Here is a 56,826-nt window from a genome sequence, read left to right on the forward strand (position 1 = left end):
CGACGAGCTCGTCGGCGCTCTCGGCCCCCAATATGCGCACCGCGGCCGGATTGACGTAGACGATGACGCCACGTTCGTACACGCACGCCCCATTCGGGCTGTGCTCGACCAACGTACGGTAATGCTCCGCCAGCTGTTCCGCGGCGGCCGTTCTCTGCCTGGCCGCGTTGTCCGTCACGCGAAACCTCCGATCATCCCTGACCCCGATCGTCGGTTGATCGGGCTGTTGAAATATGTCGGGAGCTCTGCAGAAGCGCCTGATGCCACCCGCCGACGTGATCGCCGATCGGTCTGCGTCACCGCACCGGATTCGGTCCGACCGCCATGCTGAAATCGTGGCCCCCGGAATGGACGGCGGGGAGCGGATGAAGAGCTACGACCATGTCGGGTCACGGGCCCATTGCCGATCTTATGTCCATTACCGGTGTCGGCGCCGTCACCGGATCGGCCGAGACGAGAATTATTCCGATCCGGCCCTCGATGAGAAGTCCGTGACTGTGCTCGCGCCGCCCACGTGGTCGGTGACACTGCCCATTGACAGTGGAAATTGCCCTAGGCTGGAGGCGCAGCCTCCCGGATGCTGCGAAGCCCCCGACACCGTCCGGGTTCGTCGGCCGGTGTTCGCGATGGCGGACGGTTCGATGTGCCCTGTGACCGGGACCGTATCCTTCCTGGTCCGATGCCCGCCGCGGTCGTCGTCCGATTCACTCGGCGGAACTTGTCGGTGGCCCGGCCTAGCATCACCGGGGCGCCCCCGTGACCCGATTCGACCCCGACCGTGTGCCGATGACCGGCCCGGTTTCCGTTGTCGACTGTCGTGTCGATGGCCGGGTCGACCGTACGAGGGTCCGGGCAGGGCACCAATGGCGATATATCGATGACGAACGAGAAGGGACCGACCTGGTGGCGGAACGCCTCACTGTGCGCGGAGCTCGGGAACACAACCTCAAGGGGGTCGATCTCGACCTGCCCCGCGACAGTCTCATCGTGTTCACCGGGCTGTCCGGCTCCGGTAAGTCCAGCCTCGCCTTCGACACCATTTTTGCGGAGGGGCAGCGCCGTTATGTGGAATCGCTGTCGGCCTACGCCCGGCAGTTCCTCGGTCAGATGGACAAACCGGATGTCGATTTCATCGAGGGGCTCTCACCGGCGGTCTCGATCGACCAGAAGTCGACCAACCGCAACCCCCGGTCCACGGTCGGCACCATCACCGAGGTCTACGACTATCTGCGGCTGCTCTACGCCCGCGCCGGCACGCCGCACTGCCCGGTCTGTGGGGAGCACATCGCCAAGCAGACCCCGCAGCAGATCGTCGACCAGGCGCTGGCCCTGCCGGAAGGCACCCGGTTCCAGGTGCTGGCGCCGATGGTGCGCACCCGCAAGGGCGAGTTCGTGGACCTGTTCGAGCAGCTCAACGCGCAGGGATACGCCCGTGTTCGGGTGGACGGGGTGGTATATCCGCTCACCGATCCGCCCAAGCTGAAGAAGCAGGAGAAACACGATGTGGAGGTGGTGATCGACCGCCTCGCCGTGAAAGCGAGCGCCAAACAGCGGCTCACCGACTCCATCGAAACCGCCCTGCGCCTGGCCGACGGCATCGTGGTGCTCGATTTCGTCGACCGCGACGAACACGCCCATGACCGGGAGCGCCGCTTCTCCGAGAAACTGGCCTGCCCGAACGGCCACCCGCTCGATATCGAGGATCTGGAACCGCGTTCGTTCTCGTTCAACTCGCCCTACGGCGCCTGCCCCGATTGCACCGGCCTCGGCATCCGCAAGGAGGTCGACGTCGACCTGGTGGTGCCCGATCCGGAGCTGAGCCTGGCCGAGGGCGCCATCGCGCCGTGGTCGCGCGGTCAGAGCGCCGAATACTTCACCAGGCTGCTGTCCGGCCTGGCCGACGCCATGGGGTTCGATATGAGCACCCCGTGGCGCGACCTGCCACCCCGGCTGCGCAAGGCCGTGCTGGAGGGCAGCTCCGACCAGGTGCACATCTCCTACACCAACCGTTACGGCCGCAAACGCTCCTACTACGCCGACTTCGAGGGCGTGATGCCGTTCCTGCAGCGACGGCTGGACAGCACCGAGTCCGAGCAGATGAAGGAGCACTACGAGGGCTATATGCGGGATGTGCCGTGCCCGGTGTGCAACGGGGCCCGGCTGCGGCCGGAGATCCTGGCCGTCACCCTCGCCGCGGCCGACGAGCGCAAATCCATCGCCGAGGTCAGCGATCTGTCCATCCGCGATTGCTCGGACTTCCTGAACGCGCTCACCCTCGGTGAGCGCGAGACCGCCATCGCCGGGCAGGTGCTCAAGGAGGTGCAGGCCCGGCTGGGCTTCCTGCTCGACGTCGGCCTGGAATACCTCACCCTGTCGCGGGCCGCGGCCACCCTGTCCGGCGGCGAGGCCCAGCGCATCCGGCTCGCCACCCAGATCGGGTCCGGGTTGGTCGGCGTGCTGTACGTTCTGGACGAACCGTCGATCGGCCTGCACCAGCGGGACAATCGACGGCTCATCGACACCCTCACCCGGCTGAAGAACCTCGGCAACACCCTCATCGTGGTGGAACACGACGAGGACACCATCCGCGCCTCCGACTGGGTGGTCGATATCGGCCCGCTGGCCGGTGAACACGGCGGCCGGGTGGTGCACAGCGGTCCCTATGCGGAACTGCTCACCGACCCGAACTCACTGACCGGTGCGTATCTCGCGGGCCGGGAGCGGATCGAGGTGCCGCCGCAGCGGCGGTCGGTCGACAAGAAGCGCCGGATCACCGTGGTCGGCGCCGGCCAGAACAATCTGCGCGATATCGACGTCGCGTTCCCGCTCGGCGTGCTGACCTCGGTCACCGGCGTCTCCGGCTCCGGTAAGTCCACGCTGGTCAACGACATCCTGGCCACCGTGCTGGCCAATAAACTCAACGGTGCCCGCCAGGTCCCCGGCCGGCACACCCGGGTCAACGGTCTCGACCAGCTGGACAAACTGGTGCGGGTCGATCAGTCGCCCATCGGCCGCACCCCCCGCTCCAACCCGGCCACCTACACCGGTGTGTTCGACAAGATCCGCACCCTGTTCGCGGCCACCACCGAGGCCAAGGTGCGCGGCTACCAGCCGGGCCGGTTCTCGTTCAATGTCAAGGGCGGCCGCTGCGAGGCATGCTCCGGTGACGGCACCCTGAAGATCGAGATGAACTTCCTGCCCGATGTGTACGTCCCGTGCGAGGTGTGCCACGGTGCCCGCTACAACCGGGAAACCCTGGAAGTGCACTACAAGGGTAAAACCATCGCCGAGGTACTGGACATGTCCATAGAGGAGGCCGCCGACTTCTTCGAACCGGTCACCTCGATCCACCGCTACCTGAAGACCCTCGTCGGGGTCGGACTCGGCTACGTCCGGCTCGGCCAGAGCGCCACCACCCTGTCCGGCGGTGAAGCCCAGCGCGTGAAACTGGCCGCCGAGCTGCAGAAGCGCTCCACCGGACGGACCGTCTACATCCTGGACGAGCCCACCACCGGCCTGCACTTCGAGGACATCCGGAAACTGCTGAAGGTGATCAACGGCCTGGTCGACAAGGGTAATACGGTCATCGTCATCGAACACAACCTGGATGTCATCAAGACCTCCGACTGGGTGATCGATATGGGTCCCGAAGGGGGTTCCGGCGGCGGCACGGTGGTGGCGCAGGGCACGCCGGAGGAGGTCGCCGCGGTTCCCGAGAGCTATACCGGCCAGTTCCTGAGAGAGGTCCTGGAGGCGCCCGCCGCCACCGATCCGGCCCCACGTCCCGATGCGTCCGCGCCGAAGAAGGCCGTCCGGAAAGCCGCGGCCAAGGCTTCGGCGAAGCCGACAAGCAATGGTGCGGGGGAGGACGCGAAGGCGACCGCCGAGCAGAAGGCCAAACGACTCTCCCGGAAGGCGGCGGCACTGCGCTGATACGCCGTCGGCTCGGCCGCCCACCGTGATGACGGCGAACGGCCGAGCCGACCACCGTCGCGGCGGGATACCCGGTCGAGCGGTGCTTCGGCGCCGGTGAACCGGCCCGCAGCGCTCAGTAGACCGGCCCGGTGTACTTTTCGCCCGGCCCCTTGCCCGGTTCGTCCGGATGGGCGGATGCCTCGCGGAAGGCGCGCTGCAACGACTGCAGGCCCTCTCGTAGGGGGCCGGCGTGCGGTCCCAGGTATTCCACCGACGCCGTGATCAGGCCGGCGAGCGCGGTGATCACTCGGCGCGCTTCGTCGAGGTCCCGGACGGTGCTGGTCTCGGGGTCGTCGTCGGCCAGCCCCAGCTTCTCCGCGGCCGAACTCATCAGCATCACCGCCGCTCGGCTGATCACCTCCACCGCGGGGATATCGGCCAATTCGCGCACGTTGCCGTCGGGCTGTTCGGTCATGAGCAACAAGGCTAGGGCCTGCCCGCCGAGCCCTCGGCGGCGCGTCCATCATGTCCTCGGGCCGGAGGGCGGGCCCGGCCCGATCCGTCCGGTGGCTCAGCCGGTGGTCGCGGCGCGCAGCAGTCGCAGCTGCCCGATTTCCGCGGTGTTCTTCATCAGTTCGCCGTTCACCCAGGCGGCCTGGTGGGCGAGGGTCAGCCCGGCGTCGGCGGGCCAGGGATGGGCCGAGGGCGAGTCCAGTTCGGTATCTCCGCAGCGGTCCAGTACGGCGAGCCAGGCGGTGCGGAGTTCGGCGAGACGGGCCAGGGTGGCCGCCGCATCGCCCGGCCAGTACACCGCCGTGCGGTGGGGCGGGGTCCGGCCCTCGGCATGGTCGATGGCGGCTCCCCACCACCAGATGATGTGCCAGGTGAGCCAGCCGATGGTGGGGACGGGAACCGGATCGGGTTCGGTATCGGCCCAGTCCGGTCGCCAGCGGCCGTCGTCGCCGCGGTGTACCGTCCAACACAGGTCGGCCGGAGTCCAGTGCGTATCGTCGTCGGTCAGCGTCTCCAGATGCAGCCGCGCCAGCGACCAGGTGAAATCGAACTGCCAGTGCAGCAGGTCACGTCGAGAGCTCATCCGCGGCAGCCTGGCAGGTCGAAACGGTTGCGGCAAACGACTTTCCGCACGGCCGCTTCGGGATCGTGGGCGATTCGGCGATGGCCGCGGTGAATGCTAGACTGTCCGCTGACGACCGTCCCGGGGGCTTGCCCTGGGCAGACAAGTGGAGCCCGACTCCCACCGTTGCCGGTGAGTGATCACCTGGTCAAACGGTCCGGTCACCCGTCCTGGCGGCGGGCCTCCCGATCCTGGGGATCGGGGGCCCGGGCACAGCGTCCGGGTGGATCGGTCGACATCGGGCCTCGCTCGCGATGAAATATCGCGGCGGGGTTTTTGTGTTGAACAAGGGGTTCATTTCCTGCGGTCGTCACCGACACCGCTAGACCTAGGAGGCCCCATCAGCACTGAGACCCGCATCAACGATCGCATCCGCGTTCCCGAAGTCCGGCTCATCGGACCCGGCGGTGAGCAGGTTGGGATCGTGCGTGTTGAAGATGCACTACGCGTCGCCCTCGAAGCCGACCTCGATCTGGTCGAGGTGGCCCCGGATGCCAGACCGCCGGTCTGCAAGATCATGGACTACGGCAAGTTCAAGTACGAGACCGCGCAGAAGGCGCGCGAGTCCCGGAAGAACCAGGTCCAGACCGTGATCAAGGAGCAGAAGCTCCGTCCCAAGATCGACGACCACGACTACGAGACCAAGAAGCGCAATGTGGTGCGCTTCCTGGAAGCCGGTTCCAAGGTCAAGGTCACGATCATGTTCCGGGGGCGCGAACAGTCCCGGCCCGAACTCGGTTTCCGGCTGTTGCAGCGACTCGCCTCCGATGTCGCGGAATTGGGTTTCGTCGAGACCTCGGCCAAGCAGGACGGCCGGAATATGACGATGGTCCTCGCCCCCCACAAGGGCGCGAAGACCCGGGCCAAGGCCCAGCAGGACTCGGTCGCCCGACCGGAGTCCGGCGGGGACCGAGCCGGTTCGGGTGGCGTACAGCCCGGCTCGTCCGCTGTCGCGCAACCCGGTGGTGCGCCGCGGCCCGGCCCGAAGCAGTAACGCACAAGCGCGTCACCGCAGTACCGCGGGCCACCGCGGATAACACCGATCAGCACATCCGGTCCGCCGCTGCGCGGGCACGAAACAGATTGAGGTAATCCTCCATGCCCAAGATGAAGAGCCACAGCGGCGCTTCGAAGCGATTCAAGGTGTCCGGTAAGGGCAAGCTGCGCCGTCAGCAGGCCAACCGTCGGCACCTGTTCGAGCACAAGCCCACCCGCCGGACTCGTCGTCTGGAAGGCACGGAGGCGGTCGCTGCCGCCGACGTTCGTCGGGTGAAGAAGCTGCTGGGTATCTGACCCTCCGGGCTCGATACCTTCTCCAACGACCACTTCGGGCGCATCGGCGCCCCCAAGATCGAACAGGACTGACCAGTGGCACGCGTCAAAAGGGCCGTCAACGCTCAGAAGAAGCGCCGTTCCATCCTCGAGGCCTCCAAGGGCTACCGCGGGCAGCGCTCCCGGCTGTACCGTAAGGCCAAGGAGCAGCAGCTGCACTCGCTCGCCTATGCCTACCGGGACCGGCGGGCGCGCAAGGGTGATTTCCGCAAGCTGTGGATCGCCCGGATCAATGCCGCGGCCCGCGCCAACGACATCACCTACAACCGTTTCGTGCAGGGCCTGAAGGCCGCCGGCGTGGAGGTCGACCGCAAGAACCTCGCCGAACTCGCGGTCTCCGATCCGCAGGCGTTCGCCGGCCTCGTCGCCGTCGCCAAGGCCGCTCTGCCGGAGGACGTCAACGCCCCGGCCGCCTGATCCGGTAACGGTGTCGGACTCTCGAACGGCCTGGCGCGAGCAGTATTCGAAACGACCCGCGGAGGCGCTCTCCGAGCGCAATCCGCGGGTCGTTTCCGCTGTGAAGCTGCATCGCGGGGCGTCGCGCAAACGGGCCGGGCTGTTCCTCGCCGAGGGCGCGAACTCCGTCGCCGCGGCGTTGGAAACGGGCCGGGTCCGGGAACTGTTCTATTCCGCCGAAGGCGCGGCCCGGGAGCACGAGCTGATCGCGGACGCCGTGGCGGACGGTGTGCGCACGACCCTGATCTCCGAGCGGGCGGCGCAGGCGCTGGGGGAGACCGTCACCCCGCCGGGGCTCGTCGCGGTCTGTGAGCTCGTCGATGTGCCGCTGGAGCGGATTCTTCCCGCTCGGACGGATGAGCGGGACGTGCCGCGCATACTTGCCGTTCCCGTCGCCATCGCCGATCCCGGCAACGCGGGCGCGCTCATCCGGGTGGTCGACGCGGTCGGCGCGGACGCCGTGATACTGGCCGGTGACAGTGTCGACCCGCACAACGGCAAATGCGTGCGCTCCTGCGCGGGCAGCCTCTTCCATGTCCCGGTCGCTCGTGACCGCGATACCTCCGGCGTACTCGACGCCATCCGGGCCGCGGGTATCACCACTGTGGCCACCGCCGCCGACGGTGAGGTCGATCTCGGCGATGCCGACGATCTGTTCGCCGGCCCGGTCGCCTGGCTGTTCGGCAACGAGGCCCACGGGCTCGACCCGGAGGTGGCGGCCCGGGCCGACCATCGGGTCCGAATTCCCATCCGGGGGCGTGCCGAGAGTCTCAACCTGGCCACCGCGGCCGCCATATGCTTGTACGCGAACGCGCGAATCCGCTTTCGGGATCGATGACCGGGCGGGGGTGTGTCTCGGTTCAGTCGCCATAGTCGCCCAGGTTCTCCAGGAGTTCGCCGGCCCAGTCGGCGGGAACGGCCTCGGGTCCGACGACCTGGAGTGCGGCCATGACCGTGAGCAGCATCCCGCTCGCCATGAAACGTCGGGTATCGGTGACCGACGCATCGGTGAGTTCCCGGACCAGTCGATAGATTCTTCCGTAGCGTTCCCGCACGACCGGACCGATCTCGGGGACCCGCGCCGCGGCGAAACCGTGCAGCAGCAACTGGAGTAAATCGCTTTCGGTCAGGAAGACCTCGTAGGCATGCCCGAGAGCGTCCAGCGGTTCTTTGTCGCCGGCCGATCGCGCGGCCTCGGTGAAGACCTGCTCGATCCGGTCGCACACCCGTCCGAGCGCGGCCAGGAACAGGGCTTGTTTGGAGCCGAAGAGCCGGATCACATACGGCTGGGAGACCCCCGCCCGGCGGGCGATCTCATCGGTGCGGGTGGCGGCGTAGCCGGATTCGGCGAACGCGGATACCGCCGCTGCCAATACCTGCTCACCGCGTTCGCCCGCGGTCATCCGGGTCCTGGTCACCTCGGCCATCGTCCTCCTTCTGCTCGGTCTCTTGACATGTTATCAGTCAATGCATACGCTCGGCTGCATTAGTTATCAGTCAATTACAACAAGGACTGGACATGGCCGACACCCTCATCTCGATCCCCGTGCCCCCGCCTGACACCTCCATCCGGTCGTCCGAGGCCGATACCCCGCGGGCTCGGGGCGGTCACGCGCCGCGCCGGCCGCTCGCCGCCGTCCTCGCCGCCGTCGGCATACCGATGTTCATGGTCACCCTCGACAACCTGGTGGTCACCAATGCGCTCCCGGTGATCCGCACGGAGCTGGGCGCCTCGCTCAGCGACCTCCAATGGTTTGTGAACGCCTATACGCTCTCGTTCGCCTCGCTGCTGCTCACCGCGTCCGCGCTCGGCGACCGGATGGGCCGCAGGCGGATCTTCCTGGGCGGTATCGCACTGTTCACCCTCGCCTCCGCGGCCTGCGCGCTGGCCACCGACCCCGGGATGCTGGTCGCCGCCCGTGTGATCCAGGGCTTCGGCGCCGCCGCGGTGATGCCGCTCTCGCTGACCCTGCTGACAGACGCGGTCCCGCAGCGGTTGCGCAGCGCCGCCATCGGTATCTGGGGCGGTATCTCCGGTCTCGGAGTGGCGCTCGGTCCGCTGCTCGGCGGGGCCGTGGTCGACGGGCTGAGCTGGCAGTGGATCTTCTGGGTGAACGTTCCGATCGGACTGCTGGTGCTGCCGCTCGTGGTGTGGGCGTTGCGGGATTCCCGGGGCTCCGGCCGGCGGCTGGATCCGCTCGGCCTGGTGTTGGCGTCCGGTGGCGTGCTGGCCGTGGTGTGGGGGATCGTGCACGGCGCCGACGACGGCTGGACCTCCCGGGGCGTCCTCGCCGCTCTCATCGGCGGCGCCGTGCTGTCGGCCACCTTGATCGGCTGGGAACTGCGGACCGCCGCACCCATGCTGCCGATGCGGCTGTTCCGGGTGCGGGCCTTCGGGGTGGCCAATGTGGTGGCCTTCGCGTTCTCCGTCGGTGTGTTCGGGTCGATCTTCCTGCTGGCCCAGTTCTTCCAGGTGGTACAGGGTTACAGTCCGTTCGAATCCGGTGTCCGCACCATGCCGTGGACCATGGCGCCCATGGTGGTCGCGCCACTGGCGGGTCTGGTGATCGACCGGATCGGTGCGCGGGCGCTGCTGGCGACCGGCCAGACCCTGCTGGCGGTGGGCCTGGCCTGGATGGCCGCGATCACCACCGCCGATATCGATTACGGATCGTTCGTCGCCCCGATGCTGATCGGCGGGATCGGCATGGGCCTCACCTTCGCGCCACTGGCCACCGTGGTGATGGCGAGCGCCCCCGAAGCGGACCGGTCCATCGCCTCGGGCACCAACAACACCATCCGCGAGGTCGGTGTGGCCATGGGTATCGCGGTACTGACCTCGGTATTCGCCTCCTACGGGGCCTATACGGATCCGCAGAGCTATGTGGCGGGCCTGGTGCCCGCGGTAGGGGTCGGCTCGGCGATCGTCGCGATCGGCGCCCTGATCTCGCTGCTGGTACCGGGCCGACGCGCAGCCTAGCGGCGGAGACCGAGCGGCGGGGTGCTCCCGGTGGGCGCGCCGCCGCTCGGTCCGTGCCGGGAGTCCGTCGGGCACATTCCCGGGCGCGTGCCTCGGTGGGCCGGGACACGCGCATCGGCGATCTCGAAACCGAACCGGAAGGAGATGCGATGGCTACTGGTCGCGGCTGCCGACCAGGGCGTTGTCCGGTTCGGGTGCGGTACCGGGTTCCTCGGTGGTCGAGCGTCGAGCGGCGACGGCCACGAACACGACGAGCAGCAGACCGAACCAGACATATGTATTGCCGATCACCTGCTGGATCGGTGTCCAGTCGAGTTCCCGGTTGTCCTCACCGGGCAGATAACTGTGTGGGGCCGCGATGAACACCGCAATCGTGAGCGCTGCCGCGATATACCAGCGCAGCCCGTCCCGCCACGGTTGCCGGATCGCGTAGCCGATCATGGCCAGGATCGCGGGCGCCACCCACACCCAGTGATGCGACCAGGAAATCGGCGACACCAGCAGCGCGACCATCGCGTTGACCGCGAGCGCGATCACCGGCGGCGTCCCGGCCCGCCGCATGGCCACCACCGCGAGCGCGACCAGCGCGGCGCTGAGCACCAACCACAGCGCGGTGGCCGCGGTCCCGGTGATCTCCAGCCGCGCCAGCACGGCCTGGAACGACTGGTTGGTGTGGAAGGCCGAACCGCTCAGACCGCCGGCATTGCCGAACCCGCCGAACCAGTACCGCACGGACTCGTCCGGCAACACCACGAATCCCACCAGCGTTGCCGCCGCCCCGCTCACCGCGGCGGTCACGGCCGCCCGGTAGTCGCGGCGAACGAGGAAGAACAGCACGAACGCGGCCGGGGTCAGTTTGACCGCCGCGGCGATACCGATCAGCATGCCGCGCGGCCAGCGGGGGTTCCGGGTCAGACAGTCGGCCGCGACAAGACCCATCAGCACCAGGTTGACCTGGCCGAAGTCCAGGGTGGCGGATACCGGCTCGAGCAACAGCGCCAGCGGTGTGGCGGTCGCGCACATCAGCAGCGCGGTCCACGTCCGGCCGGTTTCCGGCCACAGCCGCCGGGCCACCAGATACAGGGTGAGGGCCAGTGCCCCCACCGACGTCACCAGATAGGCGACCACCGAGACCGACCACGACACCATCGCGAACGCCCCGAGCGCCAATGCCGCGAACGGCGGATAGATGAACGGCAGGCTGATCCCGATCCCGGTCTTCGGCAGTTCCCCGTACAGGTTCCCGCCCGAGCGCCATTCCTCGACGCCCAACCGATAGACCTCGAGGTCGATATAGCCGCCGCTGATCTTCTCGAACGGCCCGATCGGCACCCCCAGGCACACCGCGGTGACTGCCGTCGCCAACAGCGGTAGCAGCCAGACCGCGAAGTCGCGGACCCGATACCCGGCCGGTGTCGTCGTGGTGGTGGGGGCTCTCCTCATCACCGGGCGACTCTACCGGCTCGCCGCCGGCACGTCCCTGTCGTGCGTCCGGTGATATCCGCGTGAATCGCCGACGGCGCATCGAATACGATTCGACCAGCAGCAATATGGGCAGGCGGACAAGCCGGGTCCGCGAAACCGATCCCCAGGGAGTGACGAACGACCGTGGCCGACAACGAGGCAGTCGCACACAACCGCGCCGACGAGGCGCGCCACGCTGCCGGGCAGGCGCCCGCACTCACCGAGGAGGCCCTGGCCGCGGCAGCGGCCGCCGCCGAGAAAGCGTTCGCCGCCGCCGTCGATCTGGACGCGCTCGCGGTCGCGAAAACCGAGCACATGGGCGGCAAATCACCGGTGGCTCTGGCCCAGCGCGCGCTGGGTTCGCTGCCGAAATCGGAGAAGGCCGAGGCGGGGAAACGGGTGAATGTCGCCCGCAAACGGATCTCGGAGGCGTTCGAGGCGCGACACGCTGTACTGCTCGCCGAACGCGACGCCGCGGTGCTGGTCGCCGAGACCATCGACGTCACCCTGCCCGCCAACCGGGCCCCGGTCGGCGCGCGGCATCCGATCACGGTGATCTCCGAGCAGATCGCGGACGTCTTCGTCGGGATGGGCTGGGAGGTCGCCGAGGGCCCGGAGGTGGAGACCGAGCACTTCAACTTCGACGCACTCAACTTCCTGCCCGACCATCCCGCCCGCACCATGCAGGACACCTTCCATATCGCCCCGGAGGGTTCCCGGCAGGTGCTGCGCACCCACACCTCCCCGGTGCAGGTGCGGTCCATGCTGTCGCGGGAGCTGCCGATCTATGTGGTCTGCCCCGGGCGCACCTTCCGCACCGACGAACTCGACGCCACCCATACCCCGGTGTTCTCCCAGGTGGAAGGCCTGGCCGTCGACAAGGGCCTGACCATGGCGCATCTGCGCGGGACCCTCGATGCTTTTGCCCGGGCCCTGTTCGGTCCCGAGACCCGCACCCGGATCCGTCCGAACTACTTCCCCTTCACCGAGCCCTCCGCCGAGGTCGACGTGTGGTTCCCGGACAAGAAGGGCGGTGCCGGCTGGGTGGAATGGGGCGGCTGCGGCATGGTCAACCCCAAGGTGTTGATCGCCAGCGGTATCGACCCCGACGAGTACAGCGGTTTCGCGTTCGGTATGGGCCTGGAGCGCACCCTGCAGTTCCGCAACGGTATCCCCGATATGCGCGACATCGTCGAGGGTGACGTGCGGTTCACCCAGCCCTTCGGTATCCGGTCCTGACCGTTTCGACTAGAGAGCGATACGACAAGTGCGAGTAGCGCAGTCCTGGCTGACCGAACTCATCCGGCGCACCACCCCCGACTGGTCGGTGACTCCGGAGGAACTCGATGCCGGTTTCGTCCGGGTCGGGCTGGAGGTCGAGGAGGTCGACACGCTGCGGCCGGTGACCGGGGATATCGAGTATCCGCTGGTGGTCGGGCGGGTCGCCGAGATCACCGAGCTCACCGAGTTCAAGAAGCCGATCCGGTTCTGCAAGGTCGATATCGGCAAACCGGAACCGCAGGAGATCGTCTGCGGAGCCACGAACTTCACCGTGGACGACCTGGTGGTCGTGGTGTTGCCGGGCGGTGTGCTGCCCGGCGGGTTCGCCATCTCCTCGCGCAAAACCTACGGGCATATCTCGAACGGCATGATCTGCTCGGTCGCCGAACTCGGGATCGGCAAGGAGCACTCCGGCATCCTGGTGCTGGAACCCGGCACCGCCGAGCCCGGCACCGACGCCAACGAGTTGCTCGGCCTCGACGACACCGTCATCGAACTCAATATCACCCCCGATCGCGGCTACTGCTTTTCGCTGCGCGGTCTGGCCCGGGAGCTGGCCTGCGGTTTCGACCTCGACTACGCCGATCCCGCGGTTCGCGTTCTGCCGAACGACGCGGCCGAGGCCTGGCCACTGCGGGTGGCGGAGGAATCGCAGTGCACCCGGTTCGGGATACGCCGGGTGACCGGCATCGACCCCCACGCGGTGAGCCCGTGGTGGCTGCAGCGGCGGTTGCTGCTGGCCGGGGTGCGGCCGATCTCGCCGGCGGTGGACGTCACCAACTACGTGATGCTGGAGCTGGGCCAGCCGCTGCACGCCTTCGACGCGGCGAAACTGTCCGGCGGTCTGGTGGTGCGGCGGGCGCAGGCGGGGGAGAAGTTGCGCACCCTCGACGACACCGAACGCGTCCTCGACCCGGAGGACGTGGTGATCGCCGACGATTCCGGCGTGATCTCCCTGGCCGGGGTGATGGGCGGTGCGAGCACCGAGGTCGGCGCCGACACCACCGATGTGGTGCTGGAGGCGGCCACTTGGAACCCGCTGCTCATCTATCGCACCGCCCGGCGGCACAAACTTGTCTCCGAGGCGAGCAAACGCTACGAGCGCGTGGTCGACCCGGAACTCAACCTGGCCGCCCTGGACCGCGCCGCCGCCCTGCTGGCCGAGATCGCCGGCGGCACCGTGGAGCCGGCGCTCACCGATTTCCGGGTGGACCTGCCCGCGCCGGCGCCGATTCGGATGGATATCGACCACGCCGACAAGGTAGCCGGTGTCGTCTACCCGACCGGGACGTCGGCGCGTCGGCTCACCCAGATCGGCTGTCAGGTAGATGTGGGGGTGAACGAGGCCACGGGTCACGCGCAGCTGGTGGTCACCCCGCCCAGCTGGCGGCCCGACCTCGCCTGGCCCGCCGACCTGGTGGAGGAGGTGCTGCGGCTGGAGGGCCTCGAGCAGATTCCGCTGGTGCTGCCCGCCGCCCCCGCCGGCCGTGGCCTGTCCCCGGAGCAGCGGCGGCACCGCGCGGTGAGCCGGGCGCTGGCCTTCGCCGGCTGCGTGGAGGTGCCACCGCCGGTGTTCCTGCCCACCGACGTCTTCGACGTATGGGGCCTCGACGCCGGCGATCCGCGCCGCACCACCACCCGGGTGCTCAACCCCCTCGACGTGGACCGGGCCGAACTGGCCACCACTCTGCTACCCGGCATGTTGGAGGTGGCGGCCCGCAATATCTCGCGCGGCGCCCGCGATCTGTCGCTCTACGGGATCGCGCAGGTGGTGCTCCCCGGGCCCGAGACCGGGCCGGTCGACCCGCTGCCGGTGGACCGGCGTCCCACCGATGAGGAGGTGACCGCGCTGCTGGCGTCGCTGCCGGAGCAGCCGGTGCACGTCGCGGCGGTGTTCACCGGACGCCGGGAGCCGCGCGGACCGTGGGGACCGGGCCGGCAGGCCGAGGCCGCCGATGCCTTCGCGCTCGCCGATGTCGTCGGTGCGGCCGCGGGTGTGCGGATCGAACGCCGTGCCGGCAGGTATCTGCCGTGGCATCCGGGCCGCTGCGCCGAGCTGGTGGTCGACGGGTCCGTGGTCGGTCATGCCGGTGAACTGCATCCGGCCGTGCTGGAGCGATCCGGTCTGCCGCCGCGCACCTGCGCGCTGGAACTGAACCTGGACGCACTCCCGCTGCGGGATTCCCGACCGGCGCCGATGGTATCGCCGTTCCCGGCCGTCCTGCAGGATGTCTCGGTGAGCGTCGACCGCGGGATTCCCGCCGCGGCCGTGGAGTCGGCGCTGCGCTCCGGCGGCGGCGAGCTTCTCGAGGATATCGCCCTGTTCGACGTCTACGAGGGCGCTCAGGCCGGGGAGGGCCGCAAATCCCTCACCTACGCGCTGCGCTTCCGGGCCCCCGACCGCACCCTCACCGAAGACGAGGCGAGCGCCGCCCGCGACGCCGCGGTGGCCGCCGCGGCGGAGACGGTCGGCGCGGTGCTGCGCTCTTGACCACGCCTGCCGGGAGGTCCTGGCGGCCGGGCCATCCGGCCCGGCCGGTCCTGTACGCGCTCGCCTATCAGCCGACGCGCCGGATCGAGCAGACGCCGACGGTGCTCGGGCTGGACTACACCGAACTGTCCATCCCGACCACCGACGGCCAGACCCTGCACGCCTGGTGGGTGCGCGCGAAACAGCCGGTCGGCCACATCCTGTTCGCACACGGGAACGCGGGCAATATCGGCGACCGAGTTCCGGTCTACGCCCTGCTCAATGCCGCCGGGTTCGACGTCCTGGCCTTCGACTACCGCGGTTACGGCCGCAGTACCGGCCGCCCGTCCGAACCCGGGACCGCCCTGGACGCCCGCGCCGCCCGGCGGTCGCTGCTCGACCGGCCGGGCGTCGATCCGGACCGCATCGTCTACCTGGGGAAATCCCTCGGTGGCGCGGTCATGCTGGAACTGGCCCTGGCGCATCCGCCCGCCGGCCTCGTCCTTATGTCCACTTTCACCGGTCTGCGCGCCACGGCCCGTGGGCTGTATCCGTTCCTGCCCGCGCCCGCCATCCCCGACGCCTATCCGAGCCTGCGCCGTATCCCGTCGCTGACGGTGCCGCTGCTGATCATGCACGGCGACCGGGACGAACTGATCCCGCTCCGCCATGCCGAGCGTCTCTACGCGGCCGCTCCCGAGCCGAAACGACTCATGGTGTATCCCGGGGCCGGGCACAACGACATTATCGGTATGGCCATGACGGAGTGGGCCGCGGCGATCGCCGAGTGGGCGAAGGAGAACGAGATCATCTGACGCCCCACCGCTCACGGACGACGCTCTTCGGTCTCCCGGCGCTGCGTAGCCTGGGTGGTATGAGCGGTCAGCGCCCGGAGGCGGTAGCACAGCGTGATCACGGAGGGCGCCCGCTCATACCGCGAAAGGACACAGTATGAGCGAACCCAGCACAGATCCGGGCGAGTTGGCGGCCCGGCTGGCGGCATTGCCCGACGATCAACTGCTCACCGTACTGAGCGTGGTCACCTCCGGCCGCCCGGGGTTGGCGGAGGTGTACGAGGTGGTTACCCGACTTCTCGCCCAGACCGGCGCGATCGGTTCGGATACCGGTGTGATCCCTGACACCGCACCGCGTCCCGGCTATCGAGGTCCTTCTGGTGAAGGGATATCCCCGCAGGTGGGAGGGGATTTTTCGGCCGAAATGCAGGCGGCTGACCCCAGTGGCGGTGATATCGGCGGCTATACCTCCGGCGGTGTGCCGACCTTCGAGTCGGTTCGGGATAAGGTCGAGCAGCGCTTCGGCACCGCGCAGGGGATGAGCGAGCTCGACCGCCGGACTCCGGCGGGCCGCGGCGCCGATGAACAATGGGAGGCGCGCGAGAGGGCCGCGCGGGAGCGTCTGGATCAGATCCGGAAATCGGTGCGCGGCGATCGCGCCGAATGAGCGACCGGTCCGGTCCTGGCGGGCCCGGCAGGATAGGTGGACCCGATGACAGAACCAACACTCACGCCGACACCGGAGCAGGCCCGGGTCATCGCCGAACGCCTCCTCGACACCCAGGTGAAATACCTGCTGTCCGAGGTGAGCGGCGACCGTTTCGCCGAGGTCGTCGCCCGTGATGTGGCCGCCGTTCTCGGTGTCGCCGACACCATCGGTTTCGGTGAGGTGGTGCGGGTCGACCAGGCCCGGGAAACCGTCGCCACGGTGGTCGACCGGATCGGCGGCAGCAGCGTCATCGCCGATGTGGTCGGTGTGTTCGCCGACGCCATCTACGACCACACCGCCGCCAACGACGACTACACCCTCGGCGAGGTCGTCGAACGGGAACCGGTGGAGGCGCTGCTGGAGAAGATCTTCGGTATGCACCGGACCCAGGAACGCATCCTGGACCGGCTCACCGACAGTCCCCTGGTCGCCACTGTCGCCTCCAAATTCGTGGACAAACTGGTCGGCGATTTCGTGGAGGCCAACCGCCGGCGTGCCGAGAAGGTCCCCGGTATGGGTGCGCTCATGTCACTCGGCCAGTCTGCCGCCGAGCGGGCCCGCAAGGCCGCCGAAAGCAATGCCATCATCGGCGATATCGCCGGCAAAGGGGCCATGTACGCGCTGCGCCGCACCAACAACGCCATCCGGGAGATGCTGCGCGAGGCCCCCGTGCACGAGGCCTCCATGGAGTTCTGGGATCTGCACGCCGGCGAACCCGTCAGCGGGCTGCGCGACTACCTCACCCAACAGGACCTGCGCGAACTCGTCGAGATCTGCTACCGGATCGCGGTAACCACCCGCGAGAAGGAATACTTCGGTCTGCTCGTCGACGAATGCGTCCAGGTGTTCTGCGACAAATACGGCGACCACACCCTCGCCGCCATGCTCGGCGAACTCGGCCTCGGCGGCGAGGACATCACCGCCGAGATCCTGCGCTACGGACCCGCCGTGGTGGAGGCGGCCAAGCGAAACGGTGTGCTGGAGGGCCTGATTCGCGAACGGCTCGAACCCTTCTTCCTCTCGGATGAGGTCTTGGGCATCCTGGGCGGAGCCGGCGCCTGACGGTGGCACACCGGGGTAGCGCCGGCCCCGCCTCCGGGTCGATGGCAAGGGCCGATAGCAGGGCACAAAGACCCCAGTCAACGCCGCAGAGCGGGGGTACCGTCACGAACAGGTGTCTCGGAGACCGAGGACACCGGCACCTCCAGGTGAGGAGATCTCGTGGCCAATACTCGGATCGACCCAGCCTCTCGAGCCGCGAATCGCAGCGGTGACGCCGTTACCGCCGACACCATTGCGCCGGACGGTACCGGCATCTCCCGCTACCACGAGGTGGACGCGATGGTCGACACGGCGACAGCCGCGGCGAAGGCATTCCGAGAGCTCGACCAGCGGCAGGTCGACGCGATCGTGGCGGCGATGGCACGCGCCGGGATCCGGTCGGCCGCCGAACTGGCGCGGGTCGCCATCGAGGAGACCGGTTTCGGCGTCTTCGAGGACAAGGTGGTGAAGAACTACGTCGCCACCGAATTCCTCTACGACTACCTGCGCGACAAGAAGTCGGTGGGGGTCATCGACGAGGACGTCGAGCGCAGTATCGTGCGGGTCGCCGAACCGATCGGCGTGGTATTGGCCGTCACCCCGGTCACCAACCCGACCTCCACCGTGCTGTACAAGGCGATCGTCGCGGCGAAGACGCGCAACGCAGTCCTCTTCCGGCCCTCACCGTTCGCCGTCCGCTCATGCGAGCGCACCATCGAGATCCTGCGTGCGGCGGCCGAGTCGGCGGGTATGCCCGCGGGCGCGTTGCAGGTCGTCCCGGACGCCGCCCATGAGGTGACCCATTATCTGTTCAAACATCCCGGGGTCGATTTCATCTGGGTGACCGGCGGCCAGAAGATCGTCGCCTTGGCCAATGCGGCCGGAAAACCCGCGCTCGGCGTCGGACCCGGCAACGCGCCCGTCTACCTGCATCGCACGGCCGACATCAAGGCCGCCGTCGTCGATATCCTCATCTCCAAGACCTTCGACGCGTCGGTGATCTGTCCCGCCGAACAGACCTGCATCATCGACAACGCGATCTACGACGCCACCGTCGCCGAATTCGAGCGGATGGGCGCGTATCTGCTCACCGAGGAGCAAACCGAGGCGCTCGCCGATTTCACCTTCGGGTGTGGCGACAGGGCCAATCTCGAGGCCCTCGGCCGGCAAGCGCCCGACCTGGCCACCCGCGCGGGATTCACCGTGGACCCCTCGGTCAAGGTGCTGCTCGCGCCACTGCCCTCCGACCTCGACCGGCTCGCCGAGCATCCGCTGGTGCGAGAGAAGCTGATGCCCGTGCTCGGGCTGGTGCGGGCCCGTGACGTTCAGCACGGTATCGATGCCGCGGTCCTGGTCACCGAACACGGCGGCCTGGGACACACCTCGGCCGTCTATGCGCACGACCCGGCCGTCGTCGACGCCTACAGTCTGGCCGTGCGTACCGGGCGCATCCTGGTCAACGCGCCTACGGCGGTGGGAGCGCTCGGCGGGATCTACAACAATCTCACCCCGACCTTCTCCCTGGGCTGCGGCACCTGGGGCGGCTCGAACACCACCGAGAACGTCAACTACGAACAGCTGCTGAATATCAAGACGGTGTCCTACCGGCGCAGCCCGCCGCAGTGGTTCCGGGTTCCGTCCAACACATTCTTCAACGCGGGTGCACTGGACAACCTGCGCGATATCGAGTGCGGCAGCGTGGTGATCGTTACCGACGCGCTGAGTGAACAGCGCGGCGTGGTGGAGGAGTTCCGCGGCAAACTGCGTGCTCGGCACGTCAAGACGTTCGGCGAGGTCGAGCCGGAGCCGGGCGAGGCCACCATCCGCCGCGGCGTCGCGCTGCTCGAGGCGTTCGAGCCCGATGTGCTCATCGCCGCGGGCGGCGGATCGGTGATCGACGCCGCGAAGGCGATCCGCCTGTTCTACGAGCACCCGGAGATGAATCTCGCGGACCTCACGCTGCCGTTCCTCGATCCCCGCAAGCGCATGGCCGACTACCCCCAGGACCCGCACAAGGTGCGCTTGGTGGCGGTGCCGACCACCGCGGGCACCGGTTCGGAGGTCTCGCCCGCGGCGGTGCTGACCGTGGGCGATCGCAAGGAGACCCTGGTCGACTACTCCCTGGTGCCCGATATGGCGATCGTGGACCCGCTGCTCACCGTTTCCATGCCGCGCACCCTGACCGTCGACACCGGCGTCGACGCTCTCACCCACGCGCTCGAAGCCCTGGCCTCGGTCTTCGCCTCCCCCTACACCGACGCCTTTTGTGTGCAGGCCGCGCGGCTGATCTTCGAGGCGCTCCCCCGCGCTTACGACGACCCGCACGATCTGGCCGCCCGCACCGACATGTCCAATGCCGCCACGCTGGCCGGCCTGGCGTTCTCGAACGCCTTCGTCGGCACCAATCACGCTCTGGCGCATGCCGTCGGCGCGCGGTTCGGTATCGCCCACGGTCGCGTGAACGGCGTCTTCTTACCACACACGTTGCGCTACAACGCCGGCCTGCCGACCAAGTTCATGCCCGCCCCCGGCTACTCGGCCTACGTCGCGCCCGAGAAGTACGCCCAACTCGGCCGGATCGTCTTCGGCGGACACGAACCCGAGGAATGCCGCCGCCGACTGTTCCAGGGCGTGCGAGACCTGCTCGAACGGCTCGCGGTGCCAGGCACACTTCGTGAGATCGGCGTCCCCGAGAACGAATTCGTCGCGGCACTCCCGGAATTGGCGATAACCGCTTTTCAGGACTTGAGCAACCGCACCAATCCGCGGATGCCGCTGATCAGCGAGATCACCGGCCTGCTCCGGCTCGGCTACTACGGGGACGACGACCATGCCCACTGACAGCGCCACCAAGACCGTGCGCGTGCATGCTCCGGCGGCGCGGGTCCTCGCGACGATCCGCGACGTGAAAAGCCAGCCGGAGTGGATTCCCGAGATCGTCGAAGCCGACGTGCTCGAGGCAGAGGAACAGACCGGCCTGCCGCTGACCGCCCGGTTCAAGGCATCGGCACCGGTCGGTACCGACACCTACACCCTTGCCTACCACCACGACGACAACGGCATGAGTTGGTCGATGGTGCACGGTCGCCTGCAGACCGGTCAGGAAGGCCGCTACCGGCTCGACGAAGCCGGCCCGGACACTACCTCGGTCACATACCGGCTGACCATCCACCATAATCTGCCACTACCCGGCTTCATCCGCGATCGAGTCATCAAAGGGCTGGTGGACCATACGCTGACCGGCTTGCGGAAGCGGGTCGAACGCTGAACCTGCCGGGTCCGCACTCTCGACCCGTCACGACCACAAGCTCGGCGAGCGGCGCGGTCGAAGGGGTCGAGGCGGCACGGTGACCAGATGTATTGCGCCTGTCGAGGTTCGTGCGGTATCGCTTGTCGTGGCTCAGGCCCGCGTCGAGCGTGCCGTTTCGGTCGCGTCTTCGTACATGTCCTGTTCGGCGCGGGCCGCGAGCAGATCCCGGATCTCGGTGAGCAACTGGATATCGGTGGGTACCGCCGGCTCCGCGTTGATCTTCTTCCGCGCCTCGATGCGCTTCTTCACCGTCGTCATCGGCAGAATGAGCACGAAATACAGCACCGCCGCGACCATCACGAAGTCGATGATGGCGCTGATGATCGGGCCGAGCGCGATGAACGTGGCGGGTTTGTTCGGCAGCAGTTGGAAACCGAAGCCCAGGTGACTGTTTCCGCCCAGAACGGCCAGCAGTGGTTCCACGACGCCCTTGGTGACCGAACTCACCACCGCGGTGAAGGAGGTGCCCATCACCACCGCCACGGACAGGTCGATGACGTTTCCCCGCATGAGAAAGTCTTTGAAACCTTTGAGCATCGCAACAACCCTGTCTCGCATAGTGCTTTTCACCGCTGGGGCCGTGCGGCTCTGTCGGCGGGTGGCCGGCACCGCCTTCCGGGTCTCCGGCGCCATATCGCAGGTGATGATCGCAGCAGGGACGAGGGCTCGCAAACCGGCGCCATCGTCGGTGAGCCCGGTGGTTTCGCCGTTCTGCTCGCGGGACTCGCCGCGGCGCACACCTTGTAGTGGGTCGGATCCGACGCCGGTGCTCCGGGCGGGAGTGTCTTGGCCGGCCCGCGTGGGTACTCCGGCCCAACGGCTCGTGCTCAGCGTGGGTCGGGTCCACGCCGCCGCACGAGCGGTAGGTAGACCTCGTCGACGATTTCGACGAGGACCTCGTCGGGTGCGGTCGGTATGCCGCGTGTGACGAACTCGTTGCGCAGCAGGACGATCGCCACGGTGGCGACTCGTGGGTGGAGTGCTTCGGGCGCGGCCTCGCCGCGTGCGACGGCGCGCCCCAGGATGGTGAGCCAGGTTGCGGCGGTGGCGTCGGCGGACTGGTCGGGCAGTTGCGCGAGGAGTTCCGATGCGCCGCCGGCCGCCGCGAGTAGGTCGCGGAGAACGGTGCCCAGTGGGGAGCTCCAGTGCCGGTTGGCCCGGCGCAGCATTTCCAGGGCGTCGTCGCGCAGGCTGCCGGTGTCGGGTGGTGTCACGGCCTCGGCCAGTTGCCGGTAGGCGGCGATGCCGAGTGCGAGTCGGTTGGGCCAGCGGCGGTAGATGGCGTTCTTGTTGGTGCCGGCGCGGGCGGCGACCCGGCCCATGGTGAGCCCGGCGTAACCGTGCTCGAGCAGTTCGTCTGCGCCGGCCCGCAGAATGGCGTCCTCCAGGTCCGCGCCGCGTCGACGTGTCCGTCCCGTGCTGGGTTCCCCCATCCGCGACTCCCTTCGTGACCGTTCGCTATTGGGAACCGATCGTACCTTCATGATTCTACTTGAACTCGGAAGCCCTGGAAGATAAGGTACATCAAGTACCTTATATCGATGAAGGGCACCACATCATGCGAGCCAAGGGCATCAGCTACGACACCGGTTTCCTCCGCGACGGAACGTTCTCCCGCGTGGACTTCCACCCGCCTACCGTCGAACGCGAACTGCGCGTCATCCGGGAGGAATTGCACTGCACCGCGGTCCGCGTCATCGGCGGCGATCCGGAACGGCTGGAAATCGCCGCCGCTTACGCCGCCGAACTGGGCCTGGAAGTCTGGTTTTCGCCATACCCGCTCGAACTGGCCGCCGACGAGATGCTGACGCTGTTCATCGACTGCGCCGAACGCGCCGAACGGCTCCGGGTCGGCGGAGCCGAGGTCGTCTTCGTCTTGGGTGCCGAATTGAGCTTGATGAACCACGGATTCCTGCCCGGCGCGACGCAGGAGGAGCGGCTCGCGCTGCTGCTCGAACCGAAACGGCTGCGTGAGCGCGGTGTCGAGGTGAGCGCGCGAGTGAACGAGTTCCTCGGCACGGCCGTGGCCGAGGTGCGGAAACGATTCGGCGGACCTATCACCTACGCGTCCATCCCACTCGAGCGTGTCGACTGGGATCTCTTCGACATCGTGGGCGTGGACCTCTACCGCTCGGCAGAGGTCGCCGACCGATTCGCCGACGGCGTGCGTACCCTCGTCGCCCAGGGGAAACCGGTGGCGATCACCGAAATTTCGTCTGATGCCTCCTCCTGGTTGCACCTGAAACTGGAACACGCAGGCAAGGGGTGGTGCGTATGACAGCCAGGGCGGCTCTCCCACGACGACTACTGGTTCGTCGGTTAGAACAACTTCGAGTAGGGGCCGGAGTGACGATGGATGCGGCGGCGTCGATTTCCGTCGCCAAGTCGACGTTATGGCGGATCGAGACAGGGCAGCCTGTGAGACTCAATCCTGTACTGCTTGAACGGCTCTGTCAGCTCTATGGACCTTCACCGGAGCTGACCAAGATGCTTCTCGGGTTGGTAGAAGAGACGAAGTCCAAGGGGTGGTGGCATGCGTACAGCGACAGCATCCCGAAGGATTACGGGTTCTTCGTAGGTTTGGAAGACTCCGCAGGACACGAGATCTCATTTCAAACCACGTTCTTGCCGGGGCTTCTTCACACACCGGAATACAAGCATGCACAGATTTGGACCGAGTTCCCCAACAAGCCGCCCGAAGATGTTGAGCGCATGTTGACGGTCGGAATCCGGCGCCAGGACAGGATTGTGGACGGAGAGAAGCCGATCAGGTTGGACTTTCTACTCGACGAATCGGTCTTGCGTCGAGTCGTGGGAAGCCGTGCGGTAATGGCAGATCAGATGCGACATCTGGCGGAAATTGCCCAGAGGCCAAACGTTTCTATTCGAGTCGTGCCGGCTTCGACCGGGACCTATCTTGGCCTGATAGTCGATTCATTCGTTCTCCTGGAGTTTCCCGGACATTCAAAGGCCGACCTGACGATGCCGACCGTCGTGTACATCCTCGGTTTCACCGGTGATCTATACCTGGCGAAGGAAAGTGAGGTATCTCAGTATCGTGATGTATGCGCTGACCTCCGTCGCCGAGCGCTGGATGATGAGGGCACATATGCGCTCATCCTGGATTTAGTTGAGGAGTATTCCGCATGAATGTCGACGCGGTATGGGCGGCGTCGTCGGATGCCTCGGGCTACCGACACGGCCTGCGGATGTGGTAGCGATACTGCACTTGGTATGTCGGCCGAGAATTGTCGGCGCTCGGCGGTAGCGCGAGACCGGATGGTCGCTTCGAACGGCATGCGGTGAATGCGTGGCAAAGCCAGGAGCGTAGGTGCTCGTAGTCGATGTACTGGACGTCTGCCTCGTAGTTGGCCGCGATTCACCTCTTGGCTGCTGTTGTCGTTCTCACAGCCGATTCCGGCAATCTGTTCCACATCCTGGAGATTATGGACAGCCGGCAACTCAAGTCGTGATCCTCATAGGTAAAATCGATGCAACCGCTCCCGCACCGCTGCGGATGACAACCCACCTCTCCGGCAACCGCCATGGTGGACTTGCTTTCTCAACTGGACACCACGATCCAGGCCTGATGGATCCGATCATCCGGAGCATGACGGGCACCGACCAACTTCCGAACCGCTCACTCCTCCCGCTTGTCGGCCGGCAACCGTGCTACCGGCATCTTCGGCACGCACTACTCCTTCATCAATCCAGCCCTCGCCCATCCCTCTCGTCGGCGTAAACCTCGCGCAGGATGGCAAAGGTCTTGGCCAGCAACTCCTTCGCGTCGTCGGCGGTCAGGTTTGTTTTCGCACGCAGATCCCTCACCGCCTCGTCTGGGGAATCGCCACGCATCAGGCACCGCGCCAAAAACAGCGCATTCCTCGGGTCGGGGTGGCGGGCGTTCATCGCCTTCTTGATGAGACCCATCTTGTCCTTGTCGACCAAATCGGCTTTGGGCCGAGAGGTGTCCTCGACATCGAGTCCGGCGCCATCGCTGCCCGCCCCGGGCAACGGCGCGTTCAAGGATATGTCCCGCTCCCGCTTGATATCGGCGAGTGCGGCCTCGACCCGGTCCACAGGCAGGCCCATATCGTCGGCCAATGTAGCGGCATCCCTGGCCTGGCCCGACTGCTCGCGACGATCGAGTTCCTTTTGAACTGCCAGCACTTCCCGTGACTCCCGCCTGGACAATCCATCCTGTTCGGAAACTGCGTTACTCACCACACCGCGAGCCGTCGCCCAGGCGAAGATGGACAACTGACCACGGGCCGGGTTGTACCGGGCCATTGCCTCGAGCACGGCCAGATGGATCGTCTGCCCGAGATCGTCGCGCGTCTCGGGCGTACTCTTGGTCGAGACCAAATAAGCCACGATATAGTCGAGGGTCCTGATTCGCCCGCCCGCATCGGTATACCGGTACTTTTCGAAAATCCTGTTCCGCAAGTCCTTTTCGTCCTCAGATCCCGGGACAGTGGCGAAAAGTTCCCACATCATCGCCTGTATTTCCGGTGGGTCTTGCCGAGCGGACGGATCTCCCATGAACTTCTCGACCGCCGCACGTACGAGCTCGTTCGGCACCCCACCCTTGTCACGCAGCGCCCGCATATAACCGATGTGAGGTGTAGCGACACCGGCCTCCCATGAGCTGGGAGCGTCCGCGGGGAACCCGAGGAACTCGGCGAAACCTCGCCGGCTCAATCCCATTCGGTTACGCACATCCCGCAACCACTCGCGGAACGGCTCGCCCTCCTTCGGTCCGACAAAGGGCTGCCCCACCAGATCCACCCGATACAACTCCCCGGAGTGATGATCTCGCAGACCGAAGTGCTCCACCGCCGCCTGCACCACCTCCGACGGAACCCCACCCTGCCGAACCAACTTTGTCGCGCGTCAAGTAGTTGGCAGGTTTTCGGTCTCGGGAAAGTTGGGTATCAACGGGTCGGCGGTGCCGAGATGGACCTCGGCCGGCCGGTTCCATGCGATCGCCTCGTGTGGGCGGATCGTGTTGTACTCGATGCGGTAGGACTCGGCGTGTGCGGTGAGGTCGAGTGCGGAATCGATCTCTTCGAGGAACAGTCGCTCGTATTTCAGCGACCCGAATCCTCGTTCCCGCGAACCGTTCTGGCCTGGGCTGCGTACTCTGGTGCGGACATGGCGGAGCTCGGGGTGGGTGGTGATGAACGCCTCGAACCGGAACGAGCGGAACGGCCCGCCGTTGTCGGTCACGATCGTCACCGCGGGAATGATGTTGCCCTCGTCGTCGCGCTCGCAGGACTCGATGAGCGCATGCCCGAACATGTTCTGGTAGTCGGCCAGAGCGAGCTCGACCGCGGCGATGGCGTCGTGCTGATTCGCCGTCGGCGACACATGCCACCGGTGCTCGTATTTCGACCAGTAGTCCCGGCATCCGGCGATGCGCCACGTCCCGCCTGTGGTGGTCTCGAACTCGCTGAAGTCCAACTGCCACACCTGATTCGGGCCTGCGGGCTCGGTCGCGAAGGCCGCCTTGCGCCGCTGGGCGAGTTGACGGCGTTCGCGTTGGTAGGCCGCGGGCAGGATCAGGCCCTCATCGCGCGGCAACCGCAGTACCGTGGCCTGGGACACCCGGTGCCCGTCGTGACGGCACATCGCCCAGACCTTGCGGTGTCCCCACGCCGGATGCGCCAGTGCATGCCGGCGGGCGGCGTCGCGCACACCCTCGCGGGCCGGTCGCGGCCACGGCCCCGCCACCACAGCGCCTGCGCGGGCGCGCGCCTGCCTGCGCCGCCATGTCCGCTCGGGCACACCGATCACCTGGCAGAACCTCGTGGTCGGCATGCCCGCGGACACGCGGATCACCTCGAGGTCCTCGAAGGGCCCAATCGGCCCTCCGCGGACTTCTTCCACACCCGCGCGGCCAGATGCGCCTCACCCAGAGCCTGGGTCAGGTCCGCGATCTCGGCCTCGAGCTGGGCCTCTCTCGTCGAGGGCCCCGACTTACCGGCCGCCAGACCGGCCCGGCCGGACTCGAGGAACTGGCGCTTCCAGTTCCCCACCGACTGCTCGGACACCTTCGCCCGCCGCGCCGCCTCGGCGACGGTCACCTCACCGGCCAGGATCGACAACACGATCCGGGCCTTCTCCTCGGCAGGCACTGCCGATGGTCTCGCCATGAACGATCAGACTCCTCTTCGCAGATCAAACCCGCAAATAACGGGCCCTGCCACATAGTCTGACGCGCGACAAAATGACCCACCGCCAACGACACCAACCAATCCGGAAACTCCGGCGGAAGCTCCAAACCCACAACCACGACCCCCTTCGGCAGTCGCGAAAATTATGAGCCACCCCCACCCCCCGGCTGTCCTCACCGATGGATCGGCCGGACACCTCGCGACGTTGTCTCATCGCGCAGCATGCGATTCCTGCTCTGCTCATGAGCGCTGCGACCGGGCGGGCTCGGCCTATTGGTAGGTCGTATGGGTCGGGCGCACGACAATGACCACACGTCGGGATGGCCGGCGACCGGCTTCTCGTCGGCCGAGCCGTATCGTCGGGCGAGGACGTCGAAGAACTCGCCTTGCGGGTCGGGATCGACCCGGTCGACCACACCGCGCACCTCCAGATATCGGTAGGGCCGGTCGGGATCGTTGATGCTGAGCGCGACTCGCGGATTCTATTGGAGATTGCGGAGTTCGGCGCGATCGGTGGTGGTGGTCATGCGTAGGAACTTGCCGTCCCGCCGTACGCGGCGTTGTCCGCACTCGCCGACAACCCAGGGATCCCGGCCGCGGCCCTGGCTCGCGCCTGCGTGGTGACCCCACAGGTGATGACGGTGGTGCTGAAGAACCTGCAGGAACGCGGCCTGATCGAACGGACCCCTCATCCTTGGCGGCGTGGTGTTCTGGAAACGCAGCTGATCGAGACGGGGCGCGCGGCCTTCGAGGCGGCCGACCGGAAAGCAGTGGCGATCGAGCGACGCATCGCGAACGCGTTCACCGAACAGGAACGCGCCACTTTCCGTAATCTGCTGACCCATTTCGCGGCGGCGGCTCGAGAGAAACCGACCGGAGAGTCGACCAGCGGTCCGGGTAGGTATCGACCGCCTCTGCGACCACGGTGATGCCGATGGCCTATTCGGTGTTGGTGATCTCCCGGCCGGCGTCGGCTCGCACGGCGACCGTTTCCGCGTGGTGGTCGGCGATGGGGCCCGCGAGATTTGGGTAGCGGCAGTCAACTGGTTTGTGCCTTCACACAACGTGCCGAGCCGTTCGAGGATCGGTGTCGGGTTCATCGGGTGCATGACCGAGTCGAACAGACCGATGATCGCGCCGATGCGCCCGGCCGCTGTCCCGTAGGCCACCCACCTACCGGGGGCCCGTATCAGGGCTTTTTCCCTCGACCTTGGTGTAGAACTCACGCAGCGCATCCTCGTACGGCATGTCGGGATCGGTGAGGCCGTGTGGATAGAAGGACGATTGCCGGCCGAGTCTCCAGATGAGATTAGTCCGCGCTGCTGTCCAGCTGGTGCCACCCGCACTGTAACTCTTGAAGCATCGGAGCGCGAGGTCGTCAGCGGCGTCGATGTCGAGTCCTCCCCCTTGCAGGATCTCCTCACGTACTCGGCATCGCTGCTCAGGACGTGCGCACGGCGTATCGGAACCGGTTCGACTCGCTGTCGGGAAAACGTCGGGGCGCGAAGGTCGGGAACCGCGGTTGCGGTCCCGCAAGGATTATCGGCAGGCGATCCGGCTCACCCGCAACGGGTTCACACTGCGCGGCAACGGGAAACTGTATACGGCCAAGGTCGGGGAGTTGAAGGTGGCCTGGTCGCAACAGTTGCCGGCGGTCCCGTCATCGGTCACGGTGGTCAAAGGTGCGGCCGGTCGGTATTTCGCCTCAGGAAGCGAACTGTCGCCGGCCCCGAAACAAGAGATCGGGAACCCAGCGGCCACAGGGCGAGTTGGGCCGACATCAGGACTTACTCGTCTAGTACAGAAACCCCCCGATCGCCCTCGCCACCGTTTCCGGGATTGTCGACGGTGCGAAATGCATTTGCCCGGGGAATGTCTCGAGCGTGGCATGGGGTAGCACGGTCGCGAGCCGCTCGACGGTTTCCGGCATCGGCTGCCAGGTGTCGGAGCCCCGCATCAGCAGTGTCGGCGCGGTGACGTTCGACCAGCGGTCCAGGTAAGTGGTATCCGCGATCATCGACTCGAGATCCCGACTCCAGCCGTAGGAGTCGTCGGGTTCGTCTGCGTCCGGCTCGGTGTCGCCCATGAGGTCGAGCAACGCCGCCGGGACGCGCGCCACCTTCTCGGCCAGCAGTTGGTTGGCCTGCCCTCGTTCGCCCATCGCGGTCAGTGCCTCGAACCGGGCCAGGACGGGTGTGAGCTCTGCTCCCGCCGCGTAGAGAGGTGGCTCCCACAGCACCAGCGAGCGGGCCCCGATTCCGGCCGCCGCGGCGTGGAGGGCGACCGTGGCGCCGTACGACATGCCGACCAGGTGGACCGGCAGGCCGATCATGGTGGTGAGTACCCGCAGGTCGCCCACCTCGTCGGCGAAATGTTTCGGCGAGCGACCGGGCCCGCTCGGGGCGTATCCGCGGCGTGCCGGCAGCCAGAGCTCGAACCGGTCCGCGAGGTGTTCGGCCACCGGCTGCCACGAGTGCAGCCCGCCGCCGGAGCCGTGAATCATGATCACCGGAGAACCTGTCCCGATTCGCCGGTAATGAATCGTGGTCCCGTCGAACGATTCGAAGGACGCAGACGGCTCGCGGGTGAATGACGACATGCGGCTACTCTCGCAAAGTCGGCCCTGCCCCTCCAGTAAATTAGCGTCTCGGTTTCGCGCGCCCGACGGTGACCATCTCGAATCGAACCCGCGGAGTGCCGGGGAGGGGCCCAGGTCGGACGACCACCGTCGACCGCGCAATGGGCGGCACTGCTCGGCGCGGTGCTCCACGACGGCGCTCGGGACAGCCTTGCCGATGGCCCGACAGGCTACCGCCGAGCGGCCCCTCGGTGATCATCGGACCGTGATCGTCGCGGGACATCCGACACCGGTGCGGACAACGGCGAGCCGGCGCGGGTGTCGGATGGATGTTCACCTCACCGGGAGTACGACACCGGGTCCCCGCGTCCGGGGTCTCCGGTTCGGCCGGTCGCGTCGCAGATTCGAGTCGGAACACCGAACTCGGCGCTTACGCGTGCGGACGTGGATGCGTTCGCCGTGCTTTCCGACAAGGCTGAGCACCTCGACGCTGTCGCGGCCGGCGGCGCCGAACCAATGCGGAACCTGGCAGTCGAACTCGGCCGCCTCACCGGCACCCATGAGGAAATCATTGTCCCCGAGCCGGACCCGGAGCCGCCCGCGGAGCACGTAGAGCCATTCGTAGCCGGCATGGGTCCGCAGGTAGGGCTCGTTGTCGTGCGCCGGGGTGGTCATCTTGTACGCGCGCGGTTCCCCTTGGTGGCGGGACAGGGGGATCAGGACCCGGCCGTCCTTCCTGGTGGGGTGCTGCGGTATGCGCGGATCGACTATCCGTGGGGCGGCGACGATCTCGTCGAGCGGGATACCGAGGGCCGCGGTGATGGGCAGGAGGAGTTCGAGGCTCGGTTTGCGTTGCCCCGATTCCAGCCGCGACAGGGTACTGGTCGAGATACCAGTGATCCGGGCGAGCTCGGACAGGCTCACGTCCTTCTTCTCGCGGGCACGCTGTAGCCGTGGAGCGATCTGTTCGCGATGGGAAGCGCGGAGTTTCTCCTGGCGGGTGTGCTGCCCGAGGTCGCCGCCGATGCCCCGATCCTCGCGGGCGCCACCACGGTGTCCGCCTTCCAGTTGGGCATCAGCATCACCCCTGTACCGGCGGCCGTGGCGTTTCATATCGGTGCGTCCCTCACCTCGGTGTGTGTGATCGGGGCCGTTCTCACCGCGGCCTTCGTACCGTTGATCCTCCTCGATCGGGCACAGCGGTATCGATGACGATCATTCGCGTGCCGTGATCGCCGGCCCGGGCGCGCGAATGGGCCCGGGTCGACCATCGGACGGTGCGACGACGAGCCGGGAGCGGCCCGCGTATCGCCCGGCCGGACCCGAGGTGTCGTTCCCGACGATAACGGACGTTCGAATGGACATCTTCGGGTCGATACGGTTCGGTTGGTGGTGACGAGTGACCACCGGGATGGACAGGGCGGACAGATGGCAACGGCATACGCGGGGCAACCGGTGGTGCGCACGGCGGAACGTGGACACGGCAGCGACTACGCGGTGTTGTTGCGCCGGGTCCGGGAGGCCGGACTGATGCAGCGGCGACCGTTCTACTACGCCCGGAAGACCGCGGCCGTGGTCGCGGCGCTGGCGGTCGGGTGGGGTGTTTTCGTGGCGCTCGGCGATTCGTGGTGGCAGTTGCTTACGGCCGTGTTCCTGGGTGCGGTCTTCCCGCAGTTGGCCTTCCTCGGACACGATGCGGGACATCGGCAGGTCTTCCGCACCAGGCGGGCGAACCATCTGTACGGGCTGCTGGTCGGCAATCTCGGTATCGGGGTGAGTATCGGCTGGTGGACCGGTAACCACAATCGCCACCACGCCCACCCCAACACCGAGGGCGCCGACCCCGATATCACCGGGGTGCTGGTGTATTCCGCGGATCGGGCGCGTACGGAGCGGAGCTTCCGTAAATGGATCTTCCGCTACCAGGGTTGGCTGTTCTTTCCCCTGGTGTTCCTGGAGGCGGGCAGCCTGCACAACAAGAGTGTCCAGGCGGTGATCCGCGGAGAGGTCTCGAACCGGTTCTGGGAAGGGCTGTTGCTGGCCGCGCACGCCGTCGGGCTCGTCGCCGCGGCCTTCGCCGTGCTGTCACCGGTGCAGGCGGTGGTTTTCCTCGCCGTGCAGCAAGGGGTGTTCGGGTTCTACATGGGCTGCACCTTCGCCCCCAACCACAAGGGGATGGAGGTATTCGGACCCGACGACACCATCGATTATCTGCGGCGACAGGTGCTGACCTCGCGTACGGTCCGGGGTGGATGGCTGCTCGACGCGGCGATGGGCGGGCTGAACTACCAGATCGAACACCATCTGTTCCCGTCGATGCCGCGGTGCAATCTGCGCCGCGCTCAGCCGCTGATCGTGGAGTACTGCGCCGAAATCGGGGTGCCCTACCGTGAGGCCGGACTGTTCGACTCCTATCGCCAGGCGGTGGGGTTCCTGCACGACGTGGGCAAACACGCCCGTCCCGGCGCCTCCTGAGCCCCTTTCCGAGCTCTTGACCATGACGCGGCGTCATAGTTGAGACTCGGTGGCATGCTGATCAGTGAACTCGCGAAGGCGGCGCGCACGACGCCGCGCGCCGTACGCCACTACCACCGGCTCGGGCTGCTCGCCGAACCCGCGCGCGGCGCCAACGGCTACCGCCGCTACACCCTGGAAGACCTCACGCGGTTGATGCGTATCCGGTGGTTGGCGGACAACGGGTTGCCGCTCGGTTCGGTGGCCGCGGTTCTGGCCGACGACCGGACCGCGGAAGGCGTCGCCGATATCCGCGCCGACCTGGAGGCGCTGATAGCCGGCTGTGAACGTGATATCGCCCTGCTCACCACACGGCGGCAGCGATTGACGCGAATGCTCGAATGCGCCGCCGCGGGTGTGGAGTTGAGTGCGCTGCCGCGCGGGCTGGTCGAGGTGTTCGAGACGGTTCGTGCCGAGACGGTCGGGGAGGCGGAGATCCGGGCTCTCGAACGGGAACGCGACTTCCTGGAGGCACTGGCGATCTCGGGAAACACGCCCGATCAGCTGTTCGACTGGTTCGCTCGGACCTTGGGCGACCCCGGGCGGCGCGGGCTGTATCGGAGTTTCCTGCGGGCCTGGGAGGTTCTCGCTGGACGGTCGGCCAACGAGGTCGCCGCGGAAATCGAGCGGTTGGCCCGGGAACTGGCCGGTGACCTGCGGGAGACGTTCACGGCGAGCGTTCCGGCGGGGGCCGCCGGTGACAGCGGCCTCGAGGATATTCCGTTATCGGAGCTCGTGCCGGACGCCGCCCAGCGGCGGGTGGTGGTGCGCGCGGTGGAGCTGTTCTCCGCGGACGGCGAGGGATGAAGCCGTGGCGGAGTCGAACGGAACCGTGTTCCCGGCATCTTCCGGCGCTTTCACCCTGCCTGCGGCATTCACGGCCGCCACGGTGATCGAGATCGGAGTGCTGCATCTGCTGATTCCGTGGGCGTGGCTGCGATGGGTGCTCGACGCGGTGTCGGTGGTATCGATAGCGGCGTTGTTCGCCGTTGTCGCCAAGGATGCCCGGAATCCGCATCGGCTGGTCGACGGGCGGCTCGTGCTCCACCGTTTCGGAAAGGAGGTCGCCGGTATCCCGGTCACGGAGATCTCCGGAGTCGGCGGCGGGCGCCGCTACAGCCCGACGGAACCCGAGGTGGCAGACGGCGAACTGTGCCTGCCGAATCAGGACGGTACGAATGTGGAGATCCTGCTGCGCCGGCCGCGCACCGTCACTCTTGCGGGGTTGGCGGGCCGTCCGGGTCGGTCGGGGGATATCACCAGGGTCCGTCTGTACGTCGATGAGCCCCAGCGGTTCGTGGACACGATCCGCCGCGCGTGTGCGGTCGAGTGAGCCGGTGCCGACCGGACCGGGCGGCGGGTGAGCCGTCGCGCCGGCCGCGTTAGGGTCGATGGCGGGGCCGGAGGATGTCCGGACGTTTGGTGGATACGAAGGGACAGCGGAGATGTCGGATGCCTCGGTCGAGGTGCTCCTGGACGACTTCGAGAAAAAAGACGATTGGGAGTTGACCGGTGTGGGGGCGCAGAAGACGCACCTCACCACGTTCGCGGAGGGTGCGCCGAGTAAGCGCCCCGGTGTGTACGCCGACGGTGTCAAGGGCGCCGACCATCGGGCGCTCGTACTGCTCATCCGTTCGGCCGCCGCGGGTTTCGAGGTGGAGCTCGTGCGCAGGGCGGGTCGTGAATTCTCGATCGCGGGCCGGTCGTCGGGGTTGAATCTGTGGGTTCGGACGCCGCATGCCGAGCTGGAGGTTTCCGCGCGGCTGCGCGACGGGGGTGGCGAGACCCGAGACCTGGTGTTGGGCACCGTACCTGTCGACAGCGAATGGCGGCGGCTCGAACACGAAGTGAGCGAACCCTTCACCGACGCCGAGCTCCTGGGGTTGCGGATCCGACTCGGGGCGGTGGTCGAACGCCCGGGCGAGGTGATGGTTCTGCTCGATGATCTGAGTGCGTTCACCATGAGGTAACCGCGGGGTCATACGATTCGGCGGTGTCGTTCACAGCCGGTCGAGCCAGTCTACGATGGTGCCGATCGACCGGCGGAACGCGCGGGTGCGGGGACGGTTGAGGAATCCGTGGCCGGTGTGCGGGACGACGACATGCTCGGTGGCGACCCCGGCCGCGACGAGTTCTCCGGCGAAGGTTTCGCCGGAGGCGCGGAGGGTATCGTGGTCGGCGTCCAGTAGTAGCGTTGGCGGAAACTCCGCCAGGGTACCGCCTCCGGGGAATACGCCGGGGGCGGTGAGCAGTTCTGCCGAGCCCACGTAGTTGAGGTTCATCCGGCGCACCACCCGCGGGGAGAACTGGGTGAGGCCGTGCAGCCCGCGCACTCGGGAGCGGACCGATTCCGGCAGCGGCGGGAGCGTCGCGTGGAAGGTGCCGTAGCAGAGCACGAGCCCGTCCGGCGGGGCCTTTCCGTCGTCGCGCAGACGCAGGGCGGCGGAGGCGGCGAGACACGCGCCGGCGCTGGCCCCGCCGAGGGCGAGACGCGGTTGCCCGGTTCTCAGGTCGTCGACGGCGGAGACGACGGCGTCGAGGGGTGCCGGGTACCGGTTGTCGGAGGGACGCAGGGGCGCCGAGGGCAGGAACGGGGGCTGCGGTACGAGCGGGTAGTCGACGGCGCGCACCCACCGCCCGGATTCGGCGATACGCAGCGCGACGATATGCGATTCGCGCTGATCGAGACCCCCGGAGACGAATCCGCCGCCGTGTAGCCACAGCAGCGCCACGGCATCCGGTCCCTCGCGGGCGGGCAGGTAATCCCGGATCGGGATCTGCCCGTGGCATCCGGCGATCGCGCCGTCGCGGATCCGGACATCGTTCACGGTGCACTCCCTCGGATCGGTTGTCGCCGCGTTCCGCGTTATGCCTCGGCACGTTCTCGCGGGCATCCGCGCCATGCGGATCAGGCTAGCCCGATGCGCGGCCGAGAAAATATGGTGCGCCGATTTCCGGCCGTGCGGTATGGTCCGCAGCCGTGGGAAACACAAACATCGCAGTAGTGCGGATCCGTCGCGTCTAGCGGCGTGTAGCGACTCTTCTTCGACACCGCTCCGCCGCTTCAGCAGTCCGATGCTGGGCGGCCTTTCACGCTGCCCGGGCAACCCTTCTCTCGCCCGGAGTTCCCATGCCTGCATACCGTGACGGTCGACATGAATTCGGCCAGAACTTCCTCACCGATCGACGCACCGTCGACACCATCGTCGACCTCGTCTCGCGGACGGCGGGGCCGATCGTCGAAATCGGTCCCGGGGGCGGCGCCTTGACGCTGCCCCTGCAATCGCTGCGCCGGCCCATTACCGCCGTGGAAATCGATCGCCGGCACGCGCGGGCGCTGCAGCGGCGGGTGGAGGCCATCACGACCATCGTGCACGGCGACTTCCTGCGGTATCGGCTGCCGAGGCGGCCGCATACGGTCGTGGGTAATCTGCCGTTCCATCAGACCACCGCGATGTTGCGGCGGCTGTTGCACGCCGAGCACTGGACGTCGGCGGTGCTGCTCGTGCAATGGGAGGTGGCGCGGCGCCGGGCCGGGGTGGGTGGTGCGACGATGATGACCGCACAGTGGTGGCCCTGGTACGACTTCGCCCTGGTGGACCGGGTTCCCGCGGCGGCGTTCACCCCGCGTCCCGGTGTCGACGCGGGGTTGATGACGATGACGCGGCGGGCCGATCCGCTCGTGGCTCCGGCGGCACGCGGTAGGTATGGCTCCTTCGTGCACGCCGTGTTCACGAGCCGGGGGCATGGACTGTCGCAGATCCTGCCGCGGGTCTGCGACCGGCATACCCGCTCGGCGGTGGGAAAGTGGCTCGCCCAACAGCGGTTTCCCCGCACCCCGTTGCCGCGTGATCTGTCCGCCGAACAGTGGGCCGCCGTCTTCGCGATCGTCGACGGCGGTTCCGGGGCCGCCGTCGATCGGTCGAGGTGCGGGTTATGACGTCGCGAGTGTCGAAGGCCGCGGCGCGGTGCGTGCCCGCCGGAGTGCGGCCGCCGCCCCGGAGGCCCACAGGGCGACCGCGATATAGACGATCTGTTCCGGGATCCGGAACCACAGCGGGGTCGGTGGTTCGCCGTTGAGCGGGATGTCCTCCAAGGCCGCGTGGATATTGGCCGGGAGCATCACCACCATCAGCACCGCGAGGCCGAGCCCCGCCGGGATGCGGCCGGCCCTCACCACGAGCCCCGCCGCGCCGGCCAGTTCCAGGACGCCGGTCGCGTAGACGGCGAACCCCGGGAAGGGTACGAACGGCGGCACCATCGCTGTCAGGTCGGCGTGGCTCGGCATCACGGTGACGCTGTCGGGCATGAAATGGGCGAGGCCGGTCATGGTGAACAGGAACGCCAGCCCGTGAGCCGCGCTGATCCGCCAGGTGGCGAATCGGGTCACGCCGAACAGTCCGAGCAGGCGCAAGCTCAGGGTAGGCGCGATGAACATCAGCAGTGTGCCGAACACGGTGTCCTCCTCGGGATCGGGCGGCCTGCCCGGACGGTCGGAGACCGGTGGATGAGTGCCGGAGCGGGACGCCCGATGATGTTGTTATCGACTGATAACAACAAAATAGTATGCATTGACTGATAACAAGTCAAGCGAGCTGTTTCGCCGGTGATCGACGCGGGTCGCGGATACGGCGTCGGTGGGGTGATGGTATGCGTCGGCATGGGCGAGAGCGCACACGAGGTCATACAGTGTGCCTATGGGCGAACCGCAGCTCGTTACCGCGCAGGAAGCGACCAGGCCGCTGCGTGAGGACATCCGATTCCTCGGCGGTGTCCTGGGCGACACCATCCGCGACCACGAAGGCCCGGAGGTGTTCGACCTCATCGAGCGGGTGCGGGTGGAAGCGTTCCGGGTGCGGCGCGAGGAGGTGGGTCGCAGTGCGGTCGCCGATATGCTCGCCGGTGTCGATGTCGAAGTGGCGCTACCGCTGATCCGGGCGTTCAGCTATTTCGTGCTGCTGGCGAATCTGGCCGAGGACATCCAGCGCGACCGGCGACGGACGGTGCACGAGGCGGCGGGGGAGCCGCCGCAGGATTCGTCCCTGGCGGCGACCTACCGGAAGCTGGACGAGGCGGCGCTGCCCGGACAACGGGTGGCCGAACTCCTCGACAACGCACTGGTATCGCCGGTGATCACCGCGCACCCCACCGAAACCCGCCGTCGAACCGTCTTCGATACCCAGACCCGGATCACCGATCTGATGCGACAACGACAGCGGGCGGGCGACCGGGAACGCGCGGCGCTGGAAGTGGCGATCCGGCGACAGGTGCTGACACTGTGGCGGACCGCGCTGATCCGGTTGTCGCGGCTGCGGATCCAGGACGAGATCTCGGTGGGACTGCGCTACTACGATCTGACATTCCTCGACGTGGTACCGGCGATCAACGCCGAGGTCCGAGCCTCGCTGCGGACGCGGTGGCCCGGGGCGGACCTCCTGCCGCGGCCGATTCTGCGGCCCGGATCGTGGATCGGCGGCGACCGGGACGGCAACCCGTATGTCACCGCGGAGGTGGTGCGGACCGCGGTACGGCAGGCGGCCGCGGTGGCCTTCGGGCGATACCTGCGGGACCTGACGGAGTTGGAGAAATCGCTGTCGCAGTCGGCGCGGTTGGTCTCGGTGACCCCGACCCTCGCCGACCTCGCCGCATTGGGATACCCGGACCCTGGCACCCACGCCGACGAACCGTATCGGCGTGCGCTGCACGGGATTCGGCTTCGGTTGACGGCCACGGCCAAGCGCATCCTGCTCACCGGCCCGTTGGGTGGGGAGGCGGGCTCACACGGCCAAGGCGTGCATGGGGCCCGCCCGCGCACCCACGGTCGGGACGCCGGGTACGGGACGGGTGCGGGAGCCGAGGCGAGCCCGCCCCCCGCGCCCGGCGCGCAGGTTCCTCGGTGGAGTGCCGCGGAGGTCCTGCCCGATGGTCTGGGTGCGGCCCTGGCGGCGGATATCGATCCGGGAGCCGTTCCCTACCCGACTCCTCGGGCCCTGCTCGACGATCTGGAAGCTGTCGATGCCGCGCTGCGCGCCAGCGGCGACGGACTGCTCGCCGACGACCTTCTGGCCACCGTGCGCCACACCGTCGAAACCTTCGGCTTCCACCTGCAGAGCCTGGATATGCGGCAGAACTCCGAGGTGCACGAACAGGTCGTGGCCGAACTGCTGGCCTGGGCCGGAGTGCATCAGGACTATGCGAGCCTGTCCGAGGCCCGACGGGTGGAACTGCTGTCGGCGGAACTGCGCACCCGCCGCCCGCTGCTCGGCCCGCATGCCCGGCTCGGCGAGCGGGCCGCCGCCGAACTCGACATCGTCCGCGCCGCCGCCGACGCGGTCGAGATACTGGGCCCGGACGCGGTGCCGAACTACATCATCAGCATGTGCACCTCGGTCAGCGATATCCTCGAGGCCGCGTTGCTGCTGAAGGAGGGCGGCCTGCTGGATCCCGGCGACCCGGACGGCCCACCCTATTGCCCCACCGGCATCGTGCCGCTGTTCGAAACCATCGAGGACCTCGCCGCGGGCTCGGCGACTCTGGCCGCGGCCCTGGACGTTCCGGTCTATCGTGACCTGCTCGCCGCCCGCGGCATGCGCCAGGAAGTGATGCTCGGCTACTCCGATTCCAACAAGGACGGCGGGTATCTGGCCGCGAACTGGGCGCTGTACCGGGCCGAACTGGACCTGGTGGACCTCGCCCGGAAAACCGGTATCCGACTGCGGCTGTTCCACGGCCGCGGCGGCACCGTCGGCCGCGGCGGGGGCCGCAGTTACGACGCCATCCTCGCCCAGCCCGCCGGCGCCGTGCAGGGATCGCTGCGGCTGACCGAACAGGGCGAGGTGATCGCCGCCAAATACGCCGAACCGGGCGCCGCGCACCGCAATCTGGAATCGCTGATCGCGGGCACCCTGGAATCGACCCTGCTCGATGTGGAGGGGCTCGGCGCGGACGCCGAACCGTCCTATGCCCTCATGGACGATCTCGCCGCCCGCGCCCGCGCCGCCTACGCCCGGCTGGTGCACGAGACCCCCGGATTCGTCGAGTACTTCCGGCAGTCGACGCCCGTGGCCGAAGTGGGCGATCTGAACATCGGCAGTCGCCCCGCCTCCCGCAAACCCACCAATTCCGTGGCCGATCTGCGGGCCATCCCGTGGGTGATGTCCTGGAGTCAGGCCCGGGTGATGCTGCCCGGCTGGTACGGCACCGGCACCGCCCTCGCGGAGTGGATCGGCGGCGACCCGCAGCGGCTGGCCCGGCTGTCCGATCTGTATCGGCGCTGGCCGTTCTTCCGCACGGTGCTGTCGAATCTCGCGCAGGTGATGGCCAAAAGCGATATGGCCATCGCCGAGTGCTATGCCGAACTCGTCGACGACACCGCGCTGCGCGAGCAGATCTTCGGGATGATCCGCGCCGAACACGCCCGCACCATCGCCATGCACGCCGCCATCACCGGAAACGATCACCTGTTGGCCGACAACCCCTCGCTCGCCGAGTCGATCCACAACCGGTTCCCGTATCTGGAACCGCTGAACCAGATGCAGGTCGAACTACTGCGCCGGTTGCGTACCGGGGACGACTCGGAGCAGGTCAAACGCGGCATCCTACTCACCATGAACGGCCTGGCGACGGCCCTGCGCAACTCCGGATGAGGCGGCACCGTTCGATCGGGCACGGTGAAGGACGACAGGGTGTTGTCCGCGCCGCCGGCCACGAGTCGGCGCCGGACACCGACCGGGCGCGCGCCACGGCGGCCTCGGCGACTGCCTGGTCATGCCGGCCGATACCCCGCGCGACGAACTGCGCGCGGCCGCTGTCGACGCGGCGCGCGGCGCTCGGGAACCCTCGGCGTCCGGAGCGACGAACAGCCCGCCGCCCGGATCACGGTGACCCGTCCGAACGGTGGTAGTGGGCATACATGGCGGCGGCGGTGTCGGCGAGCCGAGTGCGCAGCTCGGGCGGGTCGATGACCTCGAGGTGCTCACCGAGCGGCAGCAGTGCACTCGCGAGGACCTCGAAGGATTCGGAGCGGATGGTGAGTTCGACCCAGCCCTCGGCGTCGGGTGGGGTCGCGCCGGCCAGGGCCTCCTCGACGGCGGCCGGTTCGTTCATCAGGCGCAGCCGGGACAGCTGCGCGGCGGCCACCCGGCAGCGGGCCGTGACGCGCAGCATCGAGCGGGCGAAGTCGTCCTTGACCGTGGACCAGTGCGCGGCCAGGTCGAAATCGTCCGGGCGGGTGAACACCTCCTCGGTCTCGCGGACCATGACGATTCGGCTCACCCGATAGGAGCGCACCGACCGGCCCGCGCGGGCCACCAGATACCAGGTGCCGCCCTTGAGTACCAGCCCCAAGGGGTCGAGCAGCCGTCGCACCTGCCGATCGGCGCGCCGATAGTGGATCTCGACCCGGCGGTCGTGCCACAGCGCGTCGGCGAGGGCGACCAGCGTGGGGGTCGTCTCCGGCCGGTGGTACCACCCGGGCATGTCCACGTGAACACGTTCGGCGATGCGGGTGGCCCGACCGCGGAGCCCCGGCGGCAGCGCGGCCAGCAATTTCAGCTGTGCGGTGGCCAGAACGGTGCCGAGCCCGAGGTCCGCGGCGGCCTGGGGAAGGCCGGTGAGCAGGACGGCGTCGGCCTCCTCGGTGGTCAGGCCGGTGAGCCGGGTCCGGTAGCCGTCGACCAGTCGAACACCGCCCGCACGACCCGGTGTGCTGTACACCGGCACCCCGGCGGCGGACAGGGCCTCGATATCGCGGTAGACCGTGCGCACCGAGATCTCCAACTCCCGTGCCAGCTCCGCGGCCGTGGCCTGGCCACGTGTCTGGAGCAGCAGCAACAGCTGCACCAACCTGCTTGCTCGCATACGTGGAGACTATCCGGAATACCTTGACAGAAGATGGCAGGTTTCGCCCGTACCGTCCGAGATATGACGACTTGGAACGAATTCGCCGCCCAGGCCCCGCGGATCAGCGAGATCTTTCTGCGCCGGCATCATGCGGCCCACAACCTGTGCATGCTCGCCACCCTGCGTTCGGACGGTTACCCGAGGATCAGCCCGGTGGAGCCGAGGATCTTCGAACAACAGTTGGTGATCGTCGGGATGCCGGGCACCACCAAATTCCGGGATCTGCGGCGAGACCCCAAATTCTGCCTGCACACCGCCACCACCGACACCATGGTGTCCGACGGCGACGCAAAGGTGTTCGGCCGCGTCGTCGATGTCCCGGACACCGATACGCACGCCCGTTTCGCGCGGAAACTGTTCGACGACAGCGGTTTCGACCTGCGTGGTAAACCGTTCGACCACTTCTTCGTCGCCGACCTGACCGGGGCGTCGTCGGTGGAGGTCGGTGACGATATCCTGCGGATCACCATCTGGAAGCCCGGCGAAGGGGAACGGGTGGTCGAGAAGAAATAACCGTCCGCAGCCCCACACCATCACACCCCCGGACATCTGGACGCCGTACCCTGGGCTTTCGTGAGGTGGCGGACCGCCTCAGTCGCCGGTGAACCGGGGCGCGCGCCGTTCCAGCACGGCCGCTACGGCCTCGTCGTGGTCGGCGGTGTAGTGGGTGAGGGCCTGCATGGCCGCGGACAGTTCCAACAGGCTCTCCAGGCTCTGGTGTTGACCCTCTCGCAGCAGGCGTTTGGTCATGCGCAGGGCATGCGGCGGATTGGCCGCGATCTCGACGGCCAGTTCGTGGGCGGCGTCGAGCAGGCGGTCGGGTTCGACGACCTCGTTGACCATTCCCCACTCCAGGGCCGTGGCCGCGTCGATGGCGGCGCCGGTGAACGCCATCCGATTGGCGCGGGCCATACCGATGGCGCGGGGCAGGAACCAGGCGCCGCCGTCGCCGGGCACGAGACCCAGCCGGACGAAGCTTTCGGCGAAGGTGGCCCTGGTCGACGCGATACGCATATCGCACATGAGCGCGAGGTCGCAGCCCGCGCCGACGGCGGGGCCGTTCACCGCGGCGATGGTGGGGATCTCGCAGTGGTACAGGGCCCTGGGGATGCGCTGAATGCCGTGCCGGTAGCCCTGGCGCAGTTCGGCGGGGGAGCCGCCGAACATACCGGCCTTCTCACGCATATGTTTGACATTGCCGCCCGCGGAGAACGCGCTGCCGGCCCCGGTGAGGATGGCGACTCGGAGAGTATGGTCCCCATTCGCCTCGCGCACGGCCTGTTCCAGCGCGTCGACGGTGGCCTCGTCGGAGATCGGATTGCGCTGTTCGGGATTGTCGATGGTCCAGACCACGACGTCTCCGGTGCGCTCGATACGCACGGGGCCGCTCATGCTGTGTCCATCGGGCATGTGCGGGCGCCCTTCGTGGTTATGCTGCGCTGCCTCCTCCGGGCGCTGACCGCTCATGCCTGCTGCTCCTTCACGATGATGCGGATGTCCACCGGTACGATGCCCGATGCGTTGGCCAGTACCGGATTCAGGTCCAGTTCATCGATCTCGGGGTGTGCGGCGATCAGGGCGCTCACCCGTACCAGCAGGTCCGTCAGCGCGGTTCGATCCACCGGTGCCCGACCGCGGTAACCGTCCAGGAGCCGGCTCACGCGGGTCTCGGCGATCATCTCGGTGGCCTCGAGTTCGGTGCACGGCGCCGCCCGGAACACCACATCGCCCAAGGCCTCGACCAGCGTTCCCCCGGCCCCGAACGCGACAATGGGGCCGAAGGTCGCATCGTTGGTCGCGCCAACCAGAAGCTCGAGCCCGCCGGAATACATGGGTGTCACCACGAAACCGTCGACCCGCGCCCCCGGTACCGCGGTGGTCACCTCGGCGGTCATGGCCGCGGCCACGTGCCTCGCCGTCCCGGCCGTCACGTCCAGCCGCACACCTCCGTTCTCCGATTTGTGCACCACCTGCGGGGAGACGACACGCACCGCGCAGGGACACCTGAAGTCCGCTACCGCGGCGGCGACCTCATCCGGCCCGTCGGCGAAAACCCATCGGCCGGTATCGATACCGGCGGCCTCGACGAATTCCCGGGCTCGCGGTTCGGCGACCGGCCCGGTGGTTCGCAGCGGGGGAGCGGGCGGCGGCAGTTCCAGCGTGGACCGGGAACCGACCGTGGCCAGGTGGGTTCGGCGACGGTCCAGCGCCGCCACGATACGTACGGTCTGATCGATGGACGTCAGCACCGGAATCCCGCCGGCGCGCAACATATCGTGGTTGGTGATGGGGTCGGCGGCGTAGCAACTCTGCACCAGCAGAGGGGTGCGATACCGCGCCGACAGCTCCAGCAGGCGTTCGGCCGTCGCGTTCTCGACCGTCTCCAGCCGAGAATCGAATCTGCGGTGGTAGGCGCCGAACAGACCGATTATCAGGACCGAGCCGACATTCTCGTCGCGCAGCAGCAGTTCGGTGGCGGCGGCGAAGACCGTCGGATCGGTATCGGTCGCACCGGCCACGTCCACCGGGCCGTCGACCGTGGCATTCGGACCGAGGAGTTCGCGCAGTGCTCGGGTGGTGTCGGAACTCAGGGCGGCCGGCTCCATCCCGAATTCGGCGAGCGCGTCCACGGCCAGTGCGGCGTGACCGCCACCGTCGCTGAGAATCGCCGGACCTCCGCACGGACGCATCGGCGGCAGGGTCGCAAGTGCGCCCGCGACAACGGCCAGTTCGTCCGAGCGGGTCACCGGCTCCGCACCGGCCTGTCGCAGTACCGCCGCCGCCACCGCGTCCGGGGCGGCGATCGAGCCGGTATGCGATCGGACACTGCGCCGCCCGGCCGCCGATCGGCCGCCGCGGAGCACGACCACCGGCACGCGAGCGGTGGCCCGCGCGGCGGCGATCAACACGGCGCGGCCGCCGGTGAAACCCTCGGCGTGCACCGCCACGGCCCCGGTCTCCGGCTGCTCGGCCAGCGCCGTGAGACATTCGTCGTATGCCACATCGGCCTGGTTGCCCAGACCGACACAGATGTGGAACCCCGGCCCGCGGGACAGGCGCGCGTCCCGCACCAGGGACAGCAGCATATTGCCGCTCTGGGCGATCACACTGACCGGTCCGCGCGGCACATCGGGCAGACCCACCAGATTCGCCCCGGACACGGTGTTCAACATCCCGGAGGTATTCGGCCCGATCACCCGTATCCCCGTCTCGGCGACCACCGCCGCCAGTTGTTCGGCCGCCGCCGTGCCCTGCGCGCCGATCTCGGCGAAACCATTGGCGAGCACCACCGCGCCGGCCACCCCGGCCGCGGCGCAGTCCCGCAACACATCCGGAACCGCGGCGCCCGGTACCGCCACGACCGCGATATCGACGCCATGCGGCAGCGCGGCGACACTCGACAGCACCGGCAGACCGAGTATCTCGTGGGCGGTGGGATTGATCGGGTACACCGGGTGCGGGTAGCCGGCCTCACACAGCGCTCGCACAATCTGGTAGCCGCGTTTGGCCGGGTCGCCGGAGGCACCGATCACCGCGATGGCGGTGGGGTCGAGCAGCCGGTGCAGCACATCGCGGCTTTCGACGCGGGGCGTGGGAAGGGGCCGCGGCCCGGTGGCGGCCCGGTGATTCGGATGGACCGTGGACGTTTCGGATACCTCGACCATTTTTATTTTCCTCGGAAGACGGGCGCCCGCCGCTCGGCGAAGGCCGCGATGCCCTCGGCCCAGTCCTCGGTCTCCATGAGCGCGAGCAGATCCCGCGGTTCGGTGCGGAATGCGGTGTCCACCGGATCGGCGCGGTACAGCGCCGCCTTCATCCGTCCCAGCGACAGCGGCGCCTGTCCGGCCAGCCGATCGGCCAACTTCATCGCGGTATCGTGCAGTGTCGCCCCGGGGACGACCGCATGGGCCAGACCCCAGTCCAGCGCCTGGGTACCGGTGAACCGTTCACCGAGCAACAGCAGATCGGTGGCGCGCCGCAGACCCACCAGGCGAGGCAGTCGGTGGGTTATCCCGCCGCCGACGAAGGTGCCGATACTCACCTCGGGGAACCCCATCCGCGCGTCTTCGGCCATCACCAGGAAATCGCTGCTCACCGCCAGCTCCGCGCCGGCGCCGAGGGCGTAGCCGTGGACGGCCGCCACGACCGGGGTGGTGCAGGTCTGGATGCGGCGGCAGACGTCCTGTCCCAGCTGCACATACCGCTGCCTGTCCTGTGCGGTGCGGGTACCGGCCCGGTGCTCCTTCATATCCGCGCCCACGCAGAACGCCCGACCCGCCCCGGTGAGCAGGACACAGCGCACCCGCGAGTCGGCCTCGGACATACGCAGGGCGGCGATCAGAGTGTGGTAGAGCTCTTCGTTCACCGCGTTGAGCCGTTCCGGTCGGTTCAGGGTCAGCACCATGGTGCTGCCCCGGCGCTCGACGAGCACCGGGGTGGGGGCGTCGTCGCCGGTGCCGGTGCCGGCCGGTGCGGTGGCGTCCGGCTCTGCGTCGGGGTCGGGTGAATCGGTCATCGGGCGGACTCCTTCCGCGTGAGGAGATCGGAATGTGCCGGGACGGAGACGAGGCGGCGGCGCCCGCGGTCGGTTCGCCGGGGCAGGGTGCGGCCGGTGAGTCGCGCCGCTAGAAACGAGAGGGCGATATTGGTGGCGATGTACAGGGCGGCGACGCCGAGATACAGCTGCAGCGAATACTGGCTGCCGTAGTACTCGACCAGGGACCGGCCCGAACGCAGTAGTTCCGTGTAGCCGACGATGAAACCGAGCGAGGTGTCCTTGAGCAGGATCACCAGCTGGCTCACCAATACCGGCAGCATGGTCGGTACCGCCTGCGGGAGCAGCACCCGCCAGAACACCACGGCCGGTCGGACACCGAGCGCGGCGGCGGCTTCGCGCTGCCCTCGGTCGATGGCCGTGATGCCGCCGCGGAAGATCTCACACAGCACGGCGGAGTTGTAGGCCACGAGGGCGAGTACCACCACCTGCAGCAGGCTCACTTCGAGGCCCAGGCGTGGTAGTCCGAGCGCGGCGAACAGCATGAGCAGCAACAGGGGGATACCGCGCAGCAGTTCCACCACCGCGCCGACGGCCAGTCGGATCGGCGGTCGGCGCGACATGCGCCCGGCGCACAGCGCGAGTCCGACCACCACGGCGAGCGCCATGGCGGTCAGGGCGGCCCGCAGTGTCGCCAGATAGCCCCGCCACAGCGTCTGCGGCACGCCGGTATCCGGATCGACGAGAATCGCCCAGCGTCGCGGGTCGAGTTGCTCCAGGTCGTGCAGGCGCAGGGAAAGCGCCGCCAGGGCCGCGGCGGCCAGCACACCCGCGGCGATCGAGATCCGGCCCGCCCGACGGGAACCCCGCGGCCCGAGCGGGTCGTAGAGGAACGAGGTGTCGCTCATCGCGCCACCGCCGAACGGCGCTCCAGCCATCGGAAACCGTAGGCCGAGCCGAGGGTGAGCACCAGGTAGGCCGCGGCGATCCACAGGAGGGCGGGAATCACGGCGGCCGGGTCGAGGAAGTTGATCCGCTGACTCGCCGCGGTGAGCTCCAACACCCCGAACCCCGCGGCCACGGAGGTGTTCTTGACCAGGGCGATCCAGACCCCTGCCAGCGGGGGAACCACCGCGCGCAGCGCCTGCGGGACGATGACGTAACGCATCGCGGCGGAAAACGAAAGTCCCAGGGCCCGTGCCGCTTCGGCCTGTCCCCGGCCCACGGTGTACACCCCGGCGCGGATCGCCTCGGCCACGAAGGCCGCGGTGTAGCACCCCAGGGCGGTCGTCGCGGCCACGAGATATCCGGGCAGCAGCACACCCAGCTCGGGTAGGACGAAGACCACCAGGAAGAAGACGATGGTGAGCGGGGTGTTGCGCACGAGTTCGACATAGCCGGTGCCCAGGTGTCGCAGCAGCGGCACCGGACACAGCCGTGATACCCCGACCACCAGGCCGAGCACCGCGGCCAGGGTACCCGCTCCGAGGGCGAGCAGGACGGTCATGGCGAAGGCCCGACCGAGGAGGTCGGCGTTCTCGAGGAGGATGTGCACGGTGGGGTTCCTGTCGCGCGGTGCCGGTCAGTAGCTGTCCAGATCGGGTGGGGTGGGAGCGGGGCCGAGAATCCGTCCGGCTGTGCGGTCCCAGGCCCCGGCCCAGCTGCCGTCCCGGAAGGCGGTGCGCAGCAGGTCGTCGATGAAGGACACCAGATCGGCGTGGCCCCGGGCGACGCCGATTCCGTAGGGTTCCGCGCTGAAGGTGGTGTCGATCAGTTCGAAGGCGTCCATATCGCGGCTGCGCAATCCGGCCAGGATGGTGTTGTCCGTGGTCATGGCGGTAACCTGGCCGTTCTTCACGGCCTGGGCGCATTTGCCGAAGGAGTCGAACAGCACATGGTCCGCGTGGGGCACCAGTTCGCGGATATGGGTCGACGACGCCGACCCCTCCACCGAACACACCGGCCGTCCGGACAGGTCGGCCGGACCGGTGATGTGGTCCGGATTGCCGGCGCGCACCATCAGCGACTGTCCGGCAATGTAATACGGTCCCGCGAAATCGATGATCTGCTTGCGTTCGTCGGTAATGGTGTATGTGGCGATCACCAGATCGACCCGTCCCTGTTGGAGGAAGGGCTCCCGGTTGGCCGAGACCGTCTCCACCCAGTCGATCCGGTCGGCGGGTATACCGAGCCGGGCCGCGATGAGTTTGCCCATCTCGGCGTCGAAGCCCTGGGGTCGATTCGTGATCGGGTTCATCAGCCCGAACAGTGGTTGATCGAATTTGGTGCCGATCCGGATCAACCCGGTTTCATGCAGTCGGCGCATGGTCGAGCCGGGAGGGAAGGAGACATTCGTGGCCACTGGGGGGTGATGGTCACCGGTGTCGATCGGTGGGGCGCCGGAGTCGCAGCCGACAGCGAGTAGGACGGCGGCGCAGACCAGGCCGGCGTGGCGAAGCAGGCGCGGGATACGGGGCATATCGGTGTCCCTCAGCGGGGGAGTGTTCGGGTCAGGAAGTCCTTGGCCCGGTCGGTGGTGGGGGCGGTGAAGAAGACATCGGGGGTGTTCTGTTCGGCGATGGTGCCGTCGGCGAGGAAGATCACCCGATCGGCGCAGGCGCGGGCGAAACCCATCTCGTGGGTGACCACGACCATGGTCATGCCCTCCGCGGCAAGGGCTTTCATCACGTCCAAGACTTCCCCGACCATTTCCGGGTCCAGCGCGCTGGTGGGTTCGTCGAACAGCATGACCCGTGGACGCATGGCCAAACCGCGTGCGATCGCGACGCGTTGCTGCTGGCCTCCGGACAGTTGCGGCGGGTACGCGGTCGCCTTGTCGGCGAGTCCGACGCGCTCGAGCAGGTCGCGTGCGCGCTCCTCGGCGCGAGCGCGGCCGAGTTTCGCGACCCGGATCGGTGCGAAGGTGATGTTGTCCAGCACGCTCATATGCGGAAACAGATTGAACGACTGGAACACCATGCCGATCTCGGTCCGGACCCGCCGCAGTGCCGCTCCCTCGGTGGGCAGTGGCGTGCCGCGGTACTCGATCCGGCCGGTATCGATCGTCTCCAGCCCGTTGATGGTGCGGCACAGGGTGGACTTGCCGGAACCGGACGGGCCGATGATCACGATGACCTCACCCTCGGCGATATCCAGATCGATATCGCGGAGCACAACCATGGTTCCATAGCTCTTGCCGACACCGCGGAGTGTGACGATCGCGGCGGGTGGGGACTGGGTGCCCGCCGTGAGGGCAGATGTCATGGGCGCCTCGAATGCTGGTCTGGTACGCGGGCCGGCCGGCATCGGTCCGCCGGTTGATGCAATTATGTTTGCAAATAGAAAAGGAAGTGCAAAGGAATATTCCTCAGGGTGGGAAGGGTGATGGGCGCCTGGTACGGCGGGAGAGAATGGTCGGATGGAAGCAGAGCCCGTGGGCGAGGGACCGAGTACGTTCGCCGAATTGCTCACCGAACTCCGAGCCCGGCGCGACACCCTGTCGCCGGCGCACCGGAAACTGGCCGACCGGGTCATGGCCGATCCGGAAGCGGTCGCGTTCATGACCGTATCGGAGATGGCGGCCGCCACCGGAGTGAACGAGGCCACCGTGGTGCGGTTCGCCACGGCATTCGGGCTCAAAGGGTATCCGGGACTGACCAGATTGTGCCGGGAGTGGTTGCGCGAACAGGCCCAACTGCTGCGCCGCTTCGACAATCTGGAACAGCTGTCGGACGCCGACGGCGGAGTGCTCCCCCGCGCGCTGGCCTACGATCATGCCAATATCGCCAGAACCTTCTCCCGGATCGAGGAACAGGTATGGCGGACGGCGGTGCACCGGCTCGCCGAAGCGCCGCACGTCCATGTCATAGGGATGCGCAAATGCCATGCACCCGCCTACCTTCTCGCGTATCTCCTGGGCATGCTGCGCGAAGACGTGTCCTTGATGACGGCCGCGGCCGGGGCGCTCACCGACGACCTGCGGGCGGTCCGGGCGGGGGATTGCTTCGTGGCCATGTCGATCCACCGCTACACCGCCGATACCGTCCGTGCCGCGCGGTGGGCGCGCTCGGTCGGTGCGCATGTGATCGCGCTGACCGACAATCCGGCGTCCCCGCTGGCAGCCACCGCGCACGAGGTGTTCTATGTCGATGCCTCGGCCGCCACCATGCTGCGGTCGATGACCGCGTTCGTCGCCCTCGTCCAGGCGCTGGCCGCCGAGGTGGCCCGGCACAACGGGCAGAATGCGCGGGCGGCGCTGTTGCAGGAGGAGCGGCTACTGCGCGACTTCCAGGTGTACGAGATGGACATCGCGGAATAAGTCACCGTTGCCGGTGGCCGGGAGCCGCCGGCCAATGCCGCGTCGGCGTCGCGGCCGGCGCAGCACACCGTCAGGATGCCTGGGCGGCCGGGGTTTCGGCGGGCGGCGTGACGACGCCGAAGAGCGATCCCGCGTTCATGGAATAACTCCGTTGCTGCAGACGGTTACTCGAATTGCCTTCGATGGTGTGGATTTGGCCGGTGTTGTAGTCCACGGCTTCCACGATTCCCACATGGTCCGGGGTTCCGTCATGCTCCCAGTCGAAGATGATCATATCCCCTGGCTGGGCCTGCGATACTGCCCTCCGCAGCCCCAGTGCCTCGGCGTCGCTCCAGATGGCAGGTACGTAGTTCTCATTGGACCAGCCGACCTTGTAACCGGCCTTGTCCCACACCCAGGTAGAGAAGGCTGCACACCACGGCAGGCCCTTGATGTTGTACTCGGTCGGAAGGCCTGTCTTGCGGTATATCGGGACATTGTCGCCGTTGGTCTCGATAACGTCGTTCCCCAGCTCGTTCTGCGCCACCCCGACAATACCGTTCGGGGTGCCGTAACGGGTTATGGCGAGAGAGCGCGTTTCCGGCGTCCACTTCGAGGTCGGCGTCCATGGCGTCCGGCGTCCGGCGTCCGGTGCGTTACCGTAGGGGTTGCGCGGGAGGTCCGGTATCATTTTCTCGATATTGCCGGCGTCTCTTCGCATGCCGCTGTCCGCATCCTCGATCGTGTCGTGCACACGGTCCACCTCCTCCAGGATCAGGCCCAGCAACCGGTTTTCCTCCTCGGAGGTCAGGTGCAGGTTGCCATCGGGCTTCCGGGTCAGCTGGTGCTCCCCGGGCTTGCGACCCAGCTCGGCTCTGAGTCCGTCCGCGATCCCCTTGACCTTCTGGAACGCCTGGTTCGAGGTCTTGAAGCTCTTGATAGAGCTTTCGTTCACATTCTCGTTCTGCATTCGAAGTTGCGAGGCCCTGTCCCGGACCTCGCTGTTCTTGCTGGTGTAGTTGTCGGCCATCACGGACTGCCCCGGATTGAGTTCCACGTGCTGGGCGCCGTCCTTGGTGAGCTCGCGTCCTTCTTCGCTGAGCATATTCTTCTTTGCCAGCCAAGCGATCATGTCCTGCTGTCCGCCGTCGAAGCCGGACGCGAACAGCACGACCGAACTTTGTATGTATTCATGCGCCATGTCGACTATCGCGTTGAGACCTTCGCTGGCGTAGTCGGGATGCGGAAAAGGCTCGATCTCTATGTCTTTGAAGGTCGTCATGCGTGCCCTCCGCTTGGCGCGGTCCACGCTGCCGGTTTCCGCGGGCCGACGAACAGCATTCGTAACCTCACTCACCGAGAGATTCCTGGCACATGGTCACGCATGTGCGTATGGCACAAGTATCGGGCATTCCCGGTATTGAAACGATGCCAACAACTTCCGGGTCGTGCGCGACCCCTCGTGTCACCTTCCGATGCTGCGCCACCGGGCGCTGAGGGCGGCCAGATTCCGCGCGCGGGATTCGATGCGGGGGAGCAGGTCGGCGAGCTCCTCTCCGGATATGTGTTCGGGGTCGAGCGCCAGTAGCTCGTCCACCGCCTGTTCCAAAGCTCTGATCTGCTGCTCGACGGCATCTATCGAACGCATGTTCCAACAATAGCGTGGGGTCCGGGTAGGCTGGAGTGGTGGGGGTATGAATGAGATTGCATGCTCGTGCATAATCATTACATGGCTGATACCACGGAGAAGTCCGACCGGACCGGGCCGCTACGGGTCGCGGTGGCCGGCGCCAGCGGGTACGCGGGCGGCGAGGTGCTGCGCCTTCTGCTGGGGCATCCGGAGTACCGAGCCGGGCGCCTCACCATCGGGGCGCTCACCGCGGGCTCCAATGCCGGGACGGCACTGGGCGAACTCCAGCCGCATCTGCTGCCCTTGGCCGACCGCGTCCTGGGCCCCACCACCGTCGACGAACTGGCCGGTCACGATGTCGTCTTCCTCGGACTCCCGCACGGACAGTCGGCCGCACTGGCCCGCGAACTGCCCGACTCCACCGTCGTCATCGACTGCGGAGCCGACTTCCGGCTCACCGACGCCGCCGCCTGGGATCGCTACTACGGCACCCCGTACGCCGGGAGCTGGCCCTACGGCCTACCGGAACTGCCCGGCGGACGCGAGCGGCTGCGCGGTGCCACCCGCATCGCGGTGCCCGGCTGCTATCCCACGGTGTCGAGCCTGGCGCTGGCGCCCGCGGTCGCGGCGGGAATCATCGACCCGACGGTGAACATCGTCGCCGTGAGCGGAACCTCCGGCGCGGGCCGCAAACTCGATATCGGATTGCTCGGCTCCGAGGTGATGGGCTCGGCCCGCGCCTACGGGGTGGCGGGCGCGCATCGGCACACCCCGGAGATCGCGCAGAACCTGTCCGCGGTGGCCGGCGCACCGGTGCGGGTGTCGTTCACCCCCGTCCTGGCTCCGATGCCGCGCGGCATCCTCGCCACCTGCACCGCCCCCGTCCGAGTGGATGCCGCGCAGGTCCGCGCGGTCTACGAGAAGGCCTACGCCGACGAACCGTTCGTGCATCTGCTACCCGAACAGGTGCTGCCGCAGACCGGCTCGGTGGTGGGCAGCAACACCGTGACGCTGCAGGTCGCGGTGGACGCCGACGCCGGCCTGCTGGTGGTGATCGGCGCGATCGACAACTTGACCAAGGGCACCGCGGGCGCCGCGGTGCAGTCCATGAACCTGGCGCTCGGCCTCGACGAGACCGCCGGCCTGTCCACCGTAGGAGTGGCTCCGTGACGACAACCACCGAGAACGCCGAAGGCAAACTGCTGCGCACCCAGGGCGTCACCGCCCCGCTCGGTTTCCGCGCGGCCGGGATCGCGGCGGGAATCAAGGCCAATGGGAAACCCGACCTCGCGCTGGTGTTCAACGAAGGCCCCGAGTACGCCGCCGCGGGGGTGTTCACCAGCAACAAGGTGAAGGCCGCGCCGGTGCTGTGGACACAGCAGGTGCTGAAGGCCGGGCAGCTGCGCGCGGTCATCCTCAACTCCGGCTGCGCCAACGCGTGCACCGGACCGCAGGGTTTCCAGGACACCCATCGGACCGCGGAGGAACTCGCCGCCGCGCTGAGCAACTGGGGCACCGAAACCGGCGCCGCCGAGATCGCGGTGTGTTCCACCGGCCTGATCGGCGACCGGCTGCCGATGGACAAACTCGTCCCGGCCATCACCGAGATCGCGCACGAGATGGGTGGCGGTCTGTCCGGCGGCTCCGACGCCGCCCACGCCATCATGACCACCGACACGGTGCCCAAGGAGGCGTCGTTCCACCACCGGGACAAATGGAATATCGGCGGTATGGCCAAGGGCGCGGGCATGCTCGCCCCGGCGCTGGCCACCATGCTGGTGGTACTCACCACCGATGCCGCCGCCACCCCCGAACAGCTCGATTCCGCACTGCGCAAGGCCACCCGGCTCACCTTCGACCGCCTCGACGTCGACGGCGCCTGTTCCACCAACGACACCGTACTGCTGCTGGCCAACGGCGCCAGCGAGGTGAGCCCCGATCAGGATGAACTCGACGCCGCCGTCCTGGCCGTCTGCGACGATCTGGCCGAACAGCTGATGGCCGACGCCGAAGGCGTCACCAAACGGGTGCGGATCACCGTGGCGGGCGCCGCCTCCGAGGACGAGGCCCTGGCCGGCGCCCGCGCCGTCGCCCGCGACAACCTGGTCAAAACCGCCCTGTTCGGTTCCGACCCCAACTGGGGCCGGGTACTGGCCGCCCTCGGTATGGCCCCGATAACCCTGGACCCGGACCGGATCTCGGTGTCGTTCAACGGATCCCCGGTATGTATGGAGGGGACCGGCGCGCCCGGCGCCCGCGAGGTCGACCTGTCCGGTCCCGATATCGAGGTGTGGATCGACCTGCAGGTCGGTGACGGCACGGCCACCGTGCGCACCACCGACCTCTCGCACGGCTACGTCGAAGAGAATTCGGCCTACAGCTCATGACCGCTTCTTCCCTCTCCGAACTCTCGGCGCTGGACAAGGCGCATGTACTGGCCGGTGCGCTGCCGTGGTTGCAGAAGTTCCGCGACAAGATCGTCGTGGTGAAATACGGCGGCAACGCCATGATCGACGAGGGCCTCAAACGTGCCTTCGCCGCCGATATGGCGTTCCTGCGTACCGTCGGCGTGCACCCGGTGGTGGTGCACGGGGGCGGGCCGCAGATCAACACCATGCTGAAGCGGCTCGGGATGGAAGGGGAGTTCCGCGGCGGTTTCCGGGTCACCACCCCCGAGGTGATGGAGGTGGTGCGGATGGTGCTGTTCGGGCAGGTCGGGCGAGGACTCGTCGGCCTGATCAACGCGCACGGTCCCTACGCTGTGGGGATCTCCGGTGAGGACGCCCGCCTGTTTACCGCCACCCGGCGCACGGTGGACGTCGACGGGATACCCACCGATATCGGCCTGGTCGGCGATGTCACCGCGGTCGACCCGGACGCGGTGCTCGATCTGATCGGCGCCGGCCGTATCCCGGTGGTATCCACCATCGCCCCGGACGCGGACGGCGTGGTGCACAACATCAACGCCGATACCGCGGCCGCCGCGCTGGCGGAGGGAATCGGCGCCGAGAAACTGGTGGTGCTCACCGATGTGGAGGGCCTCTATACCGATTGGCCCGACCGGTCCTCGCTGACCACCACCATTGATAGCGACGCGCTGGCGCGGCTGCTGCCGAAACTCGACGCGGGCATGGTGCCCAAGATGGAGGCCTGCCTGCGTGCCGTGTTGGGCGGGGTGCCCAGCGCGCATGTCATCGACGGACGTGTCCCGCATTCGGTGTTGCTGGAACTGTTCACCGGAGAGGGAATCGGGACGATGGTCACCCCCGCCCGGGTGCGCGAGGACGCCGGGCGGCCGGACGGATACGGAGCCGAATTATGAGCACAGCAGAACTGCGCGAACGGTGGTCGAACTCCCTGATGCGCAACTACGGCATCCCGGAGATCGCGCTGGCGCACGGCGCGGGCGCGGTGGTGTACGACGCGGACGGAAAACGCTATGTCGACTTCCTCGGCGGTATCGCGGTCAACAGCCTCGGCCACGGACACCCGGCGATCCTGGAAGCCGTCACCCAGCAGTTGGGCACTCTCGGGCACGTGTCCAACCTGTACATCAGCGAACCGGTACTCGACCTGGCCGAGAAGCTGCTCGCGCAATTCGGGGACGGCAGCGGCCGGGCGTTCTTCTGCAACTCCGGCGCCGAAGCCAACGAGGCCGCGTTCAAAATCGCCCGGCTCACCGGTCGCCGCAAGATCATCGCCTGCGAGGACGCCTTCCACGGCCGCACCATGGGCGCGCTCGCGCTCACCGGGCAGCCGGAGAAACGCACCCCGTTCGAGCCCGTGCCGGCCGGGGTGGTGCATATCCCCTACGGTGACGCCGGCCTCCTCGAGCGCGCGGTCGACACCGATACCGCGGCCGTATTCCTCGAACCCACACTGGGCGAGAGCGGTGTGGTGGTCCCGCCCGGCGACTATCTGGTCCGGGCCCGCGAGATCACCGCGCGGGCGGGTGCGCTGCTCGTCCTGGACGAGGTGCAGACCGGGATCGGCCGGACCGGAAAGTTCTACGCGCATCAGGCCTTCGGTATCGCACCCGATGTGATGACCCTGGCGAAGGGCCTGGCCGGCGGGCTGCCGATCGGTGCCGTTCTGGCAACCGGCCGGGCCGCCGACCTGTTCACGCCCGGTATGCACGGCACCACCTTCGGCGGCAACCCGGTCAGCGCGGCAGCGGCCCTGGCGGTGCTGCGCACCATCCACGAGGAGGGTCTGCTCGACCATGTGGAATGGGTCGGCAAACGGCTCAGCGACGGTATCGCCGTGCTGCAGCATCCGTTGGTCGCCGACGTGCGCGGCGCGGGCCTGCTCATCGGTATCGTGCTCACCCATCCGGTGGCCAAACAGGTGGAGGCCGCGGCCCGGGCGGCGGGCTACCTGGTGAACCCGGCCAAACCGAATGTGATCCGGCTGGCGCCGCCGCTGGTGCTCACCGAGGCCCAAGCGGAGAACTTCGTCGCCGACCTGCCCGGCATTCTCGACCGGGTCGCCGCCGAGATGAAGGGAGTCCAGGCGTGACGGTCTCCGAATCCGTCCCGGTCCGCGCCGGCAACGCCGTCCGCCACTTCCTCCGCGACGACGATCTCACCCCCGGCGAACAGGCCGAAGTGCTGGCGCTGGCCGCCGAACTCAAACGTAACCCGTTCGCGCGCAAACCTCTCGCGGGCCCACGCGGGGTGGGGGTGATCTTCGACAAGAACTCCACCCGCACCCGTTTCTCCTTCGAACTCGGTATCGCCCAGCTCGGCGGGCACGCCGTCGTGGTGGACAGCGGCAGCACCCAGCTGGGCCGGGACGAAACCCTCGCCGATACCGGACGGGTGTTGTCCCGGTATGTCGACGCCATCGTCTGGCGCACTTTCGACCAGGGAAGGTTGGAGGAGATGGCCGCTGCCGCGACCGTCCCGGTGGTCAACGCCTTGTCCGACGAATTCCACCCCTGCCAGGTGCTGGCGGATCTGCTCACTATCACCGAGCGACTGGGTGATCCCGCGGGCCGGCGGCTGGCCTATTTCGGCGACGGCGCCAACAATATGGCGCATTCGCTGATACTCGGGGGCGTTACCGCCGGTATGCACGTGACCGTCGCCGCACCGGCCGGTTTCACACCGCTACCGCGGGTGGTCGAGGCCGCCCGCGCCCGCGCCGCCGAAACCGGCGGCGGTGTCACGCTCACCGATGATCCACGGACGGCCGTCGACGGTGCGGATGTGCTGGTCACCGACACCTGGACGTCGATGGGGCAGGAGGGCGACGGGCTCGACCGCGTCGGCCCGTTCCGCCCGTACCAGGTGAACTCCGCACTGCTCGCGCGTGCCGGATCCGGTGCCGTGGTGCTGCACTGCCTG

Annotated in this window: 55 protein-coding genes (2 of these 55 cut by a window edge); 31 read left to right on the forward strand and 24 right to left on the reverse strand. The window is 67.7% G+C overall.

Annotated elements, in window-relative coordinates:
• Positions 1–178: the beginning of a diguanylate cyclase domain-containing protein gene (locus tag ON20_RS09445; RefSeq protein ID WP_040834636.1), read on the reverse strand. The gene continues 1,169 nt to the left of window position 1, outside the view; 178 of the gene's 1,347 nt are visible here — the first part of the coding sequence; the start codon lies at positions 176–178; its stop codon lies off the left edge, out of view.
• 725 nt (positions 179–903) lie between these two features.
• Here ON20_RS09445 and uvrA point away from each other — a divergent pair.
• Positions 904–3,933 (forward strand): excinuclease ABC subunit UvrA, encoded by a 3,030-nt coding sequence (uvrA, locus tag ON20_RS09450; protein ID WP_040834757.1) that lies wholly within the window; start codon positions 904–906, stop codon positions 3,931–3,933.
• Between the two features lie 115 nt (positions 3,934–4,048).
• On the opposite strand, the gene ON20_RS09455 is transcribed toward uvrA, so the two are convergent.
• Both ON20_RS09455 and ON20_RS09460 read right to left on the reverse strand, forming a co-directional pair.
• A complete protein-coding gene (locus ON20_RS09455) occupies positions 4,049–4,390 on the reverse strand; it encodes a DUF1844 domain-containing protein (RefSeq protein WP_040834637.1) in 342 nt (113 codons plus the stop codon).
• Positions 4,391–4,486: 96 nt separating this feature from the next.
• Positions 4,487–5,011 carry a DinB family protein gene (locus ON20_RS09460; RefSeq protein WP_040834638.1) on the reverse strand — a complete coding sequence of 175 codons (525 nt, stop codon included), beginning with the start codon at positions 5,009–5,011 and terminating at the stop codon, positions 4,487–4,489.
• A gap of 340 nt (positions 5,012–5,351) precedes the next feature.
• On the opposite strand from ON20_RS09460, the gene infC reads away from it, so the two are divergent.
• The 4 genes from infC to ON20_RS09480 all read left to right on the forward strand — a co-directional run bounded on the left by infC (position 5,352) and on the right by ON20_RS09480 (position 7,676).
• Positions 5,352–6,044 (forward strand): translation initiation factor IF-3, encoded by a 693-nt coding sequence (gene infC, locus ON20_RS09465; RefSeq protein WP_245547145.1) that lies wholly within the window; start codon positions 5,352–5,354, stop codon positions 6,042–6,044.
• A gap of 104 nt (positions 6,045–6,148) precedes the next feature.
• Positions 6,149–6,343 (forward strand): 50S ribosomal protein L35, encoded by a 195-nt coding sequence (rpmI, locus tag ON20_RS09470; protein ID WP_040834639.1) that lies wholly within the window; start codon positions 6,149–6,151, stop codon positions 6,341–6,343.
• A 75-nt stretch (positions 6,344–6,418) separates the two neighbouring features.
• Positions 6,419–6,799, forward strand: coding sequence for a 50S ribosomal protein L20 (gene rplT / locus ON20_RS09475; RefSeq protein WP_040834640.1), 381 nt, complete (start codon positions 6,419–6,421; stop codon positions 6,797–6,799).
• A 10-nt stretch (positions 6,800–6,809) separates the two neighbouring features.
• Positions 6,810–7,676: a TrmH family RNA methyltransferase gene (locus tag ON20_RS09480; protein ID WP_051161996.1), complete on the forward strand. Its 867-nt coding sequence runs from the start codon at positions 6,810–6,812 to the stop codon at positions 7,674–7,676.
• A 22-nt stretch (positions 7,677–7,698) separates the two neighbouring features.
• Here the strand turns inward: ON20_RS09480 and ON20_RS09485 are convergent, their stop codons facing one another.
• Complete coding sequence (locus tag ON20_RS09485) at positions 7,699–8,265, reverse strand: TetR/AcrR family transcriptional regulator (protein ID WP_083864782.1); 567 nt, start codon at positions 8,263–8,265, stop codon at positions 7,699–7,701.
• Between the two features lie 92 nt (positions 8,266–8,357).
• Between ON20_RS09485 and ON20_RS09490 the strand changes: the two genes are divergently transcribed.
• Positions 8,358–9,818, forward strand: coding sequence for a DHA2 family efflux MFS transporter permease subunit (locus ON20_RS09490; protein ID WP_245547134.1), 1,461 nt, complete (start codon positions 8,358–8,360; stop codon positions 9,816–9,818).
• Positions 9,819–9,971: 153 nt separating this feature from the next.
• On the opposite strand, the gene ON20_RS09495 is transcribed toward ON20_RS09490, so the two are convergent.
• Positions 9,972–11,261: a glycosyltransferase 87 family protein gene (locus ON20_RS09495; protein WP_083864783.1), complete on the reverse strand. Its 1,290-nt coding sequence runs from the start codon at positions 11,259–11,261 to the stop codon at positions 9,972–9,974.
• 165 nt (positions 11,262–11,426) lie between these two features.
• Between ON20_RS09495 and pheS the strand changes: the two genes are divergently transcribed.
• The 7 genes from pheS (at position 11,427) to ON20_RS09530 (ending at position 20,845) form a co-directional block, all read left to right on the forward strand.
• Positions 11,427–12,521 (forward strand): phenylalanine--tRNA ligase subunit alpha, encoded by a 1,095-nt coding sequence (gene pheS / locus ON20_RS09500; RefSeq protein WP_040834641.1) that lies wholly within the window; start codon positions 11,427–11,429, stop codon positions 12,519–12,521.
• Positions 12,522–12,549: 28 nt separating this feature from the next.
• Complete coding sequence (pheT, locus tag ON20_RS09505) at positions 12,550–15,054, forward strand: phenylalanine--tRNA ligase subunit beta (protein WP_040834642.1); 2,505 nt, start codon at positions 12,550–12,552, stop codon at positions 15,052–15,054.
• On the forward strand, positions 15,051–15,848 hold the full coding sequence (locus ON20_RS09510) for an alpha/beta hydrolase (RefSeq protein ID WP_051161998.1): 798 nt from the start codon (positions 15,051–15,053) through the stop codon (positions 15,846–15,848). The genes pheT and ON20_RS09510 overlap by 4 nt, the downstream gene beginning before the upstream one ends.
• Before the next feature lie 136 nt (positions 15,849–15,984).
• The gene (locus tag ON20_RS38660; RefSeq protein WP_040834643.1) at positions 15,985–16,494 is read left to right on the forward strand and encodes a hypothetical protein; all 510 of its coding nucleotides are present in this window, start codon (positions 15,985–15,987) and stop codon (positions 16,492–16,494) included.
• Positions 16,495–16,539: 45 nt separating this feature from the next.
• Positions 16,540–17,598, forward strand: coding sequence for a hypothetical protein (locus ON20_RS09520; protein ID WP_040834644.1), 1,059 nt, complete (start codon positions 16,540–16,542; stop codon positions 17,596–17,598).
• A gap of 231 nt (positions 17,599–17,829) precedes the next feature.
• On the forward strand, positions 17,830–20,418 hold the full coding sequence (adhE, locus tag ON20_RS09525; protein ID WP_281032859.1) for a bifunctional acetaldehyde-CoA/alcohol dehydrogenase: 2,589 nt from the start codon (positions 17,830–17,832) through the stop codon (positions 20,416–20,418).
• A complete protein-coding gene (locus ON20_RS09530) occupies positions 20,408–20,845 on the forward strand; it encodes an SRPBCC family protein (protein ID WP_040834646.1) in 438 nt (145 codons plus the stop codon). Before adhE ends, ON20_RS09530 begins: the two co-directional genes overlap by 11 nt.
• 132 nt (positions 20,846–20,977) lie before the next feature.
• On the opposite strand, the gene mscL is transcribed toward ON20_RS09530, so the two are convergent.
• Both mscL and ON20_RS09540 read right to left on the reverse strand, forming a co-directional pair.
• Positions 20,978–21,625 (reverse strand): large conductance mechanosensitive channel protein MscL, encoded by a 648-nt coding sequence (mscL, locus tag ON20_RS09535; protein WP_306306834.1) that lies wholly within the window; start codon positions 21,623–21,625, stop codon positions 20,978–20,980.
• An 89-nt stretch (positions 21,626–21,714) separates the two neighbouring features.
• The gene (locus ON20_RS09540) at positions 21,715–22,320 is read right to left on the reverse strand and encodes a TetR/AcrR family transcriptional regulator (protein ID WP_040834647.1); all 606 of its coding nucleotides are present in this window, start codon (positions 22,318–22,320) and stop codon (positions 21,715–21,717) included.
• A 125-nt stretch (positions 22,321–22,445) separates the two neighbouring features.
• Between ON20_RS09540 and ON20_RS09545 the strand changes: the two genes are divergently transcribed.
• Both ON20_RS09545 and ON20_RS09550 read left to right on the forward strand, forming a co-directional pair.
• Positions 22,446–23,165 (forward strand): glycoside hydrolase family 113 protein, encoded by a 720-nt coding sequence (locus ON20_RS09545; protein WP_245547135.1) that lies wholly within the window; start codon positions 22,446–22,448, stop codon positions 23,163–23,165.
• Positions 23,162–24,037, forward strand: a complete 876-nt coding sequence (locus ON20_RS09550; protein ID WP_040834648.1) for a helix-turn-helix domain-containing protein — start codon at positions 23,162–23,164, stop codon at positions 24,035–24,037. The genes ON20_RS09545 and ON20_RS09550 overlap by 4 nt, the downstream gene beginning before the upstream one ends.
• Before the next feature lie 555 nt (positions 24,038–24,592).
• On the opposite strand, the gene ON20_RS09555 is transcribed toward ON20_RS09550, so the two are convergent.
• From ON20_RS09555 to ON20_RS09565, 3 genes are all read right to left on the reverse strand, one after another.
• The gene (locus tag ON20_RS09555) at positions 24,593–25,675 is read right to left on the reverse strand and encodes a helix-turn-helix domain-containing protein (RefSeq protein WP_157228765.1); all 1,083 of its coding nucleotides are present in this window, start codon (positions 25,673–25,675) and stop codon (positions 24,593–24,595) included.
• 105 nt (positions 25,676–25,780) lie between these two features.
• Positions 25,781–26,728, reverse strand: coding sequence for an integrase core domain-containing protein (locus ON20_RS38665; RefSeq protein ID WP_040834650.1), 948 nt, complete (start codon positions 26,726–26,728; stop codon positions 25,781–25,783).
• Positions 26,725–27,042 carry a helix-turn-helix domain-containing protein gene (locus tag ON20_RS09565; RefSeq protein WP_083864784.1) on the reverse strand — a complete coding sequence of 106 codons (318 nt, stop codon included), beginning with the start codon at positions 27,040–27,042 and terminating at the stop codon, positions 26,725–26,727. The genes ON20_RS38665 and ON20_RS09565 overlap by 4 nt, the downstream gene beginning before the upstream one ends.
• Positions 27,043–27,383: 341 nt before the next feature.
• Here ON20_RS09565 and ON20_RS36220 point away from each other — a divergent pair, with 341 nt between their 5' ends.
• Together ON20_RS36220 and ON20_RS35650 are read left to right on the forward strand one after the other, a co-directional pair.
• Positions 27,384–27,596, forward strand: coding sequence for a hypothetical protein (locus ON20_RS36220; RefSeq protein WP_157228766.1), 213 nt, complete (start codon positions 27,384–27,386; stop codon positions 27,594–27,596).
• Positions 27,597–27,623: 27 nt separating this feature from the next.
• Positions 27,624–27,992, forward strand: a complete 369-nt coding sequence (locus ON20_RS35650) for a MarR family winged helix-turn-helix transcriptional regulator (RefSeq protein ID WP_086008949.1) — start codon at positions 27,624–27,626, stop codon at positions 27,990–27,992.
• Between the two features lie 866 nt (positions 27,993–28,858).
• Here ON20_RS35650 and ON20_RS09575 read toward each other — a convergent pair.
• On the reverse strand, positions 28,859–29,566 hold the full coding sequence (locus ON20_RS09575) for an alpha/beta fold hydrolase (protein ID WP_245547148.1): 708 nt from the start codon (positions 29,564–29,566) through the stop codon (positions 28,859–28,861).
• A gap of 408 nt (positions 29,567–29,974) precedes the next feature.
• A complete protein-coding gene (locus tag ON20_RS09580) occupies positions 29,975–30,667 on the reverse strand; it encodes a helix-turn-helix domain-containing protein (protein ID WP_306306836.1) in 693 nt (230 codons plus the stop codon).
• Here ON20_RS09580 and ON20_RS38670 point away from each other — a divergent pair.
• The 5 genes from ON20_RS38670 (at position 30,614) to ON20_RS09600 (ending at position 34,125) form a co-directional block, all read left to right on the forward strand.
• On the forward strand, positions 30,614–30,853 hold the full coding sequence (locus ON20_RS38670; protein WP_245547137.1) for a hypothetical protein: 240 nt from the start codon (positions 30,614–30,616) through the stop codon (positions 30,851–30,853). The two genes, ON20_RS09580 and ON20_RS38670, sit on opposite strands and share 54 nt — an antisense overlap.
• Positions 30,854–31,030: 177 nt before the next feature.
• Positions 31,031–32,116: a fatty acid desaturase family protein gene (locus tag ON20_RS09585; RefSeq protein WP_245547138.1), complete on the forward strand. Its 1,086-nt coding sequence runs from the start codon at positions 31,031–31,033 to the stop codon at positions 32,114–32,116.
• 54 nt (positions 32,117–32,170) lie between these two features.
• A complete protein-coding gene (locus tag ON20_RS09590) occupies positions 32,171–32,962 on the forward strand; it encodes a MerR family transcriptional regulator (protein ID WP_040834652.1) in 792 nt (263 codons plus the stop codon).
• A 4-nt stretch (positions 32,963–32,966) separates the two neighbouring features.
• Positions 32,967–33,488 carry a hypothetical protein gene (locus ON20_RS09595; protein ID WP_051162000.1) on the forward strand — a complete coding sequence of 174 codons (522 nt, stop codon included), beginning with the start codon at positions 32,967–32,969 and terminating at the stop codon, positions 33,486–33,488.
• Positions 33,489–33,600: 112 nt separating this feature from the next.
• Positions 33,601–34,125: a hypothetical protein gene (locus ON20_RS09600; RefSeq protein ID WP_040834653.1), complete on the forward strand. Its 525-nt coding sequence runs from the start codon at positions 33,601–33,603 to the stop codon at positions 34,123–34,125.
• A gap of 30 nt (positions 34,126–34,155) precedes the next feature.
• Here ON20_RS09600 and ON20_RS09605 read toward each other — a convergent pair whose 3' ends face one another.
• The gene (locus ON20_RS09605) at positions 34,156–34,983 is read right to left on the reverse strand and encodes an alpha/beta hydrolase (protein ID WP_051162002.1); all 828 of its coding nucleotides are present in this window, start codon (positions 34,981–34,983) and stop codon (positions 34,156–34,158) included.
• Between the two features lie 302 nt (positions 34,984–35,285).
• Between ON20_RS09605 and erm the strand changes: the two genes are divergently transcribed.
• A complete protein-coding gene (erm, locus tag ON20_RS09610) occupies positions 35,286–36,095 on the forward strand; it encodes a 23S ribosomal RNA methyltransferase Erm (RefSeq protein WP_051162003.1) in 810 nt (269 codons plus the stop codon).
• On the opposite strand, the gene ON20_RS09615 is transcribed toward erm, so the two are convergent.
• Positions 36,090–36,611, reverse strand: coding sequence for a DoxX family protein (locus ON20_RS09615; protein ID WP_218002480.1), 522 nt, complete (start codon positions 36,609–36,611; stop codon positions 36,090–36,092). The genes erm and ON20_RS09615 overlap by 6 nt on opposite strands.
• Positions 36,612–36,852: 241 nt before the next feature.
• Here ON20_RS09615 and ppc point away from each other — a divergent pair, with 241 nt between their 5' ends.
• Complete coding sequence (ppc, locus tag ON20_RS09620) at positions 36,853–39,801, forward strand: phosphoenolpyruvate carboxylase (RefSeq protein WP_051162005.1); 2,949 nt, start codon at positions 36,853–36,855, stop codon at positions 39,799–39,801.
• A gap of 229 nt (positions 39,802–40,030) precedes the next feature.
• On the opposite strand, the gene ON20_RS09625 is transcribed toward ppc, so the two are convergent.
• Positions 40,031–41,014 (reverse strand): helix-turn-helix transcriptional regulator, encoded by a 984-nt coding sequence (locus ON20_RS09625; RefSeq protein ID WP_040834655.1) that lies wholly within the window; start codon positions 41,012–41,014, stop codon positions 40,031–40,033.
• 63 nt (positions 41,015–41,077) lie between these two features.
• Between ON20_RS09625 and ON20_RS09630 the strand changes: the two genes are divergently transcribed.
• Complete coding sequence (locus tag ON20_RS09630; RefSeq protein WP_040834776.1) at positions 41,078–41,569, forward strand: pyridoxamine 5'-phosphate oxidase family protein; 492 nt, start codon at positions 41,078–41,080, stop codon at positions 41,567–41,569.
• 78 nt (positions 41,570–41,647) lie between these two features.
• Here ON20_RS09630 and ON20_RS09635 read toward each other — a convergent pair whose 3' ends face one another.
• From ON20_RS09635 to ON20_RS09665, 7 genes are all read right to left on the reverse strand, one after another.
• Positions 41,648–42,448, reverse strand: coding sequence for a crotonase/enoyl-CoA hydratase family protein (locus ON20_RS09635; protein ID WP_040834656.1), 801 nt, complete (start codon positions 42,446–42,448; stop codon positions 41,648–41,650).
• A gap of 71 nt (positions 42,449–42,519) precedes the next feature.
• Complete coding sequence (locus ON20_RS09640) at positions 42,520–44,721, reverse strand: acetate--CoA ligase family protein (RefSeq protein WP_051162008.1); 2,202 nt, start codon at positions 44,719–44,721, stop codon at positions 42,520–42,522.
• 2 nt (positions 44,722–44,723) lie between these two features.
• Complete coding sequence (locus ON20_RS09645; RefSeq protein WP_218002481.1) at positions 44,724–45,572, reverse strand: enoyl-CoA hydratase/isomerase family protein; 849 nt, start codon at positions 45,570–45,572, stop codon at positions 44,724–44,726.
• Positions 45,569–46,459, reverse strand: coding sequence for an amino acid ABC transporter permease (locus tag ON20_RS09650; RefSeq protein WP_040834657.1), 891 nt, complete (start codon positions 46,457–46,459; stop codon positions 45,569–45,571). The genes ON20_RS09645 and ON20_RS09650 overlap by 4 nt, the downstream gene beginning before the upstream one ends.
• The gene (locus tag ON20_RS09655; RefSeq protein WP_040834658.1) at positions 46,456–47,106 is read right to left on the reverse strand and encodes an amino acid ABC transporter permease; all 651 of its coding nucleotides are present in this window, start codon (positions 47,104–47,106) and stop codon (positions 46,456–46,458) included. Before ON20_RS09655 ends, ON20_RS09650 begins: the two co-directional genes overlap by 4 nt.
• A gap of 27 nt (positions 47,107–47,133) precedes the next feature.
• Positions 47,134–48,030 (reverse strand): glutamate ABC transporter substrate-binding protein, encoded by an 897-nt coding sequence (locus tag ON20_RS09660; protein ID WP_040834659.1) that lies wholly within the window; start codon positions 48,028–48,030, stop codon positions 47,134–47,136.
• Positions 48,031–48,041: 11 nt separating this feature from the next.
• Positions 48,042–48,815 (reverse strand): amino acid ABC transporter ATP-binding protein, encoded by a 774-nt coding sequence (locus ON20_RS09665; RefSeq protein WP_051162010.1) that lies wholly within the window; start codon positions 48,813–48,815, stop codon positions 48,042–48,044.
• Positions 48,816–48,969: 154 nt separating this feature from the next.
• Between ON20_RS09665 and ON20_RS09670 the strand changes: the two genes are divergently transcribed.
• Positions 48,970–49,869 carry a MurR/RpiR family transcriptional regulator gene (locus ON20_RS09670; protein ID WP_040834660.1) on the forward strand — a complete coding sequence of 300 codons (900 nt, stop codon included), beginning with the start codon at positions 48,970–48,972 and terminating at the stop codon, positions 49,867–49,869.
• A 70-nt stretch (positions 49,870–49,939) separates the two neighbouring features.
• On the opposite strand, the gene ON20_RS09675 is transcribed toward ON20_RS09670, so the two are convergent.
• Positions 49,940–51,130, reverse strand: coding sequence for a CHAP domain-containing protein (locus ON20_RS09675; RefSeq protein ID WP_040834661.1), 1,191 nt, complete (start codon positions 51,128–51,130; stop codon positions 49,940–49,942).
• Between the two features lie 183 nt (positions 51,131–51,313).
• Positions 51,314–51,496, reverse strand: coding sequence for a hypothetical protein (locus ON20_RS36225; protein ID WP_157228768.1), 183 nt, complete (start codon positions 51,494–51,496; stop codon positions 51,314–51,316).
• A gap of 81 nt (positions 51,497–51,577) precedes the next feature.
• Here ON20_RS36225 and argC point away from each other — a divergent pair, with 81 nt between their 5' ends.
• The 5 genes in view from argC to argF are tightly spaced (each overlapping or abutting the next) and all read left to right on the forward strand, a layout consistent with a single transcriptional unit that may run on beyond the window.
• The gene (gene argC / locus ON20_RS09680) at positions 51,578–52,648 is read left to right on the forward strand and encodes an N-acetyl-gamma-glutamyl-phosphate reductase (RefSeq protein WP_040834782.1); all 1,071 of its coding nucleotides are present in this window, start codon (positions 51,578–51,580) and stop codon (positions 52,646–52,648) included.
• Complete coding sequence (gene argJ, locus ON20_RS09685) at positions 52,645–53,865, forward strand: bifunctional glutamate N-acetyltransferase/amino-acid acetyltransferase ArgJ (RefSeq protein ID WP_040834662.1); 1,221 nt, start codon at positions 52,645–52,647, stop codon at positions 53,863–53,865. Before argC ends, argJ begins: the two co-directional genes overlap by 4 nt.
• Positions 53,862–54,800: an acetylglutamate kinase gene (gene argB, locus ON20_RS09690; protein ID WP_040834663.1), complete on the forward strand. Its 939-nt coding sequence runs from the start codon at positions 53,862–53,864 to the stop codon at positions 54,798–54,800. Before argJ ends, argB begins: the two co-directional genes overlap by 4 nt.
• Positions 54,797–55,996, forward strand: a complete 1,200-nt coding sequence (locus ON20_RS09695; protein ID WP_040834664.1) for an acetylornithine transaminase — start codon at positions 54,797–54,799, stop codon at positions 55,994–55,996. The genes argB and ON20_RS09695 overlap by 4 nt, the downstream gene beginning before the upstream one ends.
• A protein-coding gene (gene argF / locus ON20_RS09700; protein ID WP_040834665.1) for an ornithine carbamoyltransferase crosses the window boundary here: on the forward strand, positions 55,993–56,826 show its 5' portion. 141 nt of this gene lie beyond the right edge of the window; the window shows 834 of its 975 coding nt (coding positions 1–834); it begins with the start codon at positions 55,993–55,995; its stop codon lies beyond the right edge, outside the window. Before ON20_RS09695 ends, argF begins: the two co-directional genes overlap by 4 nt.

The sequence above is a fragment of the Nocardia brevicatena NBRC 12119 genome (genome assembly GCF_000308495.1).
In the GTDB taxonomy this organism is placed as follows: domain Bacteria; phylum Actinomycetota; class Actinomycetes; order Mycobacteriales; family Mycobacteriaceae; genus Nocardia; species Nocardia brevicatena.

What these genes read in the sequence shown, in the direction of transcription:
- ON20_RS09520 (WP_040834644.1), top strand. Translation starts at nt 16,540, where the DNA reads ATGACAGAACCAACACTCACGCCGACACCGGAGCAGGCCCGGGTCATC.
- ON20_RS09495 (WP_083864783.1), bottom strand. Translation starts at nt 11,261, where the DNA reads ATGAGGAGAGCCCCCACCACCACGACGACACCGGCCGGGTATCGGGTC.
- ON20_RS09600 (WP_040834653.1), top strand. Translation starts at nt 33,601, where the DNA reads ATGTCGGATGCCTCGGTCGAGGTGCTCCTGGACGACTTCGAGAAAAAA.
- ON20_RS09645 (WP_218002481.1), bottom strand. Translation starts at nt 45,572, where the DNA reads ATGACCGATTCACCCGACCCCGACGCAGAGCCGGACGCCACCGCACCG.
- argC (WP_040834782.1), top strand. Translation starts at nt 51,578, where the DNA reads ATGGCTGATACCACGGAGAAGTCCGACCGGACCGGGCCGCTACGGGTC.
- ON20_RS09675 (WP_040834661.1), bottom strand. Translation starts at nt 51,130, where the DNA reads ATGACGACCTTCAAAGACATAGAGATCGAGCCTTTTCCGCATCCCGAC.
- ON20_RS36225 (WP_157228768.1), bottom strand. Translation starts at nt 51,496, where the DNA reads ATGCGTTCGATAGATGCCGTCGAGCAGCAGATCAGAGCTTTGGAACAG.
- ON20_RS09545 (WP_245547135.1), top strand. Translation starts at nt 22,446, where the DNA reads ATGCGAGCCAAGGGCATCAGCTACGACACCGGTTTCCTCCGCGACGGA.
- ON20_RS09590 (WP_040834652.1), top strand. Translation starts at nt 32,171, where the DNA reads ATGCTGATCAGTGAACTCGCGAAGGCGGCGCGCACGACGCCGCGCGCC.
- ON20_RS36220 (WP_157228766.1), top strand. Translation starts at nt 27,384, where the DNA reads ATGGCCGGCGACCGGCTTCTCGTCGGCCGAGCCGTATCGTCGGGCGAG.
- ON20_RS09640 (WP_051162008.1), bottom strand. Translation starts at nt 44,721, where the DNA reads ATGGTCGAGGTATCCGAAACGTCCACGGTCCATCCGAATCACCGGGCC.
- ON20_RS09565 (WP_083864784.1), bottom strand. Translation starts at nt 27,042, where the DNA reads ATGGCGAGACCATCGGCAGTGCCTGCCGAGGAGAAGGCCCGGATCGTG.
- ON20_RS38670 (WP_245547137.1), top strand. Translation starts at nt 30,614, where the DNA reads ATGGGAAGCGCGGAGTTTCTCCTGGCGGGTGTGCTGCCCGAGGTCGCC.
- ON20_RS09630 (WP_040834776.1), top strand. Translation starts at nt 41,078, where the DNA reads ATGACGACTTGGAACGAATTCGCCGCCCAGGCCCCGCGGATCAGCGAG.
- rpmI (WP_040834639.1), top strand. Translation starts at nt 6,149, where the DNA reads ATGCCCAAGATGAAGAGCCACAGCGGCGCTTCGAAGCGATTCAAGGTG.
- ON20_RS09695 (WP_040834664.1), top strand. Translation starts at nt 54,797, where the DNA reads ATGAGCACAGCAGAACTGCGCGAACGGTGGTCGAACTCCCTGATGCGC.
- ON20_RS09460 (WP_040834638.1), bottom strand. Translation starts at nt 5,011, where the DNA reads ATGAGCTCTCGACGTGACCTGCTGCACTGGCAGTTCGATTTCACCTGG.
- ON20_RS09665 (WP_051162010.1), bottom strand. Translation starts at nt 48,815, where the DNA reads ATGACATCTGCCCTCACGGCGGGCACCCAGTCCCCACCCGCCGCGATC.
- ON20_RS09625 (WP_040834655.1), bottom strand. Translation starts at nt 41,014, where the DNA reads ATGCGAGCAAGCAGGTTGGTGCAGCTGTTGCTGCTGCTCCAGACACGT.
- ON20_RS09485 (WP_083864782.1), bottom strand. Translation starts at nt 8,265, where the DNA reads ATGGCCGAGGTGACCAGGACCCGGATGACCGCGGGCGAACGCGGTGAG.
- ON20_RS09530 (WP_040834646.1), top strand. Translation starts at nt 20,408, where the DNA reads ATGCCCACTGACAGCGCCACCAAGACCGTGCGCGTGCATGCTCCGGCG.
- ON20_RS09550 (WP_040834648.1), top strand. Translation starts at nt 23,162, where the DNA reads ATGACAGCCAGGGCGGCTCTCCCACGACGACTACTGGTTCGTCGGTTA.
- ppc (WP_051162005.1), top strand. Translation starts at nt 36,853, where the DNA reads ATGGGCGAACCGCAGCTCGTTACCGCGCAGGAAGCGACCAGGCCGCTG.
- ON20_RS09635 (WP_040834656.1), bottom strand. Translation starts at nt 42,448, where the DNA reads ATGAGCGGCCCCGTGCGTATCGAGCGCACCGGAGACGTCGTGGTCTGG.
- ON20_RS09660 (WP_040834659.1), bottom strand. Translation starts at nt 48,030, where the DNA reads ATGCCCCGTATCCCGCGCCTGCTTCGCCACGCCGGCCTGGTCTGCGCC.
- ON20_RS38660 (WP_040834643.1), top strand. Translation starts at nt 15,985, where the DNA reads ATGAGCGAACCCAGCACAGATCCGGGCGAGTTGGCGGCCCGGCTGGCG.
- ON20_RS09575 (WP_245547148.1), bottom strand. Translation starts at nt 29,566, where the DNA reads ATGATTCACGGCTCCGGCGGCGGGCTGCACTCGTGGCAGCCGGTGGCC.
- erm (WP_051162003.1), top strand. Translation starts at nt 35,286, where the DNA reads ATGCCTGCATACCGTGACGGTCGACATGAATTCGGCCAGAACTTCCTC.
- ON20_RS09670 (WP_040834660.1), top strand. Translation starts at nt 48,970, where the DNA reads ATGGAAGCAGAGCCCGTGGGCGAGGGACCGAGTACGTTCGCCGAATTG.
- argB (WP_040834663.1), top strand. Translation starts at nt 53,862, where the DNA reads ATGACCGCTTCTTCCCTCTCCGAACTCTCGGCGCTGGACAAGGCGCAT.
- ON20_RS09455 (WP_040834637.1), bottom strand. Translation starts at nt 4,390, where the DNA reads ATGACCGAACAGCCCGACGGCAACGTGCGCGAATTGGCCGATATCCCC.
- ON20_RS09540 (WP_040834647.1), bottom strand. Translation starts at nt 22,320, where the DNA reads ATGGGGGAACCCAGCACGGGACGGACACGTCGACGCGGCGCGGACCTG.
- ON20_RS09490 (WP_245547134.1), top strand. Translation starts at nt 8,358, where the DNA reads ATGGCCGACACCCTCATCTCGATCCCCGTGCCCCCGCCTGACACCTCC.
- ON20_RS09650 (WP_040834657.1), bottom strand. Translation starts at nt 46,459, where the DNA reads ATGAGCGACACCTCGTTCCTCTACGACCCGCTCGGGCCGCGGGGTTCC.